The organism is Rhodococcus sp. SGAir0479, assembly GCF_005484805.1.
In the GTDB taxonomy this organism is placed as follows: Bacteria; Actinomycetota; Actinomycetes; order Mycobacteriales; family Mycobacteriaceae; genus Prescottella.
Genome location: NZ_CP039432.1, coordinates 569,591 through 626,107, shown reverse-complemented (window position 1 = coordinate 626,107; position 56,517 = coordinate 569,591). Strand labels below are relative to the sequence as shown.

The 56,517-nt window shown below is 69.0% G+C and carries 55 protein-coding genes and 1 pseudogene (2 of these 56 only partly in view); 24 read left to right on the top strand and 32 right to left on the bottom strand.

Annotated features, from left to right (window positions below):
- The 5 genes from E7742_RS03020 to typA all read right to left on the bottom strand — a co-directional run.
- A protein-coding gene (locus E7742_RS03020) for a hypothetical protein (RefSeq protein WP_137797579.1) crosses the window boundary here: on the bottom strand, positions 1-383 show its 5' portion. It extends 25 nt beyond the left edge of the window; the window shows 383 of its 408 coding nt (coding positions 1-383); it begins with the start codon at positions 381-383; the stop codon falls past the left edge of the window.
- A 43-nt stretch (positions 384-426) separates the two neighbouring features.
- Positions 427-585 carry a hypothetical protein gene (locus E7742_RS23115; protein WP_175420392.1) on the bottom strand — a complete coding sequence of 53 codons (159 nt, stop codon included), beginning with the start codon at positions 583-585 and terminating at the stop codon, positions 427-429.
- 104 nt (positions 586-689) lie between these two features.
- Positions 690-1,568, bottom strand: coding sequence for an N-acetyl-1-D-myo-inositol-2-amino-2-deoxy-alpha-D-glucopyranoside deacetylase (gene mshB, locus E7742_RS03015; RefSeq protein WP_137797578.1), 879 nt, complete (start codon positions 1,566-1,568; stop codon positions 690-692).
- A gap of 14 nt (positions 1,569-1,582) precedes the next feature.
- Positions 1,583-3,373, bottom strand: a complete 1,791-nt coding sequence (locus E7742_RS03010) for an ABC transporter family substrate-binding protein (protein ID WP_137797577.1) — start codon at positions 3,371-3,373, stop codon at positions 1,583-1,585.
- Positions 3,374-3,466: 93 nt separating this feature from the next.
- Positions 3,467-5,362 (bottom strand): translational GTPase TypA, encoded by a 1,896-nt coding sequence (gene typA, locus E7742_RS03005; protein ID WP_137797576.1) that lies wholly within the window; start codon positions 5,360-5,362, stop codon positions 3,467-3,469.
- Between the two features lie 377 nt (positions 5,363-5,739).
- Here typA and E7742_RS03000 point away from each other — a divergent pair, with 377 nt between their 5' ends.
- The gene (locus E7742_RS03000) at positions 5,740-5,922 is read left to right on the top strand and encodes a hypothetical protein (protein WP_137797575.1); all 183 of its coding nucleotides are present in this window, start codon (positions 5,740-5,742) and stop codon (positions 5,920-5,922) included.
- 12 nt (positions 5,923-5,934) lie between these two features.
- On the opposite strand, the gene E7742_RS02995 is transcribed toward E7742_RS03000, so the two are convergent.
- Complete coding sequence (locus E7742_RS02995) at positions 5,935-6,327, bottom strand: (deoxy)nucleoside triphosphate pyrophosphohydrolase (protein ID WP_137797574.1); 393 nt, start codon at positions 6,325-6,327, stop codon at positions 5,935-5,937.
- 33 nt (positions 6,328-6,360) lie between these two features.
- Between E7742_RS02995 and E7742_RS02990 the strand changes: the two genes are divergently transcribed.
- The gene (locus E7742_RS02990; RefSeq protein WP_137797573.1) at positions 6,361-6,651 is read left to right on the top strand and encodes a 4a-hydroxytetrahydrobiopterin dehydratase; all 291 of its coding nucleotides are present in this window, start codon (positions 6,361-6,363) and stop codon (positions 6,649-6,651) included.
- On the opposite strand, the gene E7742_RS02985 is transcribed toward E7742_RS02990, so the two are convergent.
- Positions 6,593-7,858: a mannosyltransferase gene (locus E7742_RS02985; protein ID WP_137797572.1), complete on the bottom strand. Its 1,266-nt coding sequence runs from the start codon at positions 7,856-7,858 to the stop codon at positions 6,593-6,595. The two genes, E7742_RS02990 and E7742_RS02985, sit on opposite strands and share 59 nt — an antisense overlap.
- A 381-nt stretch (positions 7,859-8,239) precedes the next feature.
- On the opposite strand from E7742_RS02985, the gene E7742_RS02980 reads away from it, so the two are divergent.
- Complete coding sequence (locus E7742_RS02980) at positions 8,240-8,977, top strand: Rv1157c family protein (RefSeq protein ID WP_137801021.1); 738 nt, start codon at positions 8,240-8,242, stop codon at positions 8,975-8,977.
- An 88-nt stretch (positions 8,978-9,065) separates the two neighbouring features.
- Positions 9,066-9,404: a hypothetical protein gene (locus E7742_RS02975; protein ID WP_137797571.1), complete on the top strand. Its 339-nt coding sequence runs from the start codon at positions 9,066-9,068 to the stop codon at positions 9,402-9,404.
- Here the strand turns inward: E7742_RS02975 and E7742_RS02970 are convergent.
- Positions 9,401-9,874 (bottom strand): MarR family winged helix-turn-helix transcriptional regulator, encoded by a 474-nt coding sequence (locus tag E7742_RS02970; protein WP_137797570.1) that lies wholly within the window; start codon positions 9,872-9,874, stop codon positions 9,401-9,403. The two genes, E7742_RS02975 and E7742_RS02970, sit on opposite strands and share 4 nt — an antisense overlap.
- A gap of 125 nt (positions 9,875-9,999) precedes the next feature.
- Here E7742_RS02970 and E7742_RS02965 point away from each other — a divergent pair, with 125 nt between their 5' ends.
- On the top strand, positions 10,000-11,433 hold the full coding sequence (locus tag E7742_RS02965) for an MFS transporter (RefSeq protein WP_441346877.1): 1,434 nt from the start codon (positions 10,000-10,002) through the stop codon (positions 11,431-11,433).
- 69 nt (positions 11,434-11,502) lie between these two features.
- Here E7742_RS02965 and E7742_RS23110 read toward each other — a convergent pair whose 3' ends face one another.
- Complete coding sequence (locus E7742_RS23110) at positions 11,503-11,667, bottom strand: hypothetical protein (RefSeq protein WP_175420391.1); 165 nt, start codon at positions 11,665-11,667, stop codon at positions 11,503-11,505.
- A gap of 96 nt (positions 11,668-11,763) precedes the next feature.
- Here E7742_RS23110 and E7742_RS02960 point away from each other — a divergent pair, with 96 nt between their 5' ends.
- Together E7742_RS02960 and E7742_RS02955 are read left to right on the top strand one after the other, a co-directional pair.
- Positions 11,764-12,006 carry a maltose regulon activator MalT gene (locus tag E7742_RS02960; RefSeq protein WP_137797569.1) on the top strand — a complete coding sequence of 81 codons (243 nt, stop codon included), beginning with the start codon at positions 11,764-11,766 and terminating at the stop codon, positions 12,004-12,006.
- A gap of 108 nt (positions 12,007-12,114) precedes the next feature.
- Positions 12,115-12,615: a nuclear transport factor 2 family protein gene (locus tag E7742_RS02955; RefSeq protein WP_137797568.1), complete on the top strand. Its 501-nt coding sequence runs from the start codon at positions 12,115-12,117 to the stop codon at positions 12,613-12,615.
- 66 nt (positions 12,616-12,681) lie between these two features.
- Here E7742_RS02955 and E7742_RS02950 read toward each other — a convergent pair whose 3' ends face one another.
- The 5 genes from E7742_RS02950 to E7742_RS02930 form a co-directional block, all read right to left on the bottom strand.
- A complete protein-coding gene (locus E7742_RS02950) occupies positions 12,682-13,044 on the bottom strand; it encodes a hypothetical protein (RefSeq protein WP_137797567.1) in 363 nt (120 codons plus the stop codon).
- 80 nt (positions 13,045-13,124) lie between these two features.
- The gene (locus tag E7742_RS02945) at positions 13,125-13,859 is read right to left on the bottom strand and encodes a DUF1906 domain-containing protein (protein ID WP_137797566.1); all 735 of its coding nucleotides are present in this window, start codon (positions 13,857-13,859) and stop codon (positions 13,125-13,127) included.
- 140 nt (positions 13,860-13,999) lie between these two features.
- Positions 14,000-14,971: a restriction endonuclease gene (locus E7742_RS02940; RefSeq protein ID WP_137797565.1), complete on the bottom strand. Its 972-nt coding sequence runs from the start codon at positions 14,969-14,971 to the stop codon at positions 14,000-14,002.
- A gap of 119 nt (positions 14,972-15,090) precedes the next feature.
- Positions 15,091-16,527: an FAD-dependent oxidoreductase gene (locus tag E7742_RS02935; RefSeq protein WP_137797564.1), complete on the bottom strand. Its 1,437-nt coding sequence runs from the start codon at positions 16,525-16,527 to the stop codon at positions 15,091-15,093.
- 120 nt (positions 16,528-16,647) lie between these two features.
- Positions 16,648-17,232 (bottom strand): TetR/AcrR family transcriptional regulator, encoded by a 585-nt coding sequence (locus tag E7742_RS02930; protein WP_137797563.1) that lies wholly within the window; start codon positions 17,230-17,232, stop codon positions 16,648-16,650.
- A 146-nt stretch (positions 17,233-17,378) separates the two neighbouring features.
- On the opposite strand from E7742_RS02930, the gene E7742_RS02925 reads away from it, so the two are divergent.
- Both E7742_RS02925 and E7742_RS02920 read left to right on the top strand, forming a co-directional pair.
- Positions 17,379-18,494 carry an ABC transporter permease gene (locus E7742_RS02925; protein WP_137797562.1) on the top strand — a complete coding sequence of 372 codons (1,116 nt, stop codon included), beginning with the start codon at positions 17,379-17,381 and terminating at the stop codon, positions 18,492-18,494.
- Positions 18,495-18,717: 223 nt separating this feature from the next.
- Positions 18,718-18,936, top strand: a complete 219-nt coding sequence (locus E7742_RS02920; protein ID WP_137797561.1) for a PLDc N-terminal domain-containing protein — start codon at positions 18,718-18,720, stop codon at positions 18,934-18,936.
- Positions 18,937-18,950: 14 nt separating this feature from the next.
- Here the strand turns inward: E7742_RS02920 and E7742_RS02915 are convergent, their stop codons facing one another.
- The 11 genes from E7742_RS02915 to E7742_RS02865 all read right to left on the bottom strand — a co-directional run bounded on the left by E7742_RS02915 (position 18,951) and on the right by E7742_RS02865 (position 32,087).
- A complete protein-coding gene (locus E7742_RS02915; protein WP_254699147.1) occupies positions 18,951-19,535 on the bottom strand; it encodes a class F sortase in 585 nt (194 codons plus the stop codon).
- An 83-nt stretch (positions 19,536-19,618) separates the two neighbouring features.
- A complete protein-coding gene (locus E7742_RS02910; RefSeq protein ID WP_137797559.1) occupies positions 19,619-22,981 on the bottom strand; it encodes a beta strand repeat-containing protein in 3,363 nt (1,120 codons plus the stop codon).
- Positions 22,982-23,431: 450 nt separating this feature from the next.
- Positions 23,432-25,057 carry an acyl-CoA synthetase gene (locus tag E7742_RS02905; protein WP_137797558.1) on the bottom strand — a complete coding sequence of 542 codons (1,626 nt, stop codon included), beginning with the start codon at positions 25,055-25,057 and terminating at the stop codon, positions 23,432-23,434.
- 26 nt (positions 25,058-25,083) lie between these two features.
- A complete protein-coding gene (locus tag E7742_RS02900; protein WP_441346905.1) occupies positions 25,084-26,343 on the bottom strand; it encodes a hypothetical protein in 1,260 nt (419 codons plus the stop codon).
- Positions 26,340-26,891: a nuclear transport factor 2 family protein gene (locus E7742_RS02895; protein WP_137797556.1), complete on the bottom strand. Its 552-nt coding sequence runs from the start codon at positions 26,889-26,891 to the stop codon at positions 26,340-26,342. The genes E7742_RS02900 and E7742_RS02895 overlap by 4 nt, the downstream gene beginning before the upstream one ends.
- A 39-nt stretch (positions 26,892-26,930) precedes the next feature.
- Complete coding sequence (locus E7742_RS02890; RefSeq protein ID WP_137797555.1) at positions 26,931-27,128, bottom strand: ferredoxin; 198 nt, start codon at positions 27,126-27,128, stop codon at positions 26,931-26,933.
- Positions 27,129-27,130: 2 nt separating this feature from the next.
- Positions 27,131-28,561 (bottom strand): cytochrome P450, encoded by a 1,431-nt coding sequence (locus E7742_RS02885; protein ID WP_137797554.1) that lies wholly within the window; start codon positions 28,559-28,561, stop codon positions 27,131-27,133.
- Complete coding sequence (locus E7742_RS02880) at positions 28,558-29,358, bottom strand: SDR family oxidoreductase (protein WP_137797553.1); 801 nt, start codon at positions 29,356-29,358, stop codon at positions 28,558-28,560. Before E7742_RS02880 ends, E7742_RS02885 begins: the two co-directional genes overlap by 4 nt.
- Positions 29,358-30,563 carry a cytochrome P450 gene (locus tag E7742_RS02875; RefSeq protein WP_137797552.1) on the bottom strand — a complete coding sequence of 402 codons (1,206 nt, stop codon included), beginning with the start codon at positions 30,561-30,563 and terminating at the stop codon, positions 29,358-29,360. Before E7742_RS02875 ends, E7742_RS02880 begins: the two co-directional genes overlap by 1 nt.
- Before the next feature lie 4 nt (positions 30,564-30,567).
- A complete protein-coding gene (locus E7742_RS02870) occupies positions 30,568-31,149 on the bottom strand; it encodes a TetR/AcrR family transcriptional regulator (RefSeq protein ID WP_137797551.1) in 582 nt (193 codons plus the stop codon).
- A gap of 80 nt (positions 31,150-31,229) precedes the next feature.
- Complete coding sequence (locus tag E7742_RS02865; protein ID WP_137797550.1) at positions 31,230-32,087, bottom strand: mycofactocin-coupled SDR family oxidoreductase; 858 nt, start codon at positions 32,085-32,087, stop codon at positions 31,230-31,232.
- A gap of 169 nt (positions 32,088-32,256) precedes the next feature.
- Here E7742_RS02865 and E7742_RS02860 point away from each other — a divergent pair, with 169 nt between their 5' ends.
- The 9 genes from E7742_RS02860 (at position 32,257) to E7742_RS02820 (ending at position 42,010) form a co-directional block, all read left to right on the top strand.
- Positions 32,257-33,729, top strand: coding sequence for an aldehyde dehydrogenase (locus tag E7742_RS02860; protein ID WP_137797549.1), 1,473 nt, complete (start codon positions 32,257-32,259; stop codon positions 33,727-33,729).
- 25 nt (positions 33,730-33,754) lie between these two features.
- A complete protein-coding gene (locus E7742_RS02855; protein ID WP_137797548.1) occupies positions 33,755-34,504 on the top strand; it encodes an SDR family oxidoreductase in 750 nt (249 codons plus the stop codon).
- Positions 34,501-35,409 (top strand): NAD(P)-dependent oxidoreductase, encoded by a 909-nt coding sequence (locus tag E7742_RS02850; protein ID WP_302660503.1) that lies wholly within the window; start codon positions 34,501-34,503, stop codon positions 35,407-35,409. The genes E7742_RS02855 and E7742_RS02850 overlap by 4 nt, the downstream gene beginning before the upstream one ends.
- Positions 35,406-35,822, top strand: a complete 417-nt coding sequence (locus E7742_RS02845) for a carboxymuconolactone decarboxylase family protein (protein ID WP_137797547.1) — start codon at positions 35,406-35,408, stop codon at positions 35,820-35,822. Before E7742_RS02850 ends, E7742_RS02845 begins: the two co-directional genes overlap by 4 nt.
- 83 nt (positions 35,823-35,905) lie before the next feature.
- Positions 35,906-37,387: an FAD-dependent oxidoreductase gene (locus E7742_RS02840; RefSeq protein WP_441346876.1), complete on the top strand. Its 1,482-nt coding sequence runs from the start codon at positions 35,906-35,908 to the stop codon at positions 37,385-37,387.
- 144 nt (positions 37,388-37,531) lie between these two features.
- Positions 37,532-39,214: an oxalyl-CoA decarboxylase gene (oxc, locus tag E7742_RS02835; RefSeq protein ID WP_137797546.1), complete on the top strand. Its 1,683-nt coding sequence runs from the start codon at positions 37,532-37,534 to the stop codon at positions 39,212-39,214.
- Positions 39,211-40,392 (top strand): CaiB/BaiF CoA transferase family protein, encoded by a 1,182-nt coding sequence (locus tag E7742_RS02830; RefSeq protein WP_137797545.1) that lies wholly within the window; start codon positions 39,211-39,213, stop codon positions 40,390-40,392. The genes oxc and E7742_RS02830 overlap by 4 nt, the downstream gene beginning before the upstream one ends.
- A 48-nt stretch (positions 40,393-40,440) precedes the next feature.
- Positions 40,441-41,313: a hypothetical protein gene (locus tag E7742_RS02825; protein ID WP_137797544.1), complete on the top strand. Its 873-nt coding sequence runs from the start codon at positions 40,441-40,443 to the stop codon at positions 41,311-41,313.
- A 10-nt stretch (positions 41,314-41,323) separates the two neighbouring features.
- Entirely contained in the window at positions 41,324-42,010 is a 687-nt protein-coding gene (locus E7742_RS02820) for a HEAT repeat domain-containing protein (RefSeq protein ID WP_137797543.1), read from the top strand.
- Here the strand turns inward: E7742_RS02820 and E7742_RS02815 are convergent.
- Positions 41,999-42,382 carry a winged helix-turn-helix transcriptional regulator gene (locus E7742_RS02815; RefSeq protein ID WP_441346875.1) on the bottom strand — a complete coding sequence of 128 codons (384 nt, stop codon included), beginning with the start codon at positions 42,380-42,382 and terminating at the stop codon, positions 41,999-42,001. The two genes, E7742_RS02820 and E7742_RS02815, sit on opposite strands and share 12 nt — an antisense overlap.
- 300 nt (positions 42,383-42,682) lie before the next feature.
- On the opposite strand from E7742_RS02815, the gene E7742_RS02810 reads away from it, so the two are divergent.
- A complete protein-coding gene (locus E7742_RS02810) occupies positions 42,683-43,870 on the top strand; it encodes an MFS transporter (protein ID WP_254699146.1) in 1,188 nt (395 codons plus the stop codon).
- 113 nt (positions 43,871-43,983) lie between these two features.
- Here E7742_RS02810 and E7742_RS02805 read toward each other — a convergent pair whose 3' ends face one another.
- Entirely contained in the window at positions 43,984-45,147 is a 1,164-nt protein-coding gene (locus E7742_RS02805; RefSeq protein ID WP_175420390.1) for an alpha/beta hydrolase family protein, read from the bottom strand.
- 304 nt (positions 45,148-45,451) lie between these two features.
- Here E7742_RS02805 and E7742_RS02800 point away from each other — a divergent pair, with 304 nt between their 5' ends.
- The 3 genes and pseudogenes from E7742_RS02800 (at position 45,452) to E7742_RS02790 (ending at position 49,023) form a co-directional block, all read left to right on the top strand.
- The gene (locus E7742_RS02800; RefSeq protein ID WP_137797539.1) at positions 45,452-45,661 is read left to right on the top strand and encodes a DUF2945 domain-containing protein; all 210 of its coding nucleotides are present in this window, start codon (positions 45,452-45,454) and stop codon (positions 45,659-45,661) included.
- 693 nt (positions 45,662-46,354) lie between these two features.
- Positions 46,355-47,722, top strand: a pseudogene (locus E7742_RS02795) (DUF222 domain-containing protein).
- Between the two features lie 176 nt (positions 47,723-47,898).
- Complete coding sequence (locus E7742_RS02790; protein WP_137797538.1) at positions 47,899-49,023, top strand: winged helix DNA-binding domain-containing protein; 1,125 nt, start codon at positions 47,899-47,901, stop codon at positions 49,021-49,023.
- Positions 49,024-49,028: 5 nt separating this feature from the next.
- Here the strand turns inward: E7742_RS02790 and E7742_RS02785 are convergent, their stop codons facing one another.
- The 5 genes from E7742_RS02785 to E7742_RS02765 all read right to left on the bottom strand — a co-directional run bounded on the left by E7742_RS02785 (position 49,029) and on the right by E7742_RS02765 (position 54,354).
- Positions 49,029-49,679 carry a hypothetical protein gene (locus E7742_RS02785; protein WP_137797537.1) on the bottom strand — a complete coding sequence of 217 codons (651 nt, stop codon included), beginning with the start codon at positions 49,677-49,679 and terminating at the stop codon, positions 49,029-49,031.
- Positions 49,663-51,402, bottom strand: a complete 1,740-nt coding sequence (locus E7742_RS02780; protein WP_137797536.1) for a GMC family oxidoreductase — start codon at positions 51,400-51,402, stop codon at positions 49,663-49,665. Before E7742_RS02780 ends, E7742_RS02785 begins: the two co-directional genes overlap by 17 nt.
- Positions 51,399-52,922 carry a flavin-containing monooxygenase gene (locus E7742_RS02775; protein ID WP_137797535.1) on the bottom strand — a complete coding sequence of 508 codons (1,524 nt, stop codon included), beginning with the start codon at positions 52,920-52,922 and terminating at the stop codon, positions 51,399-51,401. Before E7742_RS02775 ends, E7742_RS02780 begins: the two co-directional genes overlap by 4 nt.
- A complete protein-coding gene (locus E7742_RS02770; RefSeq protein WP_137797534.1) occupies positions 52,919-53,500 on the bottom strand; it encodes a TetR/AcrR family transcriptional regulator in 582 nt (193 codons plus the stop codon). The genes E7742_RS02775 and E7742_RS02770 overlap by 4 nt, the downstream gene beginning before the upstream one ends.
- A 92-nt stretch (positions 53,501-53,592) precedes the next feature.
- Positions 53,593-54,354, bottom strand: a complete 762-nt coding sequence (locus E7742_RS02765) for a CPBP family intramembrane glutamic endopeptidase (RefSeq protein WP_137801017.1) — start codon at positions 54,352-54,354, stop codon at positions 53,593-53,595.
- Positions 54,355-54,589: 235 nt separating this feature from the next.
- Here E7742_RS02765 and E7742_RS02760 point away from each other — a divergent pair, with 235 nt between their 5' ends.
- Both E7742_RS02760 and E7742_RS02755 read left to right on the top strand, forming a co-directional pair.
- Positions 54,590-56,287 (top strand): fumarate hydratase, encoded by a 1,698-nt coding sequence (locus E7742_RS02760; RefSeq protein ID WP_137797533.1) that lies wholly within the window; start codon positions 54,590-54,592, stop codon positions 56,285-56,287.
- Positions 56,288-56,447: 160 nt separating this feature from the next.
- Positions 56,448-56,517, top strand: the start of a protein-coding gene (locus E7742_RS02755; protein WP_137797532.1) for an alcohol dehydrogenase catalytic domain-containing protein. Its footprint extends 944 nt past the window's final position; only the first 70 of its 1,014 coding nucleotides appear in the window; the start codon lies at positions 56,448-56,450; its stop codon lies beyond the right edge, outside the window.

The following is a 56,517-nucleotide window of genomic DNA, read 5'->3' as shown; positions in this document are numbered from 1 at the left end:
GACTCGAGCCGTACCCGAAACAGGTACAACCCCGCCGGCAGCAACGCCGCCACGAACAGCAGCAGGGTGCGCCAGTCCTCGAAGACCAGCACGTCGCCACCGGGGCCGGCTGCGGCACAGAGGCCGAATCCCACCAGCCACCCCACGAGCGGCAACGCGGCGAGCAGCGCACGATCGGTGAACTTGCGGGCACCCAGCACCAGCAGCAGATTGACGACCGCGGAGACCAGGACCGTCACCGGGAACGGCGTCGCCCCGATGTACGCGGGCAGGAACAGCACCGACAGCACCGCGCACAGGAAGCCGTCGAACGTCAGCAGGGCCAGCGTCGTGCGGGACTCGGCAGTGGTCGGCGGCGCAGCGTCGATGCTCGGGGCGGTCATACCCCGATCGTCCGTCATGCTCCCCCGTCGCGCGACGGCGGGGTCACGGCACAGGTGGATAGCCCAGCATCGTCAACAGCTCGCTGGTGTGGTCCGCGAAGTCGTACAGGGCGCCGTAGTACAGCTCGCGGAAGTACTGCGACATCGGACGCAGGCTGTCCACGAAGGCGACGATCGCGTTCTGGAGGTCCCAGTTGTACATGTCTCAGCCTTCCGGCTCGACCGACCCGAGACGCCTACGACGGACCCCCACGACCGTGGCGTGGCTCACATCCTACGGGGTGGAGGCCTCCGCCCCCGGCGTCTTCAGGATCCGAGACCGGCGAACAGATCCGTCTCGCGGCCGCGGGCGTCGCGCGGCCCCGCCTGCCCCCGGACCAGCATGAAGTGCTCCTCCGCCAGGATCGGCTGGACGACGTCGTTGGACAGCGCGAACTCGGTCCCCGACGGCGCCACCGTCACCTGCGTCGCGTGCGCGCGCAGCGCCTCCACCTTCCGCGGCATGACCGACGAGACGTCCACCGCGGCGGTCACCTCGTCGTCGGGCACGCTGGGCAGCTCGTCCGCCGCCGGCATACGCCAGCCGTCGGGCACCGCGGCGATCGCGGCGACACCGGCCACGAGCGCGGCGCGCTCCGTCACCGTCCAGTAGAACTTCGGGACCTCCCACGGCGCACCCGCGTCCGGGAACGCGCCGCTGCCCGCGGCGGCCACGGCCGCGGTCGTGAACCGGTGCGCCTGCACGTGGTCCGGATGCCCGTAGCCGCCGACCGGGTCGTACGTCACGACCACGTGCGGACGGAGCTCGCGGAGGACCGCCACCAGCGCCCCCACCGCCGTGTCCGAGTCGGCGTTCACGAACGCCCGCGGATTGCGGGCCGACGCGGTACCGGCCATGCCCGAGTCGCGCCACCGTCCGGCGCCGCCGAGGAACCGGGGCGCCGCCGCGCCCAGGGCCCGCAGCGCACCGGTCAGCTCGAGGATCCGGTACCCGCCGAGCTGGTCGGCGCGGTCGGCCGCCAGCTCGGCCCACCGCTCGCCGATCACCTCCCCCTCCTCGCCGAGCGTGCAGGTGAGGACCGTGACCTCGGCACCCGCTGCCGCGTACCGGGCGATCGTCCCGCCGGTCGTCAGGGTCTCGTCGTCCGGATGCGCGTGCACGAACAGGATGCGTCGGCCGTTCACCGGTGCCACCTCACTCACTTCGACGTCCGCGTCCACATGCCGGCGTCCGCGAAGATGCCCACCGGCACCGGGCCACCGAGCGTGACGCCCTCCACACCCGGCCCGGCGGCCACGATGGTGTTGTCCTGCAGCACGGGCATCGTCGCCGCCAGATCCCACAGCCGAGGCTCGGCGTCCGCGATCACCCGCGGCACGTCGGCGTCGCCGCGCAGCGCCTCGTCGATCGCCGTCTGCAGCGCCGGATCGCACAGGCCCGACAGATTGCTGGGGGACCGCTGGGCGCCACCCAGGCCGGGCTCGGGCGTCGGCGTCGGCGTCGGGGTGGCGCCGGGCGCCGCGAGCCGTTGGCAGCCGAACCTGGAGGCCAGGGCCGTCGCCGCGTCCGCGCCGGCCCGTTCCCAGCCGACGACCGCGTCGACGCGCCCGGCGGCCAGAGCGTCCCCGTAGAGATCCTCGGCGCGCAGCGCCCGCACCGACGCGGAGATACCGGCGGCCCGCCACTGGTCGGCGACGGTGTTGGCGACCGCGATCGCCGTGTCGTCGTTCTCGGGAGCCCCCACCACCATCGCCAGCTGCTCGGAGTCCCGCATCAGCCGTCCCTCGGTCAGCGTCTCGGGATCGCCGGCGTCCGTGGGGTTGGGGACCAGCTGGTAACCCGCCGCGGTCAGCAGTCCCATCGCCTGTTCGTGCGTCAGCGGAGCCGGTGCCGTGGCGACGTAGCCGGGATCGGACGGCGCGAGGACCTGCGCGCGGGCCGGCGTCGCCGCCGACTCGCTGCCCGCACCGACCGTGGCGAGCAGATCCGCGTCGAGGATGCCGAAGAGGCCCTTGCGCACCTGCCCGTCCTCGAGCTCGGCGACCCGGCCGTTGAGCGTGACCGCCAGGACTCGCGGCTGCAGTTCGGTCCCGGTGCGCACGTCGGGGATCACCGACAACTGCGCGAGCGTGGCCGCACCGCCGTGCACCCGCGCCACCTGCGCATCACCCGACCGCATGGAGTCCGCCAGCTGCGCGGGAGTGCCGCCGCGGCGCATCAGGATCTGGTCGGGCTTGGCCGGGGTGTCCCAGAACCGGTCGTTGCGCTCGAGCAGGATCTCGTCCCGCCCGCGGTCGACGGATTTGACGTGGAAGCGCCCACCCGACACCGGAATGTTGTCCGCCAGCCCGCGGGCGAAGCCGCCCGGCGAATCCTTGACCAGGTGCGACGGCAGCAGATCGGTGAACAACTCACGCCACGCCGGGTACGGCGCGGTGAACTTGACGGTGACGGTCTTGCCGCCCCCGGACGACTCGACGTCCTCGATGAGCCCGTAGCCGGCGGGATCGACGACTCCGGGCTGGCTGATCATCTGCTGCCACAGGTACCGGAAGTCCTCGGCGGCAATCGGCGCCCCGTCGGACCACTGGGCCTCGTTACGCAGCTGGTACGTGATCGACGACGGAACGTCGGGCGTCGACGGATTCACCGTCGCCGACACCAGCACCGACGGATCGAGGACCCAGCCGGTGCCGCCGGGCCGGGCCGGATCGAGCACCGGCCGGAAGGGGCTGGGCAGCACCAGCGACGTCACCGCGGAGTTCACGGGCGACTGGTCCGCGAGCAGGTGCGGGTTGAAGCCGCCGCCCACGTCGTCGATCGCGACCGCGACGGTGTTCTTGGTGGTGACCGCCGTCGTCGGTTTGGGACTGTCGGTGCTCTCGACGGGAGGGGGCGGATTGGCGGTGCACGCCGCTGCGGCGAGCACCGCAACTGCTGCCACCCCCGACAGAGCCCGCCGGCCCACTGCATGCCAGTGCAGCGTCACTACCCGTCCTCCCCTTTGCGCGCAGCGTTCACGGCCGTGCGCGCTGCGCGAGGGTCCAGCCTCGCACAGCGCGCACGGAACGCGTCGCGCACTTTACAGCGCGGCCTTGTCACGCGACTTGGCGCGCGAACGCTCACGCGCGCGGTCGGTCTGCGACAGGTGCAGCTTGCGCACGCGGACGGCCTCGGGGGTGACCTCGACGCACTCGTCGGCGGCACAGAACTCCATCGCGGCCTCGAGCGTCAGCTCGATCGGCTTGGCGAGGGTCTCGGTCGCGTCGGCGGTCGCCGACCGCATGTTGGTGAGCTTCTTCTCCTTGGTGACGTTGATGTCGAGGTCCTCGGCGCGCGGGTTGATGCCCACGACCATGCCCTCGTACGTGTCCGCGCCGGGCTCGACGAAGAAGGTGCCGCGATCGGCGAGCTGGATCATCGCGAACGGGGTGACCGAGCCGGCCCGGTCGGACACCAGCGAGCCGGTGTGGCGGGCGCGGATCTCCCCGGCCCACGGCGCGTAACCGTGCGAGACGGCGTTGGCGATACCGGTGCCGCGGGTCTCGGTGAGGAAGTCCGTGCGGAAGCCGATCAGGCCACGGGAGGGAACGATGAACTCCATCCGCACCCAGCCGGTGCCGTGGTTCGTCATCTGGACCATCTTGCCCTTGCGGTTCGCCAGCAACTGGGTGATCGCGCCGAGGTGCTCCTCGGGGGTGTCGATGGTCAGCTCCTCGAACGGCTCGTGCAGCTTGCCGTCGATCTGCCGGGTGACGACCTGCGGCTTGCCGACGGTGAGCTCGAAGCCCTCACGGCGCATCTGCTCCACGAGGATGGCCAGCGCCAGCTCGCCACGTCCCTGGACCTCCCACGCGTCGGGACGGCCGATGTCGAGCACCCGCAGCGACACGTTGCCGATCAGCTCGGAGTCCAGGCGCGACTTGACCATGCGCGCGGTCAGCTTGTGACCCTTGACGCGGCCGACCAGCGGCGACGTGTTGGTGCCGATGACCACCGAGATCGCCGGCTCGTCGACGGTGATCGTCGGCAGCGCGACGGGGTTCTCGACGTCGGCGAGGGTGTCACCGATCATGATCTCGGGGATTCCGGCGACCGCGACGATGTCGCCCGCGACGGCGGACTCGCCGGGCTCACGGGTGACACCGACCGTCTTGAGCAGCTCGGTGATCTTGACGTTCTTCACGCCGTCGCGGTGCATCCACGCGACGGTCTGGCCCTTGCGGAGCTCACCGTTGTGGATGCGCACCAGCGCCAGACGGCCCAGGAAGTCGGACGCGTCGAGGTTGGTGACGTGCGCCTGCAGCGGCGCGTCCGGGTCGCCCTTCGGGGCGGGGACGTGCTCCATCAGGACGTCGAACAGCACGTCGAGGTTCTCGGTGTCGGGGGCCGAACCGTCCGCCGGACGGTTCATCGAAGCCTTGCCCTCGCGGCCCGACGCGTACAGGACCGGAAGGTCCAGCAGCGCCTCGGCGGCCACGGCGGCGTCGTCGTCGAGGTCGGACGCCAGGTCCAGCAGCAGGTCCTGCGCCTCGGTGACGACCTCCTCGATGCGGGCGTCGGGACGGTCCGTCTTGTTCACGACGATGATCACCGGCAGGGACGCCGCGAGCGCCTTGCGCAGCACGAAGCGGGTCTGCGGCAGCGGGCCCTCGGACGCGTCGATGAGCAGGACGACGCCGTCGACCATGGACAGGCCGCGCTCGACCTCGCCGCCGAAGTCGGCGTGACCGGGGGTGTCGATGACGTTGATGACGGTGACCGTGCCGTCGGCGTTGTGGCGGTGGACGGCGGTGTTCTTCGCGAGGATGGTGATGCCCTTCTCGCGTTCGAGGTCACCGGAGTCCATGACGCGGTCGACCAGCTCGGCCCGTTCGGCGAAGGCGCCGGACTGGCGCAGCATGGCGTCGACGAGGGTGGTCTTGCCATGGTCGACGTGCGCGACGATGGCGACGTTACGGAAGTTGGTGGTGCTCACGCGGGGCGTTCTCCTGGCTGCTGACGGGGCCACGCGAGGTTGGTGTCGCACGGCATCTGGGCTGCCGCTGCGCGCATGCGTGATTCCCATTCGCGATCCCCCGGACATCGGAACGCAGCGATCATCGCGCGAAAGATCACGATGTGTGCACCGAACGAGGATTGCGGCCAGCGAATACCCTACCCGCCCGCGGCCCGCCTTCTTGCATCGCGTGCCCGCGGGACCGCCTCCGACCTGCGGATAGTGATCTGCACCACTGTCGTTCCGGGCGGGTTCGTCCCGTGTGCTCGAGACCCTTGCCTCGCGCGCGAATGAGGGTACGCTAACTCCGTGCCGGGGCGATCGCGCCGCACACGGGAGGAAGGCCGGGCTCGCACATGGGCAAGGGGAAGGTGAAGGCCAGCAAGGTTTCTGGCCTCAAGCCCAAGAAGAAGTGCTGCCGCAAGAAGACGCGCTGTCTGAAGTGCCCCGTCGTGATCATGCGGATGAAGCGGCTCGAGAACGACGGCGCGACCAAGAAGGAACTCAAGAAGGGCCTCAAGAAGGCTCGCGCGGCGTGAGAGTGCCCGCGATCACTCCCCGAGCAGTGTGACGAGATCGGGGATCCAGCCGCGATCGTTGTCGACGAGCGCGATCTCGCGGAGCTGCCGGGCGTCGACCCAGCACAGTGCGGCGTGATCGAGCGCCTGCGGGGTGCCGCTGACCAGGTTCGCCCGATAGGCGCGCAGGACCAGCCCGCCGGGCAGCGGGACGTCGGCGCCCACCCGCTCCCCCGCCGTCACCTCGACTCCGAGTTCCTCGCACAGTTCGCGCCGGAGCGCGGCGCCGGCGCTCTCGCCGGGCTCGACCTTGCCGCCGGGCAGCTCCCACAGCCCGGCAAGTTCCGGCGGCCGGTTCCGCTGCGCCAGCAGCAGCCGTCCGTCGCGGATCAGAGCGGCCGCGACGACCTCACGTTCGACGGTCATTGCGGTCCCTTCGACATCGACTCATCATGGGGTATGGCCGAGCTGCTGTCCGACCCCGACATCGACACCGCGCTCACGGATCTGCCGCACTGGCGCCGCGCCGGCGACACGCTCACCCGCACCGTCGAGTCGGCGAGCTTCCCCGCCGCGATCACGCTGGTCGACCAGGTCGCCGAGGTCGCCGAGTCGATGAATCACCATCCCGACATCGACATTCGCTGGCGCAAGGTGACGTACTCGCTGTCCACCCACTCCGCCGGTGGCATCACGCAATCGGATCTCGAGCTGGCTCGCCGGATCGACGAGCTGGCGGCGTCGGCGTAGCGCGGTTCCGGCGGCCCGCGTACGCCACCCACACGAAGACGGCGAGCGCGCCGACGACGTTGACGGTGCCCGCCCAAGCCAGCACGCCGGGACGGGAGATCGACTCCTCCTCGATCTGCTTGAGCACCCACGGGACACCGACGGCGGTGACCACCAGCCACGTCGCGGCGACGACACGGGTACCGAGCAGCCGGCCGTACGGACCGTGGACCAGCCAGACGAGCATCGGCAGCACCCACACCCAGTGGTGCACCCACGAGATCGGTGAGACGAGCAGTCCGAACAGTTGCACGAGCACGAGGGTGCCGAGCCGGTCGTCGGGGCCGAGCGCGCGCCAGGCCAGGACGGCCAGTGCCGCCGACACCACGACGGCCACCACCCACACCGCGCCGGAGCCGACGTCGTGTCCGGCGAGCCGGCTCAGGGCGCCGCGAAGCGACTGGTTCCAGGCCGAGCCGACCGGCCCGATCCGGTCGGCGTCACCGAACTTGGAGGTGAAATAGTCCCGCGCCTGCGGGCCGATCACCAGGTAGCTCACCGCCACGGTGCCCGCGAACGCCACCGCCGAGAAGACCGCGGCGCGCCAGCGTCGCTGCGCGAGGAAGTACAACCCCGTCACGGCCGGGGTGAGCTTGATGCCGGCGAGCACGCCGACGATGCCGCCCGAGAGCCACGAGCGGGCGCTGCGCACCGCGAGCATCGCGCCGAGTACCAGGAAGACGTTGACCTGTCCGTAGTCCAGCGTGGTCCGGACCGGTTCGCTCCACACCCCGACCGCCGTCCACAGCATCGCGACGTGCACCCACGCACGTTCCCGTGCCCGGTCCCCCAGCATCAGTTCGAGGCTGATCCGGATCACCCAGAACAGCGCCAGGACGGTGCACACCTGCCACAGGACACCGACCAGCCCGAACGGCAGATAGTGCAGCGGCAGGAACACGAGCGCCGCGAACGGCGGGTACGTGAAGGGCAGCGGGAAGTCCGGCGTCTCCTCCGAGTATGTGAAGCCGTACAGGTCGCCGCGCAGCAGGGCGGCCGAGCCGTCCACGTAGACGTGGAGGTCGACGAAGTTGGTGCCGTTGGGAGTGAGCAGGGTCCACACCAGCCGCGCCAGGACCGAGAGCCCGAGCAGGACCGGCGCCCACCGGACGAGCGTGTGCCGGAGCGGTGTACGCGTCGCCCCCTCGGCGCGTGGAAGCTGTGACACTGCTGGCGCTCTCCCTGATCGTGTGGCTGGACGCACCCAGTGTGGCGCAGCGGCGGGAAGGACCAGGTGTCGCGTCAGCCTAACGCGGCACGTGCGGCGCCGGAAATAAGTTCCCCATCCGTAACAGTTGCATCAAGCTTCACATTCTCCCCACTGGCAACGGCTATTGTCACCGGGCGATGGCAGTTGAGTCACAGCATGAATAGACTTCTCGCGACGCAAGTCACGAATGGGTCGTACAGACGAGTCTGTACACATCGGGGGCGAGCCCTGGAGTGACCCGCGATCGTGCGGGCCGACGGCCCGCCCGGTAGGCCGCCGACACTGCACCGCAGTCGTCAGAACGACAAGGATGGGGAAACCGTGATTCGTACCCGAGGAATGCGACGAGCGATCACTGCCTGCGCGGTCGCAGCCGCCGCGGCACTCGCCGTCCCGGCCACCGCCACCGCGCAGCCCACGCTCCCCGGTGTCCCCGAAGGCGTGCCGATCGATGCGCTGGCATCGCTCGCCCCGGCCATCCTGGGCGCGGCCGCCGCGCCGGCCGACCTGCAGGACGTCGACGCCAAGGCCGACCTCCTGGCGCAGGCCCGTGCCCTGCTCGAGGGCGCCAACCTGCCGCCGGAGCTCAAGTCCACTCTCGAGCGCGTCATCACGTTCCTCGACGGCAGCGGCGGCGGCGGTCCCGAGATCCCGCAGGACGGGCCCGTCATCGCGCAGTTCCTCTACCCCACCGTCGGTCAGGGCTGCATCGCGCCGTCGAGCGACTCGGTCGGCACCGCGCTCGCGGTCCCCGGTCCGGCGCACCTACCCCCGCCCGGTCCGGCCGCCGGTCAGGCCGGCTTCGTCTTCACCGCGCTCGGCACCGCGAAGGCGGCACCGAACCAGGGCATGACGGTGTCGTGGATCAACGTCGACAACGGCCGCCGCGAGACCCAGAACCTCACCACCGAGGCCCGGATCAACCCGGACGGCCCGGCCACCCTGTCGGCGATCGCGAACACCGGCCCCGGGCGTGTCCTCGCCGTCATCTCGGGCTCGTTGACCACCGAACCCGACGGCGCGGCCCCCATCACGTGCAACTTCCTGCCGACCGTCGGCATGTTCACGGTCGCGTAGCCGCGCGTCTCCGCCGAACGGATGGGCCCCGCCGCATTGCGGCGGGGCCTTTTCCTTCGCAGTGCGCGCCGGCGTGGTAGACCGAGACATGGCCGAGAGCACCCAGTCCATCCGCTCGTGGCGATCGCGCCGATCCATCCTCTCGATCAGTTCGGAGGGATCGATCCTCTCCGTCGGCAGCGTCGGATCGGTCTTGTCGATCGGCAGCGTCGGATCGTTCCTGTCCGTCGGGTCGATCGGGTCGGCCGGATCGGTGCTGTCCTCGCTGTCGTTCGCGAGTATCGGATCCGCTCTGTCGGGATTGTCCCGGTGGTCGCTGCTGTCCTGGCGCGCGGTGCACCACGCCCCGGACGAGCGCCCGTCCCTCGTGGTCGTCGCCGACGAACCCGAGCTGGCCGGCTCACCGACCGGGCACGTGCAGTCCTAGCTCTCGCCGGGCCGCGGCCACGGGCGACCCTCGATCTGCTCGACGGCGCGGTTGAACCGGACCAGCATGTCCCGCAGACTGCGCGAGTCCTCGTCCGACCACTCGGTGAGCACGCTGTCGACACCGCGGCAGTTCGTCTCACGGTCGGCGAGCAGCTTGTGCAGCCCCAGCTCGGTCGGACGGATCTTGCGAGCGACGCCGCCGTCGGGGTCGGCCACCCGTTCGACGTACCCGTTGCGCTCGAGCGCCCCGACCTGTCGGTTGATCGTCGAGATGTCGAGCCGGAACGCCTCCGACAGTTCCTTGAGACTCATCGGCGCCTCCAACTCGAGCCGCGAGAGCAGGAGGTAGGCCGAGCGTTCGAGCTTCTGCTTGCCGCGCTGCCGGGAGAGTGTGTGGTACCGCGACAACAGCGTCAGCTCGTACTCGATCTCCGCCGTCACGCGGTCCGCGTCGGGCACCTGCGTCATCCTCTCGTCACCGTCGCCGGGTTTGTCCGCATTGTGCACCCTGCACACGGTGTGTACTCTACACACTCTTGCCGATTCGGCTATCTTGCAAGTTTTTTCGTAGCAGTTGATTCGAGGAGTTTCCGTTGACCCCACCCGTGGCGTCCGCGCCGCCGGCGACCGCGCGTTCCGGCTCCGGCGGCGGCCTCATCGTCGCAGTCCTGGGGTTCTGCGGGATCGTCGTCGCGCTCATGCAAACCCTCGTGGTGCCGATCATTCCGCAGTTGCCGCACCTGATCTCGGCGTCACCCGCCGACGCGTCCTGGGCGGTGACCGCCACGCTCCTCGCCGCGGCCGTGGTCACCCCGATCGCCGGCCGGCTCGGCGACATGTACGGCAAGAAGCGCATTCTCGTCGTCAGCCTCTTCCTGGTGGTCGCCGGGTCCGTCGTCTGCGCATTCGCGCATTCGTTGATTCCGTTGATCGTCGGGCGGGCGTTGCAGGGCGCGTCGGTGGGTGTCATCCCACTGGGCATCAGCATCCTGCGGGACGAGCTGCCGCCCCGGAAGGTTGCCGGTGCGATGGCGATCGTGAGCGCCACTCTCGGCGTCGGTGGCGCGGTCGGGTTGCCGGTGGCGGCGGCCGTCGCCCAGGTGGCGGACTGGCACGTACTGTTCTGGATGTCCGCCGGACTCGGCCTCGTCTGCGCCGCGCTCGCGTTCGCCGTGATCCCCGAATCGCCGGTCCGCACCTCCGGCCGGTTCGACGTCCTCGGCGCCGCGGGTCTGAGCGCCGCACTGATCCTGTTTCTGCTGCCGATCACCAAGGGCGGCACGTGGGGCTGGAGCGATCCCCTGACCCTGGGGTTGCTGGGGGCCTCCGCGCTCGTGTTCGTGGTGTGGGGGTTCTTCCAGTTGCGCACCGCCCGGCCGCTGGTCGACCTGCGCGTCTCGGCCCGCCCGCACGTGCTGTTCACCAACCTGGCGTCGATCGCCATCGGCTTCTCGATGTACGGCAACTCGTTGACGTTGCCGCAGTTGCTCATGGCGCCCGAATCCACCGGGTACGGGCTGGGGCTGTCGATGGTCTCCGCCGGCCTCGCGCTGGCGCCCGGCGGTCTCGTGATGATGGCGCTCTCCCCCGTGTCGGCGAAGATCTCGGCGTGGCGCGGCCCGCGCTTCACGCTCATGGTGGGCTCCACCGTGGTGGGCCTCGGCTACCTCTTCGTCTTCTTCCTCTCGTCCACCGTGTGGATGATCCTGCTCGGCGGCATGGTCATCGGCGCGGGCGTGGGTCTGAGCTACTCGTCCATGCCGGCACTGATCATCGGCGCCGTTCCGGTGTCCGAGACGGCGGCCGCGAACGGGTTGAACTCGCTCATGCGCTCCATCGGGACGTCGAGTGCCGCGGCCGTCATCAGCGTCGTGCTGGCGAGCATGACCGTGACACTCGGGACGGCCACCATCCCGTCCTACGACGCCTTCCGCGCGACCTTCGTCATCGCCATCGTCGCCGCGGTCGTCGCGCTGGTGTTCGCGTTCCTCATCCCGAGGACGCGCCGCGCTGCCGGGCACGGCTGACGACCGACCACCCCCCGACACGGCGAAGGCCCGCACCGGTGATCCGGTGCGGGCCTTCGCCGTCGAGAACTACGGGTTCTGGACCTGACCGCCGCCCGAGGACCCGTCCGAGGAGCCGATGTACAGGTTCGCCAGAAGCGAGTAGAAGAGGTTGATCAGGAACTCCACGAGACCCTCCGAGTCGTAGCTGCTGTCGGACCGGTGTCCGAGCGGTCCGGCGGTCCGGCCCCGCATCCGACATATCGGGTCGTCCGTCCAACTTGTTTCACCGCCGCCGAGCGGTAGCGTTGGACGTGCATCGTGTAGTCACTCCAGACGGGAGTCGCGACCATGAGCAAAGAGAAGTGGTGGGTGCTGGCGGGACCCGACTGTGGGTGGTCGCTGGAGCAGAGACCGAACGGCGATCACGTGGTCGTCAACCAGTCGACGGCCGAGGAACACCTCCTGGCCGGCTACCAGTGGATGCACGTCAAGCACGACGACGCCGCCACCGGCACCCCCGCGCACGCCCTCAAGGTGCTGGGTGAGGGCCCGCCACCGTTCGGCGCCTGGACCGAGCTGCACGGGACCTGACGGATTCGCCCCGTTCCCACCAAAGAACTGAAACACGTTCCAGCCATGCGTTAGGTTGCAGGAGGCCCCGGCAGCGGGTGCCGCAACCGAGCAGGAGGAGCGTAGGCGATGGTGTGGACCCGCGACGAGCTCGAGGCCGCCTTCGAGAACTACCGGAAGACCGTCGTGCGGGCGACGCAGACCGGTGACTGGAACGTCTTCGCCGATCAGTTCACCGAGGACGCGACGTACGTCGAGCACGCGTTCGGGAGTTTCGCGGGGCGGGAGGCCATCCGTCGCTGGGTCACGCGCACCATGACCGCGTTCCCGGGAAACCGCATGCCCGAGTTCCCGGTCTCCTGGTACGTGATCGACGAAGAGCGCGGGTGGGTGATCTGCGAGGTGCAGAACCCGATGGAGGATCCGGGGGACGGCACCGAGCACGGGGCCGCGAACATCACGATCCTCCACTACGCGGGCGACAACCTGTGGTCGCACGAGGAGGACGCGTACAACCCCATGAATTTCCTGTCGATGGCGAAGACGTGGTGCCGGCACGCGGACGCGACGGGCACGCTGCCCGACGACGCCCGAGCGTGGCTCGACAAGATGGCCGGCGTCCCGGGCTGATCCCGCCTTCCGGACGACGACGGGCGCCCTCCTCGTGGAGGGCGCCCGTCGTGGCCTCGGTCTGCGTCAGTAATTCGTCCAGAGGACAGCGATGAGCGCGTTGACGACGGCGAGGATGCCGACGATGTGCGCGAAGTTCGGGTTGCCCTCGCCTCGCTTCTGACGGGCCCGGCCGATCTCGGCGACCGCGACGACGACGAGCGAGATCACCAGCTTGACGCCGATCTTGGCATGGTCGTAGTCCTTGCCGAGCGACTCGACGGCCTCACCGAGGCCGACGATCACCAGACCGGACAGCAGCTGGATGCGCGCGCCCCAGACCATCACCTCGCTGACCCGCGGGGCCTTCAGGACCGAGAGGTATCCACCGACGATCGCGGCCATGCCCAGCAGGTGCACGGCGACGAGGATGTTGTAGAGGACAGACATGCCCTTACCTTAGCTTTACGTTCGGGGTACACCCCGCCGGTCGATCGAAAATCAACCGATGGATGGATGCCGGCGGCGGGCTACGACAGGAAGAACGGGCGGCGCAGCGCCCACTGGCCGTAGTCAGGCTTGAGGATCGAGTTGAGATCGACGCCGATCCCGTCGATCTTGCGCTTGTCGATCTCGAACTGGTGCAGGTGCGCGGCCGGGTGCACGTAACCGGCCGGTGTTCCCCAGTTGTGCTGCCAGAACCACGTACCGACGCCGGCCCGCAGGCACCGGTCGATCGTGGGCGTGTTCGCGTAGACGCCGACGTTCTCGCGTCCGACGACGTTCGCCCAGCCGCGCAGGTACGGGGCGATGAGGTTGTCGAACTCCCAGGCCGACGGGTTGTCGTCGATGGCAGCGTAGATCGGCGCGTCGTCGGGTCCGCCCGCCGCGCGGTGCAGGTCGCGGCCGCGCTGCGCGTGGCGCACACCGGCGTCGAACCCGCCGCGCCAGTCGGAGGTCTCCCCCTTGCCGAACTGGTAGCAGGAGACGATCTGGAGGCCGAGCGCCGCCATCGCCGTGGCCTCGGGGACCTGCATCGGCTTGCCCAGCATCCACTCGGCGCCGGGGCGCCGGTCGGAGACGTAGCGGATGGCGCCGACGTGTCCCGCCGCGCGGATGCTCAGCGGGGACGGCACTCCGGCCGAGAAGTCGACGAGCGTTGCCGGCCCGGCGTTCGCCGTCGACGGGCCCGCGACCGCCGCCAGTCCCGCCGCGGCGGTGCCGGCGGCAGCGATCTTGAACAACCCACGTCTGGAAACTTGCACGACTGACCTCGTCTCACCGGACGGTGCCGGCCTCGCTCCACTGAACGCCCGCGTCCGATCCGACTCGGGCCCTGCTGAATTCGACGCTTATTCCACCACAGCCACTCTGGTTCCGTCAGTCACATCGGCAACTTCGGTGATCAGTCGGACTCGAGCCCCGCGAAGAAGTCGACCTGCACCGCCACGTCCTCCACCACGCGGGTGGTCGTCCGCACCCCGAGCGCGTGTTCCTTGAGGAGTTCGCAGAGCCGGTCACCGTCGATGAGGTCCACCGGTGGAGCGCCGTCGCGGCGGGACTCGGCGCGCGCCTCGCTGGTGAACGTGCCCGTCGTGATGAGCAGGCCCTTCTCCCCACGCCCGGCCATGGCACCGCGCAGGTCGCGCACCGCCCCGACACCCACACTGCCGTTGACGCGCTTGCACTGGAAGGCGACCGGGAAGCTCAGCAACGAGATCTGACACATCCCGATACCGTCCATCCCGCCGTCGGAACTCCGTCCGGTGATCGTGGCGGTGGAGAACCCGGCTTCCCGCAGCAACCGCTGGGTGAGCCGTTCGAACGCGGTGGACGACATCCGCAAGATCGCGTCGAGCAGCGCGGCTTTCCACTCGACGACGTCTCCGGACTCCCCGTAGGCGCTGTCGGGCTCCGGCGTCGAGTGCGTCTCTCCCAACGGGAGAGCCTGCGCGCCTGGGGAATTGGCCTTGCGATTGAGACGCTGGCGCCGCTTGTCGGCGGTGAAGGTGGCCAGCAGCGGCCGAATGTCACTCTCGGTCACCTCCCGGCCCCGCTTGGTCACGCTCCACACGGCGCGACGACTGTTGGCGAGCAGGCCCATCCCTTTGAGATATGTACGGGCCCAAGCCAATCGGTACTCGACCTCGGTTCCGGGTCCGTCGCCGTGCACTATCCCCTGCACGGCTGGTGACCATCCCTCGCGTTCGACGACCGCGCTGTCGAGTTCGTTGTTGGACGCCGAACCGCCGAGTGCGATGAGCGCCTGCAGCGTGGGCCACAGCAGTTCGGTGTACGGGGGAAGCTGCGCGATCAGGCTCGCCTGATCGGCGCCGTCTCCACGCTGCGGCTCCTGCACCTGCACACCCACTCCCATCGCACCGTCTGATCACGGCCGTTCGATGCGGACCGGCCGGCCGACCTGGATGCTATCGGGAAACGGGCGTGGCCCCGAATCCGGTGGCCGCACCGGTGCGGCACGACCACCGGCCACGGTCAGACGCGTGTCGCCGCGTCTCGTCCGGCCACTCGCCCGAAGGCGAGCGCATCGCCGATGTGGAAGCCACCGTCCTTGCGCCAGCTGTAGGTGGAGCTGATCTCGCCCGCGGCGTACAGCCCGGCGATCACGGCCCCGCGGGTGTCGAGGACCCTGGCCCGCCCGTCACGGCGCGGGCCACCGTTGCTCCAGCCCAGCAACGGCGTGACGGTCACCGCGTAGAACGGGCCCTCGCTCACCGGTCCCAGCGTCTCGGGCGCCCGCCCGAAGTGGTCGTCCCGCCCGGCCGCGCACGCCTCGTTGTACTGCGCGACGGTGCGAGCCAGCGTCTCCGGATCGAGCCCGACGATCGCGGCGAGCTCGGGGACGGAGTCGGCGCGGCGGATCCACCCCTTCTCGATCTCCGCGCTGTTGTCGACGCTCCACCGGCTTCCGGTCATCAGCAGGTTCCAGCCCACCGGGAGCACGTCGGGCGTCGGGCTCAGCGGGCCCGCGGCCCGCATCCGCTCGTCGAAGATCAGGTGGAATGGGCGCGTCGGGAACAGTTCGTGGACGCCACCGTGTTCGGTGTGTCCGTGCTTGGGCTCGGCGGCCTCGTCCACGAACCGGCGCCCGTCGCTCGACACCCACAGGTAGTTGTGCGCGTTCCACAGCGCGAGGTAGTGGCCGAACCGGTCGTCGCCGCGAACGCCGGTGATGGTCATCATGTTGTCCATGTGCCACAGGTCCGCGCCCACGGCCTGCGCCAGGCGGTGACCGTCCCCGGTCGCCGCCGGAGAGCCCCACAGCACGTGGTCCTCGACGCGCAGGTAGTCGCGCACCATCCCGGGGTCGGCCGCGAACCCGCCGGTGGCCAGGACCACGCCGCCGCGCGCGGACACCCGCCGGCGGCCGGTGGCCGTCTCGACCTCGACACCGACGACGGCACCGTCCCGGACGACGAGTTCGACGGCCGGTGTCCCGTAGCGGATTTCGACGCCACGCTCGACGAGGGCGCCGCGCAGGAACTCGTACAGTTCGCCGTTGCCCATCCGGCCCCCGACGGTGTCCATGCCGGCGTAGCAGTCGCTGCCGTCGAGCCCCAGATACTCGGGTTCGGTGTGGTACGCGCCGCTCATGGCCACGTCGGCCCCGAGTTCCTTCAGCCACGGTGAGATCCGCGCGGTCTCCGTGGCCCACGCGTCGACGACGTCGTCGGCGACCGGGAAGGGGCCGTTCAGTGCCCGCAGGAACGTCCGGGCCCGGTCCGGGTCGCGGTTGACCCACCACCCGCCGCCGGACACCCGCGTATTGCCCCCGGCCGTGGCCTCGTCGCACTTCTCGACCACCAGCACGCGCGCCCCGGCCTCGTGTGCGGCGAGCGCCGCCGCCGCTCCGGCCGCCCCCGACCCGACCACCACCACGTCGTATTCCTCGTCGAAGCCCGCACCGCTCACGTTCGCCCCTCTCGTGACAATGACCCGGATCGCCCTCGCGTGGCGATGTGACGTAGGTCATCCTGCGGTGCGCGGCGGGCGGGCGCGTCGCGCGTCCCGCCCAACGGGAGGACCGCCCGCTCAGTCGTCGATCAGCACCTGCAGCGCCGCGCCGTAACGCTCGACGATGTCGTCGATCGGGGCGGCGCGCAGCCACGGGCTCTCCATGACGTACAGCGCGGCCATCAGACCGGACAGCTGCGCGGCGAGCAGGTGGGCCCGCAGTTCCGCATCCGCACCCTGCAGTCGCGGCGCCAGCGGGGCGACGATCATCTGGTCGATCGCCTCCTGCAGATGCTCGCGCACCACCGGGCGATCGGATGCGCGCACGAGCGCGGCGTACACCGCGGTGGGCTTGTCCGCCTGCCTACGGCGGGTGCGCCGGACGACGAAATCGACCAGCGCCCGGCCCAATCCGTCGAGCGGTCCCTCGACGACCTCGACGAAGGCATCGGACATGGTCATGGTGCGAACGAACAGTTTTTCCTTGGACCCGAAGTACCGGATGACGAGCGCGGGATCGACGCCGGCGTGCCGCGCGATGTCGCGGACACCGGTCGCCGCGAACCCCTGCTCGGCGAACAACTCGGCCGCGGCGGCCTGCACGGCCTCGCGGTTGTGTGCGGCGCCCGCGCGGGCGCCCGACTCGGAGATCTCGGCGGGCATCGGTCGGTCCTTCGTTCGGTGCGGTCGTCCCCACTGTGCCCCACACCGTACGTCAACAGTGTTGACAAGCGGCGGTCAACACTGTTGACTTTTCCTTCGTCAACAGTGTTGACAGTTCGTTCGACGATTCAGGAAGGCCGGTGCGAATGACCGACACCCACGATCAGCGCCACCAGGAGTGGACCCAGGCCATCGAGGCCGACACCGAAGCGGTCGCTCCCGCGCTCCACCTCGACCACGGCACAACCACGCCGGCCGCGGCCGGTGGGACGCCCTGGCGCACCGTCGTGGAGTCGATGGTGTTCCCGTTGTTCTTCGCGGTGATGTTCGCGCTCTGCTACGTCAGCGCGTTCCACAGCCCGACGCCGCGCGACGTCGAGGTGGTCGTCGTCGGCCCCGAGACCGCCACCAGCGCCCTCGTCGATCGGCTCGCGCCCACGGTGGGCGACAAGTTCGCGCTCGAGACCGCCACCGACGCGGCCGGGGCGCTCGACCGCCTGCAGAACCGTGAGATCGCCGGCGTCATCGAGCTGGGCTCGACCATGAATCTGCACATCGCGTCGGCCGAGGGCACCATGCGCGTGCAGGCGGTGGAGGGGCTGGCCCAGCCGCTGGCCGCCGCGCAGGGGGTCGATCTGAACCTCGTCGACCATGCGCCGCTCGCGGCGGACGACCCCACCGGCACCGGTCTGTTCTATCTCGTCATGGTCTGCACCATCGTCGGTTACCTGACTATCACGGTGCTCTCCCAGGTGGCACCGCGGATGCGGTTGCGCCAGCAGCTCTCCGTACTGGGCGTGATGGCGGTCGTCGGCGTCCTCGCCGCGTACCTCGTCTCGGCGATCTTCGTCGGCTTCTACGGGGCGTCGTTCGCCACCAGTCTGGCGATGCTGGCGGTGGTGATCGCCTACACGATCATCGTGGGGCTGGTGAGCATCCTGGTGAACCGGGTGTTCGGCAAGGCCGCGATCATGGTGGTGATGGTGCTCATGATCTTCGTGAACTTCCCGAGCGCGGGAGGCGCGTTCCCCGCCGACTTCCTGCCGGGCTTCTGGTCGATGCTCAGCCACTTCTGGATCGGCGCGGGCGCCGTCGACGCGGTGCGGTCGATCATCTACTTCGGCAGCACCGGCGTGGGCCACGGTCTGCTGGTGCTCGCCGGTTGGTTCGTCGTCACGGCAGTCCTGCTCGGTCTCACGCAGCTCCGCAAGTCCGACGCCGACGCGGATGCCAGCCCCGCACCGCAGCACGCGGTGAGCTGACACCCGACGCCACACCCGACGCGAACGCCGCCCGGAACCCCGGGCGGCGTTCGCGTTTCGTCAGTTCCGTGCCAACGCCGCGCCGGGCCGTTCTCACCCGTGCGACACGCTGCAGACCAGCCGCACGCTGAGCGACACGAAAGTCGATACAAACCTTTCCGGTCGGGGTCCGGTAGGAAGAGACCGGAGCGTACGCGCGAGGCAGCCATGAAAGGACGACACGATGGCGAAGAAGTGGGCAGAACTCGGCACGGCCCAGCGGGCGGTGGTCATCGCGCTCGGTGCGGTCCAGTTGAGTCTGGCGGCCAGCGCGTGGGCGGACCTGGCGACCCGGAGCCGGGAGGAGATCAACGGCAGCAAGCGAACGTGGGCCGCGGTCATCGCGGTGAACTTCGTGGGCCCGCTCTCGTACTTCCGGTGGGGCCGTCGCAAGGCCGCGTGACGGCCGAGGCGTCCTCAGTTCTCCTGCGGCGGGCTGGCCTTCCGCAGTTCGGTCAGATCCGCGAAGACGACCACGTTGTCGCGGTAGCTGCGGACGTCGGTGTCGAATTCGCCACCGCACGTGATCAGTCGCAGGCCGGGGTGGTCGATGTCGCCGTATACCGCGGCTGTCGGGAAGGCGGACTTCTCGTAGCGTTCGACGCGCGTCACCCGGAACTCTGCCTCGCCGCCGTCCGACCGCTCGGCGACCACCTCGTCCCCGGGCGCCAGTTCCGCGAGGCGGTAGAACACACCGGGCTTCCGATCCCAGTCGACATGGCCGGCAACGACGGCGGGCCCCAGTTCACCCGGGGCCGGTGATCCAGAGTACCAACCCGCCGGGAATCCCGCCGGTGGCACCTGCAGTGCGCCGGCCTGGTCGAGTCCGAGATCCATCAGGTCGGTGTCGACGTCGATAGCCGGGATGACGAGCCGGTCGGGCCGCACGGCCCCGCTCGGAAGCGCCGGAGTCACCACTGAGGTGACCGGTGTGGCCGGAGCGGCCTGATTGTCCGATTCCGTTGCGGCGCAACCGGTGACCGTGAGGGCCGCTGCGGTCACGGCGACGAGTACAGCGGACAGGCCGCTACCGGTTCTCCACCGGTAGCGGCCTGCCGCAGTGCTCTTCATGGTGCTGTCAGATGCTACTGCTTGCGACGATGCCGACCGACCGCAACCGACGATCCGGCGGCAGCGGCGAGCAGAAGAGCGGTCCCGAGGAGCGCACCGCGACCGACGGCGCCGTCGGCGAGGCCCTGGTCGCCGGCTTCGACACCACCGACCGGCACTGCGGAAATCTGCCCGCGGGCCGCCGCAGTGGTGGTGGTAGCAGTGGTGGCGGTGGCGGACTCCGCACCGGTGGCCGCTTCCGAGGGGGGCGCCGCCGCAGCGACAGCTCCCGGAGCGTCGATGTCCTGCAGCTCCCGCGAGACCTCGGCGACGGGGCGGGGGCCGTTCCCCTCGCCCTCGGCGTCCGTGGGCGCGCCGCTACCGGCGTTCCCGTTGGCGGCGAGAGTACTTCCGAGCGCCGCACCACCCGCGAGCGCACTGCCGAGGGCCGCGCTGCCGAGGGTGCCGCCACCGGCAAGGGTGCTGCCGAGTGCGAGACCGCCCACGGCGGCACTGCCGAGCGCTGCGCTGCCGAGCTCGGAGCTTCCGGCATCGCCGCCGCCGACGCTTCCGGTGTCGCCTCCGGCGTTGGAGCCGGCTCCGCTGCCGTCGGCGCTTCCGAGGTCCAGGCTGCCGAGCGCCAGATCGGTCAGGCTGCCCAGGCCGGGGGCCTGCGAACCACTCCCGCCCTCTGCACTGCCCGAACTGCCGGCATCACCGGCACTGCCGGTTTCACCGGTGCTGCCGAGTGCTGCGGCACTGCCCAGAACGGGCAACGCGAGACTGCCGAACGGAAGGGCCAGGCTACCGAGCGCCAGCTCCCCGCTACCGAGGTCGCCCGCACTGCCGGTGTCGCCGACGCTGCCGGTGCCACTACCGGCGCCCAGATCACCGACGCTGCCGAGGGACAGGTCGGTGAGGCTACCCAGGTCCAGGTCGCCGCTACCACTGTCGACACTGCCCTCGTCACTTCCGAAACCACTGCCCGACTCGCTGCCGGAGGACAGGCTGCCCACCGGCAAACCCAGGCTGCCGAGCGCCAGATCGGCGAGGCTACCCAGCTCCAGATCGCCGCTACCCGCGGTCAGATCCGAACTGCCCGCCTCACCGGCACTGCCGGTTTCACCGGTGCTGCCCAGTGCCGCCGCGCTACCGACCACCGGCAACGCGAGGCTGCCGAACGGCAACGCCAAACTTCCCAACGCAACCTCACCCAGGCTGCCGAGATCGAGATCCCCGCTGCCCGTCTCGAGACTGCCCTCATCGCTACCGGACTCACTACCGGACGCGAGGCTGCCGAAGTCCAGATCAGTGGCGCCTTCGCCGCTACCGGACTCGCTACCGGACCCCAGGCTGCCGAGCGCCAGATCGGCGAGGCTTCCCAGATCCAGATCACCGCTACCCGCGGTCAGATCCGAACTGCCCGCCTCACCGGCACTGCCGGTTTCACCGGTGCTGCCCAATGCCGCCGCGCTACCGACCACCGGCAACGCGAGGCTGCCGAACGGCAACGCCAAACTTCCCAACGCAACCTCACCCAGGCTGCCGAGATCGAGATCCCCGCTGCCCGTCTCGAGACTGCCCTCATCGCTACCGGACTCACTACCCGACCCGAGGCTGCCGAGCGTCAGATCGGCGAGGCTACCCAGGTCCAACCCGGCCTCACCCAGACTGCCGAGATCGAGATCCCCACTGCCGGTCTCAAGACTGCCCTCATCGCTACCGGACTCACTACCCGACGCGAGGCTGCCGAAGTCCAGATCAGCGCTGCCCTCGCCGCTACCGGACTCGCTGCCGGACCCGAGGCTGCCGGGCGCCAGATCAGCGAGGCTACCGAGATCCAAATCGCCGCTACCCGCGGTCAGATCCGAACTGCCCGCCTCACCGGTACTACCGGCGAGGCTGCCGAACGGCAACGCCAAACTTCCCAACGCAGCCTCACCCAGGCTGCCGAGATCGAGATCTCCGCTACCGGTCTCCAGACTGCCCTCGTCGCTACCCGACCCGAGACTGCCGAGCGTCAGATCAGCGAGGCTACCCAGGTCCAACCCGGCCTCACCCAGACTGCCGAGATCCAGTTCACCGCTTCCGGTTTCGAGGCTGCCCTCGTCGCTACCCGACTCACTACCGGACCCGAGACTGCCGAGCGTCAGATCAGCGAGGCTACCGAGATCCAAATCGCCGCTACCCGCGGTCAGATCCGAGCTGCCCGCCTCACCGGTACTACCGGCGAGGCTGCCGAACGGCAACGCCAAACTTCCCAACGCAGCCTCACCCAGGCTGCCGAGATCGAGATCTCCGCTACCGGTCTCGAGACTGCCCTCGCCGCTACCCGACTCACTACCCGACCCGAGACTGCCGAGCGTCAGATCGGCGAGGCTACCCAGGTCCAACCCGGCCTCACCCAGGCTGCCGAGATCCAGGTCACCACTGCCGCTTTCAAGACTGCCGTCGCCGCTACCCGACTCACTACCCGAGGCTAGACTGCCGAGATCCAGACCGAGCCCGCCCTCGAGGCTTCCCTCACCGCTCGCGGAATCGCTACCCGTGGACAGGCTGCCTTCCGGGAGGCCGAGGCTGCCGAGCGCCGCCTCGCTGAGGCTTCCGAGGTCCAGGTCGGCGCTCCCGGCGTCCTCACTGCCTGCTTCGCTCCCCGTGGGGAGCCCGAGGCTGCCGAGGGCCAGTTCCGAAAGGCTGCCGAGGTCGAGCTCGCCGTTTCCGGCGCTCCCCAGCGCGCCCTCGAACACTGCGCCCAGATCCCCACTGCCGCTGTTCCCGAGCTCCGCGCTGCCGGTCTCCGCGCTGCCACCGTCGCTGCCCGAGCCGAGATCTGCCAGGCTGCCGAGACCGGCTTCGCCGCCGGCGCCGATGCTCCCGCCGTCGGAGCTACCGACACCTGCGTCGCCGGTACTCCCCGCCACCAACTGTCCCAGCGCGCCGATGCCGAGTTCCACGCTGCCGGTGGGGCTCTCGTTCGAACTTCCGGCGTCGCCGTCGCTGCCGGCCCCGTCGAGACTACCCAGCTCCAGGTTTCCCCCGCCCTGGGTCAGGCTGCCCGCGTCGACACCGCCGCCGCCGAAACTGCCCGTGCCGAGCTGCCCGAGGCTACCCAGGGCAGCCTGGGCGAGGTTGGCGAGATCCACGTTGCCCGCGCTGCCGGCGCCTGCGCCACCGTTCGCACCGCCCGGGCCTACGGCACTACCGAGACCGGCATTGCCATTGCCGTCGATACTGCTACCGAGGCCCGAAACACCGCCGCCGCCACCGCCGTTCGCGGTGCTTCCCAGCCCGTTCTGAGGGGCCGGGGTCGCCTGGGCGACGGACGGCGACGCGATCGTCAACGCCCCCACCGCCGTCGCCGCGACCATGATCCGACTCTTCATTCGCAGGGTTCTCATGTTTCTGGCTCTGTGGGTAGACATCGTTCCTCGACCTCCTCGATCGGCATGACAGCGACGCGCACAAGACAGCCCAACCGCATGAAGACAGAAATGGCGAACAATGCTCCCCGAAAATCCGTCGAGGCCCCCACCTCGACGAATAGCAATCCCCCCGGCCGCATGCATACAGGCGCGATCAAGATAACATCCCGATACGGCATCAATAAGTGAGCAAAAGAGCGAAACCCGTTCGCGCACCTAACAAACCGCTGTCAAATATTCAACGAGCTGGACTTTTCGCTCTCCCAGCCGAAGACAGGCGCCGGAATTCACCCCGATAATCACCCTCGCGACGTACGTCCGATCGAGTCACGCGACCGTTGATCGGCGGCGCTACGACGTGGGTGTGCGCGACGGACGGGCGAGGCACGGGAGGCTGCCGGGGCGGTGGCTCAGCCCGAACGCCGGTCAGTCGAGTCGATGTGCCGGATCGTTCGCCGCGGCGTGTGCCTTCGCCCAGCCGTAATCGGGTTTGCCGCTCGGGGTCCGCGCCACGTCGGGCACCACCCAGAACGTCCGCGGGATCTTGTAGCCGGCGAGCTGGTTGCGGGTGTGCTTCTCGAGGGACTCGAAGTCCGGATCCACACCGTCGCGGATCCGCACGACCGTCGCCACCCGAGAACCCCAGCGCTCGTCCGGCACACCGATGACGATCGCGTCGTAGACGTCGGGGTGCGCCTTGACGACGGCCTCGACCTCCTCGGCGAACACCTTCTCGCCCCCGGTGTTGACAACCATGTTGCCGCGTCCCAGCAGAGTGATCGACCCGTCGTCCTCGATCCGCGCGCGGTCACCGGTGACCACCGCGCGGCGCCCGTCGATGACGCGGAAGATCTCGGCGGACTTCACGGGATCCTTGTAGTAGCCGACCGGGACGTTGCCGAGTTTGGCCAGCCAGCCCTCGCCACCCGACCCGGGCGCGAGGATGCGGTCCTGGTCGTCGACGACGACCGAGTACCTGTTCGCCGTCACCCTGGGACCGCCGTGCTGCTCGAGACCCTTCGAGGCAAACCCGATTCCGCCGAACCCGGTCTCCGACGACCCCACCGAGTCGGAGATCAGGAGGTTCGGCATGGCCTCGAAGAACGCGTCCTTCACGGCAGCGGAGAACAACGCGGCACCGGACGCGACCACGCCCAGACTGGACGTGTCCCGCTCCTGCTCCCGAAACGCCTCGACGAGAGGTCGTCCCATGGCGTCACCGGTGATGACCATGACCTGGGGTCGGTAGCGTGCGACGAGCTCCCAGACGCGGGGCGCGTCGAACTTCGGTTCCATGATGACGGTGTTCCCGGTGAAGAACGCGGTGAAGGTCGGCATCATCGCGGACGTGTGGATCAGCGGTGGCAGCATCACCCAGCGCATCGACTCCCCCGCCGCGACGCCGCCGCGCGACTGCTGGAACTCGTCGGTGACGGGCTCGCCCGTGTAGAAGTCCAGCCCCCCGCCCAGTACCCGCCAGATGTCCTCGTGCCGCCAGACCACGCCCTTGGGTCGCCCCGTGGTCCCGCCGGTGTAGAAGATGTAGTGGTCGTCGGGACTGCGGTCCTCGAATCCCCGCTCCGGACTGCCGACGGCGAGCGCCTCCCGGTAGTCCACCGCTCCCGGCACCGCGCACTCGGCGCCGGTCGCCAGCACGTCCGGCACGCCGATCAGATGGCGGATTCGCGGTACATCGGGGAGCACCTCCGCGACCCGGTCCGCGAATCCCTGATGAAACACGAGCGCGTCCAGGTCGGCGTTGTCGTACAGGTAGCGCAGTTCATCGGACGTGTATCGGAAGTTGACGGTGAGGGGCACCGCCCGGAGTTTGAACGCCGCGATGATCGCAACCATGGTCTCGATCGCGTTGTGCATGTGGATGCCGATGTGCGCCCCCGCCCCGAACCCCGCATCCTTCAGGTGGTGCGCAAGGCGGTTGGCCCGCTCGTCGAGCGCGCGATAGGTCACCTCCTCGCCGGAGACGATCATCGCGAGTCGCTCCGGCATCGCGTCGACGGAGTGTTCGAACAGGTCGGCGAAGGTGTAGGCCATGCGCATGTCCTCGAGGGGTCGGCCGCTCAGACTACATAGAGCGGCAGGGGAATTCCGCGGTCTTCGAATTCGAAGGCGGCGCCGGTGCTGACTTTGGTGATCGCGACCTCGACGCACTCTGGGGCGGGTTCGTCGGTGACGTCGACGGCCAGAAGCAGACCGGCCGGGTCCTCGTCGAGGACGCGGACCGTGAACCGCGGATTGACGCCGCGCACCAGCGCCTGCAATGCCTCGAGATGCTCCCCGTCGATCAATGTCGGCCAGCCGCCGTCGATGTCGACCGGCCCGCGCCGGCCGACCCGCAGCTGCAAACGCCCGCCGCCGAATCGAATCTCGCTGTCCACGTACTGGGTCGGGTTCACCAGCGGATGCACCGACAGCACGGCCGCCAAGCCCTCGAGATCGTCCGGGAGTCCCAGCGCGTCCCGGATCCGCTGCGCGGTCACTCCCGCGATGCCGGTGAGCTGCTTGCGGGTGATCTCGCGGGCCTTGTCCTCGTCCACCCGCTTGCGGACCGCGATCAGGAAGCCGAGGGCGAGCAGGTGTTGCTGCAGACACACCTCCTCGGCGATGCGTACGAGCGCGGACTGGGAGAAGTCCTGGAACCGCACGTCCGACAGGAGCGGTCCCGCGTAGTCGTGGTTGCCCTCCCCCGCGGCGTCGATCGGGCTGAGCTCGACGGTGTACGCCGCGCTGCGGCCGACCTGCTCGGTGTGCGGCTGCATCGTCGGGGGAACGTGGGCCTCGTCGATGATCACCGTCCACGCACAGTGCGGGTGGCGGTCGGCGGGTCGGCGCGGCGGCCGGTGGATCGGGCGGACCTGCGCGTGCGGGTTGGTGGCCAGCGCGGTGGCGTCGAACGTGGGGTCCTCGATGTCGTGACACATCGCGGTCACGTACTCGTCGCCGAGTGGTTCGACGTCCATGAGCGCACCGCAGTGGTCGAGCCAGAACTCCCCGTGCTGCGGATCATCCACCCGGTAGCGGAAGTCCATGAACTGCGGCGGCGCCCCGATGTCGAGTTGCAGGCCCTTGAAGATGGTGACCACGTCGTCGCCCTCGTACCGCAGCGCACGCTGCATGCGCCGGGTGTACCACGGGCTCGCTGCCTGCCACTCCTCGATCGCGACCTGCGCCATGCCGGACCGTCCGAACTCGACGATCAAGTGCGCCATTCCCGACCGATCGATGAGCTGACCGCACAGCAACAGCTCGGGGACGAGCGTGGCGAGGTCGGCGCGGGACAGCGCTGCGAAGGACCGCGCCGATTGCGCCTCGATGCTCACCACAGCGGAACCGGTGCCTGGCCGACCGGGTACCAGCCCGGTAGCTTCTCCCCCGAGACCGACCGTTGGATGCGCGCCTGCATGCCCTTCGACAGGGCACCCGCCTGGATCATCTCCACGAAGAGTGCGGACACGTTGCCGAAGTCGAAGAAGTCGCGCTGCCACGACCACTGGAAGTTGCCCGCGTACCGGAACCAGCTACCCCCGAGGCCGTACACCGAGTAGTTGGTGCCGTCGGGACGCTTGGCGTCGGAGATCTGCTTCCACAGCCCGATCACGTTGCCGCTGACCTCGTCGACGACGAACTCCTGGTACGGGTACTCCCATCCCTCGAGGCCGGTCATCTCGAGCCCGAGTGCGACGTCACGGATCTCGTCCCGGCCGACCGCCATGAAGTCCTGGGTGGGGCCGTAGTTCCACCCGTAAGTCGCGTCCTCTGTGTAGAAATCCGCCAACGGCTTCCAGTCACCCGCCGCCTCGGCCTTCTTGTTGCCGTCCACCCACCGCTGGACCATCTCGTCGAGTTCCCCGCGATCGAATCCGGTCATGTTGTCGTCTCCTTCGAAAGTGGTTGTCCGGCTGGTTCTTCAGTCCTGCTCCGCGATACGCAAGGCCTGCGTCGGGCAGTAGCGCACCGCGTTCTCGACGTCCGCGCGCAACGATTCCGGCGGAGTCTGATCGAGGACGGTGACCTTGCCCCGCTTCGGTACCTCGAACACGTCCGGCGCTTCCATCTCGCACGCGGCGTGGCCCTGACACAGGTCCAGGTCGGCTTCGATGCGCATGCTCACGCCTCGCTCGAGTGGACGACGGGGCATCCGGTCGCGGCGGCCGCGACGGCGCCGCCCGACGCCGCCCGGGCGGTGCGCCTGCGGTAACGCACCCGGCAGGGCTGCTGCAACTGGACGACCATCTTGCTGTGATCGTTGCGGTAGCTGTCGGCCGGCTGCGCCATTTCGAACTCGTAGTCGCGCAGCAGAATGGAGAAGATGGCCTTGAGCTGCATCTGCGCGAACGCCGCGCCGACGCAGCGATGCCGGCCGGCGCCGAACGGAATCCAGGTCCAGCGGTTGGCGGTGTCCTCCTGGTTCGGGTCGATGTAGCGTCCCGGGTCGAACCGGTCGGGGTCCGGGAAGCTCTCGGCGATGCGATTCGACACGGCGGGTGTGGCGGCGACGAGGTTGCCCTCGTGGATGGCGTATCCACCGACCTCGAAGTCGCCGCGCGCGACGCGGAGCAGGACGATCAGTGGCGGATGCAGCCGCAGCGTCTCCTTGACGACCGCTTCCAGGACCGGAATCCGTCGAAGCGCGTGGAAGCTGATGTCGGCGCCGTCCGCGTACAACTCGTCCAGCTCGGCGGTGACCTGCGCCATCGCATCGGGATGGCGGAGCAATTCGATCAGCGACCACGCTGCCGTCCCGGACGTGGTGTGGTGCCCGGCGAACATCATCGAGATGAAGATGCCGGTGATCTCGTCGGCACTGAACCGCAGAGCGCCGTCCTCGTCGCGGATCGAGACCAGGACGTCGAGCATGTCCCGATCATCTTTGTCCTGAGGGGGATTCGCGATCCGCTCGTTCATGATTCCCTGCACCAGCTCCACCAGCGCCACCCGGGCGGCGTCCCGGCGCCGGAAGCTTTCGATGGGCGCGTACGGATCGACGAACGCGATCGCGTCGGTGCCCTGCTCGAGTTCGTGATAGAGCTTGGCGAACCGGTCGTCGAGTTGATCGCGAAACTTCTTACCGATCAGACACGCCGACGATGTGTAGATGGTCAGCTCGGCGAAGAACTCGAGCAGGTCGATCTCCCCCGCGTCGCCCCAGCCGGCCACCATGTCCTCGACCTCGACGCCGATGGTCGTCGCGTGCCCCTTCATCTGCTCACCGCGCAGCGCCGAATTGTGTAGCATCTCGGCCCGGCGCTCGGGGCTGGCGTCGAACACCACACCCTCACCGAAGATCGGTTTCATGAACGGATAGGCCGCCTGCTGGTCCAGGTCGCTGTCGGTGGAGCGGAAGAAGAATTCGTTGGCCTCCGCACCGGAGAGCATCACGACGTCGCGATCGGCCAGCCGGAACACGCCGACGTCGCCGCACTCCTCACGGACGCGGCGCATCAACGCGATCGGGTCGGTCCGCAGTTCCTCGAGGTGACCGTGCTCGTGGTCGCCGCCCGACACGCGTGGCGGATCGGGCAGTGTCGTCTCGGTCATGGCGTCTCCTCGGATGTCGGGAGGGGCGCCAGCGGCGCCTCGGGCTGGACCTCGATGAGGACGAGATGGACGCCGCGCGGGGCACCTACCACCGCGACAACCGCGTTCGCCATGTCGGAGGCGCGCAACATGTACCCGTGGCGGGCGAACCCCCACTTGGACCACAGCTCCGCGACGGGCGCCAGTATCTCCGGAGTGGAGTTCATGCCCATGCCGGTGGCGGTCGGTCCCGGCCGGACGACAGAGGCACGAATTCCGGTGCCCTCGAGCTCCATCCGCATCTGCCGCCCCATCGCCTCGAGACCGGCCTTGGCGGCGTCGTAGGCCCCCATCATGGGGCGCTGCCGGTCGGCGCAGTCGGACCCGATCAACACGAAGTCGCCCCGGCGCCGTTCCCGCATGCCGGGCAGCACCCGGTGCGCCAGCCGCTGGGCACCGACGAGGTGCACGTCGATCTGTCTGGCGAACCGGCCCGGATCCATCTGATCGGCGGCGCCGAACTCGAGGTCGCCGGCCCCGGAGACCACGATCTCGGCCGGCCCGAGGGCGTCCTCGGCGGCCGTGACGAAGGCGTCGACCGAGGCGTCGTCGGTGACGTCGAGGACGTGCGCGAACGCCTCGCCTCCGTTGCTGCGGATCTTGTCGGCGATCGCTTCGCTCTCGGCGACCCGCCGCGCGCCCAGGGCGACGGGATGCCCGAGTTCGGCGAGCGCGTAGGCGGTGGCCGCGCCGATCCCCGACGAGGCGCCACTGATGAGCGTCGGCCGACGGGTCGGGTTGGGTTCGAAACGGGGCATCAGCGCACCTGCACCTTCATCGGCAGGGCCGCGAAGCCCCGCACGTTCGTGGAATGGACACGTTCGATTCCGGACTCGTCGACCTCATACCGCCGAACCCTCTCGGCGAATTCGGTGAGCGCGATCCGGGCCTCGAGGCGGGCGAGGTGCGCCCCCAGGCAGAAGTGCACCCCGCCCCCGAAACTCGCAAGCTTGGTGGTGGACTCGCGACCGATCCGGTACGTGTCGCCGTCCTCGAAGACGGCCTCGTCCCGATTCGCGGACCCGATCAGCAGCAGTACCTTCTCCCCGGCCGGAACGGTCTGCCCGTAGTACTCGAGGTCGACGGCGCTGGTGCGCGCCACGATCTGGCTGGAGGTGTCGAATCGCAGCGTCTCCTCCACCCAGTCCGTCACCCGAGCGGGGTCGTCGAGCACCTGCCGCACCTCCTCGGGGTTGCGTGCACCCCAGTACGCGGCGTTGCCGAGCAGCTTGGTGGTGGTCTCGTTACCGGCGACCACCATCAGGAACAGGAACCCGAGAATCTCCTGATCGGAAAGCTGGTCCCCGTCGATCTCCGCGTCGAGCAGGGCGGAGGTGAGGTCGTCGGTGCGCGAGCGGCGGCGCTGCGCGATCATGTCCTTGTAGTAGGTCATGAGATCGAGCGAGGCCTCCACCGACGCCGGCGGTACGTCGAGGACGCCGTCCTCGCGGTGCACCACCAGGTCGGCCAGCCGGCGCAACTCCGCGCGGTCCGGTTGCGGAACGCCCATGAGTTCGGAGATCACATCCATCGGCAGCTTGCCCGCCACCTCGGCGATCCAGTCGAACTCACCCGCATCGAGTGCCGGCTCCAGGTACTGCCGGGTGAGTTCGCGGACTCGGCCGTCGAGCTCGGCGACGCGCCGCGGCGTGAAGCCGCGGGAGACCAGTTGGCGCAACCGCGCATGACGCGGGTCGTCCATCGCCAGGAACGACATCACCAGGTGGGCGTGCGGCCCGTACGCCGCCGGGTCGAGCGACACCCCGTTGGCGCTCGACAGGCGGGTGTTGTCGCGGAACGCCCGCAGCACGTCCCCGTGCCGCGACAACGCCCAGAATCCGATGTCCGGGTTGTGGTAGATCGGCGACTCGTTGCGCAGCCGCGCGTAGGTGGGATACGGGTCCTCGTGGAAGTCGTAGTCGTACGGATTGAAGACCACCGGGTCGATCAGCGCTTCGGTCATCAACTCACTCCAAAATCATTGTGGCGGAACGCTCCAACTGGCCGGCGAGGTCCTCGTAGCTGCCGTGGCCGATGCCTGCACGAAGCAGCGCCCCGGCGTAGAGCAGGTCGAGCGTCTCGAGCAACTCGGGGTCGGCCGGCTCGCCCAGAGCCTCGGCGAGACGGCCGCGAATCTCGATCCCGATCCGTACCCGCAGGTGCTCGACGTCCGGGTCGCCACCGAGCAGGGCATTGGTGACGGCACCCGACAAACCGGGCTCGTCGGCCAGCAGCAACGCGATGCCGCGCAGGACCGTCACGACGCGACCGATGCGGTCCAGGCCGTCGGATTCGGGGCGTGCCGACCGCGAGAGCCGGCGCCAGAACACCTCGGCGACAAGATGTTCCTTGGACGAGAAGTACGTGTAGGCGGTGGCCGGCCCGACCCCGGCCCGGGACGCGACGGCCCGGACGGTCAAGCCCGCGAAGTCCTCGTCCCGCAACACCTGCACGGCCGCCTCACACAGACGGTCGACGGTGTCCGCCTGCTTGGGCGTGAGGCGCCGCCGGGTGGACTCGAAGCTCGCACTGGACACGTGTCCGGACATTACTACAGAATCCTGTCCGGTGGCACCCATACGACGTTTCCCTTCACCGAGGACACGGCTCACCGGATCGGCCCGGACGACTAGAGGCCGATCCTCATTCCGGCGCCGGCATCCACCCGCAGCTGCTGCCCGGTGACGTAACGCGACTCGTCGGACGCGAGGTACACGACGGCGTGCGAGATGTCCTCCGGCTCCACCCACGGAATCGGCATGGCCTGCATGAACGGGAAGGTCACCGCGGCGTCCTCGGCCGTGGGGTTCTCGAGGTCCGGGCGGAACGTCTTGTACATCGGAGGGCTCTGCAGCATGTCGGTGTTGCAGTTCGTCGGATGGATCGCGTTGACGCGGATCGAGTCGGGACCGAGCGTCAACGCCAGTGAACTCGTGTACGACTGAATCATCTTCTTGGCCAACCCGTATCCGTCGCCCCCGGGCCCCTGCAACGCCTGCTGGCCGTTGAATCCCGTCTGCGGCACCAGCCCGGCCACCGAACCGATCGCGACCACCGAGGCGCCCGCCTTCAGATGCGGCAACGCGGCGTGCACGGTGTTGACCACGCCCACGAAGTCGACGTCGAACGCGTCCACGAAAGCCTGCGACGGCAGGTGCCTGCCGAGCGGGCAGATGCCGGCATTGGCCACCACGACGTCGAGACGTCCCAGGCGTGCGACCGCATCGGACAGCCGCGCCTCGAGCCGCGCGCGATCACGGACGTCGACCTGGGCGGTCACCACGCGCACTCCCGCCTTCTCGACCAGGCGCGCGGTGTCCGCGAGATCCGCTTCCGTCGCGAGCGGATACTCGTTGGTACCGATGTCCGCACACACGTCGAACGCGATGACGTCGGCACCCTCCTCGGCCAACCGGACGGCGTGACTACGCCCCTGCCCGCGGGCGGCACCGGTGACCAGAACGACCTTGCCGGCAACTCTCCTCATGGCCTGCTCCCTGTGATCGAACGGAGGGTGACGCGCACCCCACGAATCGGACATCGCGGATCGGTGACGAGAAGCCGTTCCGAAACTCGTTACGCGAGAACGTCATTGTCACCGACATTCGTTCGTACTATAGTCCAGACACCTGTCCAGCACGAAAGGTTCTGTGCACATGACGCTCCGACCCACCGACAGTTCCGCGCTGCTGATCGACGGCAAACTCGTGCCCGGGGCGGGCGGCGTCTTCGAGGTGATCGACCCCGCCACCGAGGAGGTGGTCGGCCACGCCGCCGAAGCCACGGCGGCCGACATGGATGCCGCCGTCGCGGCGGCCAGGCGCGCGTTCGACGAGACGTCGTGGTCACGGGATCATGCGTTCCGCGCCCGCTGCCTCCGGCAATTGCGCGACGCGCTGCAGTCACACATCGAGGAATTGCGGGAGATCACGATCGCGGAGGTGGGAGCGCCGGCGATGCTGACGGCCGGCCCCCAGCTCGAGGGGCCGATCGCCGATCTCGGGTTCTTCGCCGATCTCGCCGAGTCGTACCAGTGGGAGACCGACCTCGGGGTGGCAGCCCCGATGGGGATCAAGACCCGCCGCCGGATCCTCAAGGAGGCGGTCGGAGTGGTCGGCGCGATCACGCCGTGGAACTTCCCGCACCAGATCAACTTCGCGAAACTCGGCCCCGCCCTGGCCGCCGGGAACACGGTGGTCCTCAAACCCGCACCGGACACCCCGTGGTGCGCAGCGCTGGTGGGCAAGGTCATCGCGGAGGAGACCGACATCCCGCCGGGTGTCGTCGACATCGTCACGTCCACCGATCACGGACTCGGCGCGCAGCTGGCCCGCGACCCGCGCGTCGACCTGATCTCGTTCACCGGGTCGACCGCGACCGGCAAGGCGGTCATGGCCGCTGCGTCGGAGTCGCTCAAGAAGGTGTTCCTGGAGCTGGGCGGCAAGTCCGCGTTCATCATCCTCGACGACGCCGACCTCGCGGCCGGTTGCGCGATCGCGGCGTTCACCGTGTGCACGCATGCGGGGCAGGGCTGCGCGATCACGACCCGCCTGCTGGTGCCTCGTGACCGGTACGAGGAGGCCGTCGAGGCCACCGCCCGCACCATGGCGGGGATCCGGCCGGGCAATCCGGCCGATCGCGGGACCGTGTGTGGGCCTTTGATTTCCGCGCGGCAGCGAGCGCGGGTGGAGAGCTACCTGAAGCTCGCCGTCGAGGAGGGCGGCACCGTCGTCGTCGGCGGCGGTCGGCCGTCCGTGCCCGAGCGCGGGTTCTTCGTCGAACCCACGCTGATCTCGGGGCTCGACAACTCGTCCCGCGTGGCGCAGGAGGAGATCTTCGGGCCGGTTCTGGTGATCCTCCCCCACGACGGTGACGACGACGCCATCCGCATCGCCAACGACTCGCCCTACGGTCTGTCGGGGTCGGTGTGGGGCACGGATCCCGACCGGGTCCGGCACGTGGTCGACGGAGTCCGCACCGGCACCCTCGCCGTCAACGGCGGTGTCTGGTACGCGGCCGACGCCCCGTTCGGCGGCTACAAGCAGTCCGGGATCGGCCGCGAAATGGGCGTGGCCGGGTTCGAGGAATACCTCGAGACCAAGCTCGTGGCCGAGCCCGCACAGGCCTGACGGACGACAGAGAAGGAGCACACCGATGGGACGTTTCGACGGACGCACCGCCATCGTCACCGGCGCGGCACAGGGGATCGGTGAGGCGTATGCGCGGGCGCTGGCGGCCGACGGCGCCCACGTCGTGGTCGCCGACCTCAACCGCGAACTCGGCGAGACGGTGGCCAAGCAGATCGCCTCCGACGGCGGGTCCGCGGCCTTCAAGGAAGTCGATGTGGCCGACCCCGAGTCGGCACTCGAACTGGCCACGTTCACACTCGAACGGTTCGGCGGCGTACAGCACCTGGTCAACAACGCAGCCATCTACGGCGGCATGAAACTCGATTCCCTGCTGACCGTGCCGTGGGACTACTACAAGAAGTTCATGAGCGTGAACATGGACGGCGCCCTCAACGTGTGCCGGGCAGTGGTCCCGCACATGCGGGAAGCCGGCGGGTCGATCGTCAACCAGTCGTCCACGGCGGCGTGGGTGTACTCGAACTTCTACGGCTTGGCCAAGGTCGGCATCAACGGCCTCACGCAACAGCTCGCCTTCGAACTCGGGTGGTCGAACATCCGTATCAACGCGATCGCGCCCGGCCCGATCGACACCGAGGCCACCCGCACCGTGACCCCCGGCAACATCGTCTCGGACATGGTCAAGCGGATTCCGCTGCAGCGCATGGGCACTCCGGACGACCTGGTGGGGATGTGCCTGTTCCTGCTGTCCGACGAGGCGAACTGGATCACCGGCCAGATCTTCAACGTCGACGGCGGGCAGGTGATCCGGTCGTGACCGAGGACGGCGCGACCTCCACCGCGGTCGGGTACATCGGCCTCGGCAACATGGGTGCACCGATGGCGCGGCGGCTCCTCGATCGCCCCGGGACGCTGGTGGTGTGCGACGCGCGCGCGGAAGCACTCGAACCGTTCACCGCGGCCGGCGCCGTCGCCGCCGCGACACCGGCCGAGGTGGCCGCGCAGACGACCGTGATCTCGGTGACCGTGCTCGACGATGCTCAGGTCCGCGACGTCGTCACCGGCCCGGACGGCATCTTGACGACGGCCCGCCCGGGCACGGTGGTCGCGGTGCACTCGACCGTCAGCGACGTGACGGCCACCGAACTGGCCGAGACTTGCCGCGTCGCGGGAGTGGACCTCGTCGACGCCCCGGTCAGCGGCGGGGCACCGGGCGCTCAGCAGGGGCGCCTGGCCGTCATGGTCGGCGGTAGCGACGATGCCTTCGAAGCGGTGCGCGAACCTTTCGGGCACTTCGCCGATCTGGTCGTCCACGCGGGCCCGGTGGGTGCAGGAACCCGGATGAAGCTGGCCCGCAACCTGCTTCACTTCGTCTCGTTCACCGCGGCGTGCGAGGCGCAGCGGCTCGCCGAGGCCACCGGACTCGACATCCGCGCACTCGGCAAGGTGGTCCGGCACACCGACGCGATCACCGGCGGCGCCGGCGCCATCATGCTGCGGGACACCACTGCGGCCGTGGCGACCGACGACCCGTGGTTCCCGATCCTCTCCCACGTCCGCAACCTCGGGGAGAAGGATCTCGCGCTCGCGCTCGACCTGGGTGAGCGAGCGGACGTCGATCTTCCCCTCGCCATCCGCGCCCTCACCGATCTCGGCCCCGGACTGGGTGTCGGCACCGGACCCCTCGCCGAACACTCGGCCCACCGGAAGGAGAACGTATGACGGAAGAGAACGGCACCGCCGCCGCGTCGGAGCGGCGCCGGCGGGGCGTGGCGATGATGAACCAGGTCTACGGCTGGGAGATGCCCGCCGACGTGCCGGGCGACTTCTTCGCGGTCACCGCCGATCATCTGTTCGCCGACATCTGGACCCGCCCGGGTCTGAGTCTGCGGGACCGACGCCTGCTGCTGCTCGGCGCGATCGCCGCGCAGGGCCAGACCGACGTCGCCAGGATCCAGATCAATGCGGCCCTGCACAACGAGGAACTCACCGAGCAGCAGATCGAGGAGGCCGCGATCTTCCTGTGCCATTACGTGGGCTGGCCCCTCGGGACGGGACTGAACAACGCCTTGATCGCGGTCAAGGCCGAGCGGCGCAAGACCGCGCGGGCGGCCGAGCAGGCTCGAGCGGAGTAGTCCGCGCGTTTCGGGCACGGCGCCCGCCCGAATTGCGGATACTCGTAATAGAACACGTTCTACCGTCGAAAGGATCCCCCTTCATGTCTGAGCCGGTGTCCGGGGCCAGCCCGGTCCGACCGCTGTCCGCCGCGAGCATCGACAGTTGGGACTACGAGGCCGACGTCGTGATCGCCGGCTACGGCATCGCCGGAGTGAGCGCCGCGATCGAGGCGGCTCGGGCCGGCGCCGAGGTGCTGGTGCTCGAGCGGACGGGCGGCTGGGGCGGCGCGGCGTCGCTCGCCGGCGGGTTCATCTACCTGGGAGGCGGCACACCGCTGCAGAAGACCCTCGGGTTCGAGGACTCGGCCGAGAACATGAAGACGTTCATGATGGCGGCTCTCGGCCCCGGCGCCGACGAAGCGAAGATCACCGACTACTGCGACGGCAGTGTCGACCACTACAACTGGCTGGTCGAGTGCGGTGTGCCGTTCAAGGAGAGCTTCTACGGACAGCCCGGGTGGGAGACACCGTTCGACGACGGACTGATGTATTCCGGCGGCGAGAACTCGGCCCCGTTCAACACCGTCGCCACCCCGGCCCCCCGCGGGCACATTCCGCAGATGGCCGACAAGAAGGTCGGCGAGAAGGGCGGGGGCTACATGCTGATGAAGCCGCTCGTCGAGACCGCCACCGCGCTCGGCGTCCAGGCCCAGTACGACATGCGCGTGCAGACTCTGATCACCGACGCGACCGGACGGGTCGTGGGAGTACAGGCCAAGCAGTACGGCAACGACGTCACCGTCCGCGCCCGCCGGGGCGTGGTGCTGGCCACCGGCAGTTTCGCCTACAACAAGGAGATGGTCCAGGCGTTCGCGCCGCGGCTGATCGGACGTCCGGGTGCCGCGATCGAGGAGCACGACGGCCGCGCCATCCGCATGGCCCAGGCGCTGGGCGCGGACCTCGCGCACATGGACGCCACCGAGGTCGCATTCTTCGGCGATCCACAGATGATGGTCCGCGGGATACTCGTCAACGGCCGCGGGCAGCGGTACGTCAACGAGGACACCTATCCGGGACGGATCGGCCAGTTGACTTTGCTGCACAACGACAATCAGGCCTATCTGATCATCGACGAGGAGGCGTACGAGGAGGCGAAGACGACACCGTCGTCGACACCGTTCTTCCGCTTCCAGCCCAAGTGGGTGGCCGAGACCGTCGCCGAACTCGAGTCCGAAATGGGCCTGCCGGAGGGCACGTTGCAGGCCACCGTGGAGGTGTACAACAAGCACGCCGCGTCCGGGCAGGACCCGGTCCTGGGCAAGAAGCCGGAGTGGGTCAAGCCGATCGGTTCGCCGGTCGCGGCGTTGGACCTGCGCAACTTCACCGCCGGTTTCACGCTCGGCGGGCTGCGCACCACCACCGCGTCGGAGGTGCTCCACGTCTCGGGCGACCCGATTCCCGGATTGTTCGCCGCGGGCCGCTGCACCGCGGGGGTGTGCGCGTGGGGCTACGCGTCGGGCACCTCACTGGGGGACGGCAGCTTCTTCGGTCGCCGGGCGGGTGTCAGCGCCGCGAAGGGCTGATTCCGGGCCCGGCGGGGTGTCCGGACATGTCCGACGTTTCGGTCCGTTCCGTGCGCACGGGCTGACCTGCGCCCCCTACCGGTGGATACTCGGAGAAGACCGCGCCGTTGCGGCGGCGGACTCCAGTCGTCCGGGGATGCAGGTATGACCGAGGCCGAAACCGTCGACGGGAACGAACTCGTCGTCGACGCGCTCGCCGCCAACGGCGTCCGGGTGATGTACGGCGTCGTCGGGATCCCGGTCACCGATCTGGCCCGCACCGCGCAGGCGCGGGGCCTGCGGTTCCTCGGCTTCCGCAACGAGCAGGCCGCCGGGCACGCCGCCGCGGCGGCCGGCTTCCTCACCGGACGTCCCGGCATCTGCCTGACGGTGTCGGCGCCCGGTTTCCTCAACGGCCTGGTGGCGCTCGCGAACGCCACCACCGACTGCTTCCCCATGATTCAGATCAGCGGATCCAGCGAGCGCGAGATCATCGATCTCCGGCAGGGTGACTACGAGGAACTCGACCAGCTCGCGGCCGCGCGACCGTTCGCGAAGGCCGCTTACCGTGTCGACTCCCCCGACCTGATCGGAATCGGGGTGGGGCGGGCCGTCCGCGCCGCCGTCTCGGGTCGCCCCGGCGGGGTGTACCTGGACCTGCCCGCCCGCGTGCTGCACGCGGTCGCCCCGCGCCGGGAGCAGCCGGCGATCGTCGACGCAGCGCCGCGCCAATTGCCCGCCCCGGACGCGGTGGCGCGGGCGGCAGCGGTTCTCACACAGGCGCAGCGTCCGTTGTTCGTGCTCGGCAAGGGCGCGGCGTACGCACGGGCGGACGGCGTGATCCGCGAGCTGGTGGAATCCACCGGCGCCCCGTTCCTGCCGATGTCGATGGCCAAGGGGTTGCTGCCGGACGACCACCCACAGTCCGCCGCGGCCGCCCGCTCGCTGGTACTCGGCAGCGCCGACGTCGTGGTCCTGATCGGCGCGCGGCTCAACTGGATGCTCGAGCACGGGCAGCCCCCGCGATGGTCGGCGGAGGCGCGGTTCGTCCAACTCGACATCTGCGCAACGGAGTTCGACAGCAACCGGCCGATCGCAGCGCCGGTACTCGGCGACATCGGCTCGTCCGCCGAGGCGCTGCTCGGCGCGCTTCGCGGGAACGATGTGGGACCGTCCGCCGAGTGGCTCGCCGACATCGACGCGAAGAAGCGGTCCAACGCCGCGAGGATGGATGCGCGTCTGCACGCCGACGTGCATCCGATGAACTTCGCGGTGGCGCTGCGCGCGGTTCGCGACGTCCTCGACACCCACCGGGACGTGATCGTGGTCAGCGAGGGCGCGAACACGCTCGACAACGCCCGCAACATCATTCCCCTCCACGAACCCCGCCACCGCCTGGACACGGGCACGTGGGGTGTCATGGGCGTCGGACTCGGCTACGCGATCGCCGCGGCCGTCGAGACCGGCAGTCCGGTCGTCGCGATCGAGGGCGACAGTGCTTTCGGCTTCAGCGGCATGGAGATCGAGACCATCTGCCGGTACCGACTGCCCGTGGTCGTGCTGGTCTTCGACAACGGCGGCGTCTACCGCGGGGACGAGGTAAACCCCACCTCCGCCGATCCGGCGCCGACGGTGCTGCTGCACTCGAGCCGCTACGACGTCCTGATCGAGGCGTTCGGTGGCGTCGGATATCACGCCGACACCCCCGACGAGGTGGCCGGCGCCCTCCGGTCGGCCCTGGAGTCGGGCGGGCCGGCGCTGATCAACTGCATCATCGATCCGGCGGTCGGCACCGAAAGCGGTCACCTGGAGAAGCTCAACCGTCCGGTGCACGAGGAGGAACCATGACCGAGGACCCCAGCGGACATCTCGACCCCACCAAACCACAAGCACTCGAGGGCATCACCGTCGTGGACTTCACCCACGTTCTCGCCGGCCCCACCTGCACCCGGATGCTCGCCGACGCCGGCGCCCGGGTCATCAAGATCGAACGTCCCGGGGTGGGCGACGACACCCGCGAGATGGGTCCGTTCGCCGCCGACGGGAGCTCCGAGTACTACCGGCTGGCGAACATCGGCAAGGAGAGCATCGCGCTCGACTTCAAGAAAACGGACGACATGGCGCTGGTTCGCGCGATGATCGAGCACGCCGACGTGGTCGTGGAGAACTTCCGGCCGGGTGTGATGGCCCGGCTCGGGCTCGCACCGGACGATCTCGTCGCCCAGCACCCCCGGTTGATCGTCTGTTCGGTCTCGGGATTCGGGCAGTACGGACCGCTGCATCAGGAATCGGCCTACGACACGGTGATCCAGGCGCTGTCCGGCATCATGGACGCCACCGGATGGCCGGACGGACCGGCCACCCGCGTGGGCACGTCGATCTCGGACATCACCGCCGGGATCATGGGGTACTGCGGGATCGTCACCGCCCTCGTCGCACGGGAGCGCACCGGTCGTGGCACCACCGTCGACATCGCGATGCTCGACAGTACGTTCTCGCTCATGGAGCACGGCCTGATGGACGCCCTCGGTCCCCGGGTGCGGCCGACCCGGCTGGGGAACCGCCATCCGTTCATGTACCCGTTCGACACGTTCGAGTGCAGCGACCGCCCCATCGCCATCGCCGTCGGAAACGACCACCTGTTCGGGCTCATGTGCGGCGCAATGGGTCTCACGCAGCTGCCGTCGGACGAGCGGTTCGCCACCAACGTCGACCGCTGCTCACACCACATCGAGCTCAAGACCGCGATGGAGGACGTGTTGCGCACCGACACCGGCGAGGCCTGGCGCGGGCGACTGATCGAGGCCGGAGTGCCGGTGGGAATCGTCCTCAACGTCGACGACACTCGCCAGCTCGACCAGATAGCGGTGCGGGGGATGATCAAGAACGTCGGCGGATTCGATGTCCCCGGCACGCCCCTCAAGTTCGGGACGTGGGATTCGCTCGGTTCGACGATCCCCTCCCCCGAGCTCGACGACTGCGGCGACATGCTGCGCCGAGAATTCGGGTCGCACCGGGACGCCTGACCCGTGTCCTCCGCCGCGGTGGGCACGCCGGTGTGAGAACGTCGGGTCATGGGGAGAAGCGACACCTGGCCGATGCTCGACCGTGGAACGCGCCTGTGGTGGCGGAGCGTCGGCAGACAAATCGATCTCGCGGGCGAACACGCGTGGTTGACCGCCCCCGTCTCCGGGCGGGGCGCAGTCCGCGACCTCTGGCTTCCCGCCGAGGCGGAGCGCGTCAGCGGACGGATCGTCCGAGGTGGAGGCGGCGTCCGCGGCCTACTGCCCAGCATGGATGCGCTCGCCGGTCCCGAGTTCGATCCGAGCGCGGTGGACGCGAAGATCCGGAATTTCTACGAGAACACCGCGTCGTGGCGGATGGACGCATGGACCCGGTGGTCACGGGGCTTCGCGGCACCGGGCGCGATCATCGAATCGCTGTACGGCAGACGGCTGCAACAACTTGCCCTCCCTGTCGATTCGCTCGCGGTAGCGCACGGAGTGGACAGCGAGATCGTGTCGATCGAGGGTCCGGACGGAGAGCACGCCGGCTCCGCCTGGCTGCGGACGCTCCGCCGCACCGGCGACTACATGTTCAGTGGCTACTACCGCGTCGGCCGGCTTCCCGACCGCGCACAGCCCAGCGTGCACGTCAGCTTTCCACTCGAAAGCGGCAACGTGCAGGTGTATCTGCGCCCGTCCAACGGTCCCGACGGATCGATGACGCTGTCGTCACCGCCGGGACGCTTCGGTGACGACGGCGCTTACGTCACTGTCGTCGAAGGTGAGCGGACGTATGCGGCTCGGGTACCGGTTCACGAGGAGTTCCGGCTGTACCTCGACAGTGAGGGCGTCGTCCGGACCGACCATGTCCTGAAGATTTGGGGCGCCAAGGCCGTACACCTGCACTATCGGCTGTCTCCGTCACCCGTGCGGTCGGTGTAGGTTCGGCGCCGTGAGCAGGGCGCAGTGGCGAGCTGAACTGCAGAGCCGGGACCCGTCCGCGTGGGCTGCGTTCCTGACAGACCATTCAGGTCTTCCCGGCCCCCGTGCCAACACCGATCTGGCGCTCGCGGTCGCAGAGGTCGCAGACACCGCCACGATCGAGCGGCTCCTCGGTGCCGACGACGAGTATCTGCTGTTCTGCGGCGCCGTCGGACTGGCGCGTCGGATCGAGATCCGCGGTGCGCTCCCCCGAGTTCGCGCGCTGGCCGCCGACGACCGCTGGCGTATCCGCGAAGCAGTGGCGATGGGCCTGCAACTGTTGGGAGACAACGATGTCCGACAACTCTGCACGCTGTGTCTCGAGTGGTCGAAGGATCCGGATCCTCTGCTCCGCCGCGCCGCCGTGGCCGCACTGTGCGAACCCCGACTACTGCGTAGTCCCGACGCGGCGGCCGTCGCCGTCCAGGTGTGCCGCAATGCCACCGATTCGATAGCGGCACTTGCCCCCGAAGACCGCCGGGAGCGCGACGTCCGGACACTGCGCCAGGCACTGGGATACTGCTGGAGTGTCGCCGTCGCGGCGAACCCGGAGCCCGGGCTGGCCGCTTTCGCTCAACTCGACGAATCGGATCCGGATCTGCGCTGGATCGTCATCGAGAACAAGAAGAAGCGACGGCTCGCGCGCCTACTGGGGTGACATCGCCTCGCCGGTTCCGGCGCCTTCGGGGCCTATCTCGGCGATGTAAGCATGGCCCCATCTGTTGAGTTCGGCCACGAATCCGCGCAATCCCTCCCCCAGTTCGGTGAGCGAGTACTCCACGCGGGGAGGCACTTCGGCATACACCTCACGGTGGACTATGCCGTCCTGCTCGAGGTCGCGCAGCTGTCTGGTGAGGACGCGAGGCGTCACGTCCCCCACCCGGCGCCGAAGCTCTCCGTAACGGAGGGGACCGTCTAGCAGGTGCTTGACGACGGTCATCTTCCACGCGCCGCCCAGCACGGCCACGCTCACCTCGACGGGGCAGACCGACAGGGCCCGGCGGATCGGATCTCGGACAGTACGGTCCACGTCGCTCCCCTTCCGGTGTTGCAGTGCAAGTCTTCTGGACGACATCCCTCACGCTCTCCACCAGTGATGGTATCCGGACGGACCCTATGGACGCAGATGTGCGTACTTACCTCGATCGCTTCCGACTGGTAGACCGGACGCCAGACCCGCCGCCCGGCGCTGCGGCAGGGGACAACCCGTCGAGGAGGAGATGTGTTCACAGAACGCGAAACGCGTCCCCGTCCGGCCCCGACTGTCGGCTTCCGAAGGGTGCATCCGGCATGGAGAATGTTGGCGGTTGCCGCTTTCGCGCTTGTTGCAGTGGGCTCCTTCACCACGATCGGGGGCCTCGTCACCGATCCCCTCGTCAGCGACCGTGGATGGAGCAGGACGGGAATAGGCGCCGCCGTGGCCGTCAACATGGTGCTGTACGGCGCCGTCGCACCCTTCAGCGCTGCCCTCATGGACCGCTACGGTCTCCGCCGCACCACCTCGGCCGCTCTCGCTCTCCTGGTGGCGTGCTCGCTCTTCACCAGCTTCATCACGCCATCGGTGTTCTGGTTCGTGCTCTGGTGGGGCTTTGCAGTGGGTGTCGGAACCGGTTCAGTCACAATGGTCTTCGGCGCCATCGTGACGAACCGGTGGTTCCGGTCGAAGATCGGACTGGCCACCGGATTACTGACGGCCGCGAGCGTCGTCGGCCAGTTCGCTACGCTCCCGCTGCTCTCGGTGATCTTGGGCCGTACGGACTGGCGGGGACCGATCCTGACGGGCGGCGCACTGGCGGCCTTCGCGCTCGTCGTGGTGCTCGTCGGGCTCGCAGACAGCCCCCAATCGATCGGTACGCTGCCCTACGGGGACGACTCCGAACCGCCGCGCACGCCCGGAACCTCATCGGAACCGCGCGCGGACAATCCCTTCCGGCGGACCGTGGACGCACTCGTCTTCTGCCTGCGCGACGGCAGGTTCTGGGTCCTGGCACTGATGTTCGCACTGTGCGGGGCCACGACCAACGGCCTCATGTGGAGTCATTTCACGCCTGCAGCGCACGACCACGGCATGCAGGTGACGGTAGCCTCGAGCCTTCTCGCCATCATCGGGTGCGCGAACGTCCTGGGTACAGTGGCCGCGGGGTGGCTCTCCGATCGAGTGCAGCCGAGTCTCCTGCTTGCAGTGTTCTTTCTCGGACGCGGTGTCTCCCTCGCTGCACTTCCGGGTCTGTTCGCCGGTGACCTCCACCCGAATCTCGTGGTGTTCGCGGTTGTTTTCGGAATGTTGGACGTCGCAACGGTTCCGCCGACGCTCTCGCTGTGCCGGCGATACTACGGTCGAGGCAGCGCGCTCGCCTTCGGCTGGGTCAGCGTCTTCCACCAGCTCGGCGCGGGAACGATGGCTCTGGCCGGGGGTGTCATCCGGCAGATCGACGGCTCCTACACCTGGGTGTGGACGCTCGGCGCGTCTGCGTGCGTGGTGGCAGCGCTCCTCGGCGCGAGCACGTCGCGGGCGTGACGAGGTCTCGTGCTGCAGGCCGCGTCAGAGCGTGTTCGGGCCGTGACGACGGTCCACCAGATCTGCGGCGGGGGGGGAGCACACTCGGCCGACGGCCCGTCCTGCCTCAGTGCTCAGCGGACGTATCGCACTTCCGGGAACGCCTCGTCGCTGCAATCGAGAAGGGGTGCGGGCTGGTCGCGCAGGAATCGATCGAACATCGCGGCCACGTAGGTGCGCACGATCTCGTCCGCCCGGGCGGACGAGATCGTCCCCAGATACGGTCCGGCGACTTCGGCGGCGATCGAAGCCGGGATCGGCGGCAGGAGGCCGGGAACGTCGGTGAAGCTGTAGTGCCCGGCGCCGCTCAGCTCGAGTTGCCGCTTCCAACCGCTGCTCTTGTCCCACAGCGCATTCCAGTACGTATCGGGCTCTCCCGCGGACAGGCTGCGACTCGACATGAGCATGATCGGTCGATCCGAACCTGCTGTCGGGGCGGCTCCGGGGCCGGAGTCCGACCCGACCGAACCGTCGAGGCTGACGCCGGCCGCGACGCGCGCATCGCGGCGCATCACCTCGGTGGTGGTCACCCCGCCGAGTGAGTGCCCGAACATGCCGACGCGGGACAGATCGAGTGCCCGGCCCAGCCCGTCGGGAAGCGGGCGCCCCTCGGCAGCGGGATTGCCACCACCCGCCACGTCCGCGAGTTCGTCCAGTACGAACTCGCTGTCGGCCACCCGCGCGTCGAGCGCCTTACGCCCCCACTCCCCCGGTTCCTCGGGACCGGTCGGCATCGCAGCAACCTCGAGCCGACCATCGGGGAACTCGACCACCTGTGCGTCGTACGTGTGGTCGACCGACACCACGACGTACCCTCTGCTCGCCAGATCTTCCACGAGGCTCGTTCCGAACATTCGGGGCACTCCGACGCCGGGCGAATAGAGGATTACCGGCAGACTCCGTTCGGGTGTCGAGTCGATCGGTGCACCCCGGTGGGCGTGGGTCCACAGACCCGGAAGGGTTTCGACATCGATGGGCAGACCTGCCTCGGCGGCGATTGAGCGCACTGCGGCCGGCGGAAAATCGGACGACAGGTAGCGCGCCAGTGGGGTGCCGGCGTCGGGCGCAGCCGGATAGGTGACGGTGATCATCAACTCCCGCGGCCGTCCCGGATTCCACGGGTCGGGCCGCGTCTCGTCCACGAGGTGCAGGGTCGTGCTGCCGACCTCGTGCGGGCCGGAGGGCGCCGGCACGGCGAACATGCGGTCCCCGGCGACCGGTCGCCCGTCACCTGCCACTTCCGCACCAGGCCCGGCGGCCGTCGCGACGCCGCCCGATGCACCCCCGACCAATATGGTTGCCAGGACGCACACAGCCCTGCCCCGCCAGGCAGTCATGATTTCCCCTCCGCGTCGACCGACACCTTGCCCCGAACCCTGTCACTGTACGACCGGATACAAACCTAACGAGCCTCGGGACGCGGCCCCGTCGGCTGGAGCGCCTGCTGCCTCCGGAGTTCGGACCCGGGGATCGAAATGCCCTCCCCGGCCGACTGCGGATCCCGCTAGCCTGGCGAACACACCTACCGAACGGAGGAAGAACGTGGCATCAGATTTTTCCGTCGGCGATCACGTGCGGTGGAACTCCGAAGCCGGTTACGTCGAGGGCGTGATCACCAAAGAGCACACCCGCGATGTGGAGTTCAAGGGTCGCATGCGCCGATGCAGCGAGAGCGAACCTCAGTACGAGATCGAAAGCGACAAAACCGGTCATACCGCGATGCACAAGGCGGAGGCTCTGACCAAGCTGTAGCGCGGGCCGGCCCCGAGACGGGGTACCAGCCGGCCTCGGCCGCACGCCTCTGTCGTAGCCCGGCACACGCGGCCATCGGTCCGTAGGATTCCGGATCGTACGGGCGCCCCGAGAGGGATGCGCTCGGCGAGGCCGAGATTCGTCGAAGACGATGGAGGAGCAGATATGTGGATGCTGTTCGGACGACCGGTGCGCCGGTGGGTGGCACTTTCGGTGGCACTACCCCTCATCGCCGCCGTTCTGTCCTTCATCGGACGAAAGATCCAGCAGCGGAAGGGCCACCCGACGAAGACGTCGAAAGCGCTGGTCGGTACATCGAACTTGTTGAACAGGCGTCGACGCAAGAGCAAGAATTCCGAACACTCGGCGGACTCGTCCGGACGCTGACCGTTCGGCCAGAGGGTCGTCTCGCGGGTGCGGCGCGGCCGGGGAAGGTGTCGCACCGCCCTCGGTTCCGGCCCGAGCTTGTCCCGAGAAGAGACTCGGGAGTCTCGTAGAACGAGGTCACCGCGTCGGGGATTCGAGCATTCGACGACGCTGTCGCGGTGAGAGCAGGACCTTCATCATGCCGCGGACTGTGAGGACGTGGTGCGGTCGTCGAGCCTGCCCTCAACCGTGAAACGCCTGGTGGAACCCTATCGCCACCCCCTGGATACCATTGACTCGAACACCAGTTCGAAGTACGCTAGGCGTATGAATCCGGGGGGACTCAACAACTCGAGCACCGCAGCCGCCGCGTTGCTGGACGACGATGCGGCCCCCCTCGCCCAGATCACGCTGCTCCAGACGACGGTGGAGATCCGCCACGAGATCGAACGCCTCGAGGCACTGTGCGTGAAGGCGGTCGCCAGAATCGACGAGCAGGCCATCTCGTTCGACACGCTCGGATTCCGCAGCGTCAAGCAGTGGCTTGCCGCCAATACGTTGTTGGAAGTGCCTGCAGCGGCACGGATCCTGGCCCTGGGCCGGGCATTGAGCCGTGAACCCGGTATTGCCGAGGCGCACGAAAACCGTCAGATTTCGTCCGAGCATGCCGCCCTGATCAGCAAGTTCTGCGAGCGGCCACCCCACGGCATGCCCGCCGAGGCACTGCCCGACTGCCGCCGGCTGCTACTCGACTGCGCAGCGCATCCGGCGGCCACCACGATGAGTGTGCGCACCTGCATCTCGCGGCTCGAGCGGATCTTCGAATCCGACGAACTCCCGCCCAGTGAGGACGCCGACCGCAACGAGTTCCATGCCTCGAAGACGTTGAACGGACGCGTCGCGGTCAAAGGCGACCTCGACGCAGTCACCGGGGAGATGTTGCTGACGGCGTTGTCCGCGCTGACCAAGCCGCGGAATCCGAGCGACGACCCCGCTGCGAGCCGCACCGCGGGACAGCGCCGAGCGGACGCGTTCGCCGAAATCCTGCGCCGCTACCTCGACTCCGGTGACGCGCCCATCGAGGGCGGCGAGCGGCCGCACCTGTCGCTGCACGTGAACGCCGAGACCTCGCCCGCGCCGACCACGACCACAACAACCACGAGCAGTGGACGACCCGAGATGCGGACGACGACGCGCCGGACCTGTTCGACGGCAGCGGATTACACCGAAAGGACGTTGCCCGCCTGCCGCACCTCGGGCCGCTGACCATCGCCACCGCCCGCCGCCTCGCCTGCGACTGCCACCTCACCCCCGTGGTGATGGACGACGGTGTACCCCTGAACCTGGGCCGCACCACCAGAACCGTCTCCAAGAAACAACGCCGCGCGCTGATCGCCCGCGACCACGGCTGCGCCTTCCCCGGCTGCGGAGCACCACCCGCCCACTGCGAAGGCCACCACATCCACCACTGGGCCGACGGCGGCCCCACCGACCTCGACAACCTCGTCCTGCTGTGCCGCTACCACCACCGACTTCTGCACCACAGCCACTGGGAAGTACAGATCGGCGCCGACCACCACCCGCCCCCAAGCACTCCGTGCAGGGGGGACCCCCAGGTTCACCCCACCGTCACTGGTGGACCCGTACAAGAAACCCATGCCCGCGCACAACCGCGCCGGACCCCACGCCGCCTGAATCACGACTTCTCTGGACAACCGAACACCGTTGGAGCCGACACTCGGGGTTCGGGTGCCGGCCACAACGGCGAGGCCCCCGGCGTCGACTCGAGTCCACCGCACGCCTCCGTTGCCGCGTACAAGCATCGTGATGAGCACAGCGTCCTGTCTGTGACCGCCCTTACACTCACCGTCATGACCGTCGAAGTGTCTCGTGCTCAGGTGCTCTCGTACCGCTGGCACGCCCAGCAGCTCGATCGGAAGGTGGGAGTCGCCACCGGACCCACCGACTGTGCCGTGCTCGACCTCGGCATCCAGAACACCGGACCCGACGGCGCGGCCTGGGCGCTGTATTTGCGCGGCGCACCCGCCGACACGGGGAACGACCTCGCACTGGCGTGGACGTTGCGAGGCGCACCGCACTGCTATCGCCGCACGGACCTGGCCGCGGTCGCGACGGCCACCGCGCCTTTCTCCGACGCGGATGCGGCCAAACGAATCTTCGACGCGAACCGGCCGTTGAAGGCCGCGGGGATTCCGACGCTGGAGGCACTGCGGGCGGTCGCCACCGAGATGCGCGACATCGTCCGCAACCCCACCGTCAAGGGTGAGATGTCGTCGGCGCTCACCGCCCGGATGGACGTGCCGTATCTGCGGTTCTGCCGCCCGTGCAACGCGACACACATGTACGAGATGCCGTTCCGGCTGGCCGCGCTGCAGGCCGGACTGGAACTCCGACCTCAGACGTCCCCGCCGGTCCTCCAACGCATACCTGGGTGGCGGCCGGCACCGTACGCGCACACCGGGGCGGATGCCGACGCCCGGTTCGACGTGATCCGCGGCTACCTGCGATTCTTCGGCCCGAGCGAACCGAAGGCCGTCGCAGCGTACGTCGACGCCCCCGTCAAGGACGTCAGGCAGCACTGGCCGACGGATGCCACCGCAGTGACCGTGGACGGGGCTGCCCGATGGATTCTCGACACCGACCTCGATATGCTGCTCGATCCGCCGATGGACGAGTCGGTCCGGCTGCTCGGTCCGTTCGATCCGTACCTGCAACTGAAGGATCGCGAACTTCTCGTCGCCGACGAAGTACAGCGGAAGGCTTTGTGGCCCACACTCGGCCGTCCCGGTGCGATCGCGGTGGGTGGGGAGATCGTCGGCCTGTGGCGGCCGCGGACTTCCGGCAAGAAGCTGTCCGTTGAAGTCACCCCGTGGGCAACGCTGTCGCGGGCGACGCAGACCGGCATCGACGAACAGGCCGAAGCCCTCGCCGACTTCCGGGGAACTGCGCTGGGCGCGGTCGCCGGCGCCTCGTGACGGCGTCAGCGCACGATGCGCGCGGGCCCCGTCCGCATGTGGCCGGTCTCGATGACGATGCCGGGATGCACACCGGGGCGCAGCCACCGCCCCAGTGTGGGTCCCGCCGACTCCACCGCCACCCGCGCGATTCGAAACCGTCCGCGTAGCCGCGCGCGGGCGGTGGCCAGCCCGCCGTCCGGAAGCGGCTGCGCGAACCCCAGAACTCCGGCGATCGGTAGCCGGAGGCCGACGGGTCGCGCTGTGGCCTCGACCCGCCAGTCGTCGCCGTACGCCGCCGATGCACCGATCACGTCGCCGCTGAAGGTGGCCAGCACCTTCGGTAGGTTCCAGTGCTCGCGCCCGCCGTGTACGGACGAAGCCGAATCGACCGCGATGAACGGGACGGCCATCGCGGGCAGAAGCCCGACCCGTTTGGAAGGCATGCGAAGCACCGGGCTGGCGAGCACTTCGCGGTACGGGCCGACCGGCGAATCGAGGTAGTCGACCATCATTGCGAGCGTCACCGGCAGCACCCGTCCCCCGGGGCCGAATGCCGCCGCGTCAGGCGCGGTCCGATGCCACCAGAGCGTCGCGCGGACGTCTGCCGGCCACGGAGGCGGCGGGCTGACGGGCCAGTCCGCCCGGGCGTCTTCGCTTTCACGCACGCTCCACATGAGCTCCCCCTCCGTCGGTACGAACAGCATCGGCCGGTCGGCCGACCGCAACGATCGGCAGACGTAGCGCGCCCGGGGCTTCGGCGGGCACGACGGGCCGCACCGGCGCGACGGGGTCGACCGGGACGTAAGACGAACCCAGCTTCGGGCGCCTGTCGTCCTCCCCCCGGTTGGGCCACAACGCCATTGCGCGTTCGGCCTGGGCGGTGATCGTCAACGACGGGTTCACCCCCAGGTTGGCGCTCACGACCGAGCCGTCGACCACATGAATGCCCTCTTGCCCGTACGCCCGCAGATACGGATCGACGACGCCGGTCCGCGGACTGTCACCGATGACACAGCCACCCAGGAAGTGCGCCGTCATCGGGATGTTCACCAGGTCCAGGATCGAACCGCCGGCGTCCCCACCGATGCGGTCGGCCACCTTTCTGATCACGCGGTGCCCCACCGGAATCCATTCGGGCGGCGCCGCTCCCGGGCCCGGACGACTGGTGATCCGCCGACGGCCGAACACGCTTCGTCTGCCGGCCAGTTCGAGCGAGTTGTCGTCGGTCTGCATCACCAGCGCGATGACCGTGCGCTCGGACCAGTGGCGTACCGACAGCGTCCGCAGGAACGCACCGGGGTTCCGCAGCGCGACGCCGACCGCCTTCAGGAGCCGCGGGGTTCGTCCGCCGCCGTCGGTGAGAAGCGCCTGCAGCAGGCCGATAGCGTTGCTGCCCTTGCCGTATCGCACCGGTTCGATGTGGGTGTGGTCGTCCGGGTGGAAGGACGACGTGATCGCCACGCCGTGCGTGTAGTCCACCGTGCGGGTCTTCGCGGCCGCGGCAAGCACGGCTTCGGAGTTGGTCCGCACCACGGTGCCCAGCCGTGGCGACAGCTGCGGAAGCACACCGCGGTCCCGCATCGTCAGCAGGAGCCGTCCGGTCCCGTATGTGCCGGCCGCGACCACCACCTGGTCCGCCGTGAAGGTGGTGCGGCGCTTCCGTACACCGCCGGTCCTGCGGGTCGTGATCGCGTATCCGCCGCCGGCACGCGGCCGCACCTCCTCCACCGTCGTCATCGGGTGGATTGCCGCGCCCGCGTGTTCGGCGAGATACAGGTAGTTCTTGACCAGCGTGTTCTTCGCCCCCACCCGGCAGCCGGTCATGCAGCTGCCGCACTCGGTGCAACCGGTTCGCTCGGGCCCGGCACCGCCGAAGTACGGGTCGGGGACGCGTTCCCCGGCTTCACCGAAGAACACCCCGACCGGCGTCGTGGTGAAGGTGTGCCCCACGCCCAGGTCCTCGGCGACCGCCCGCATCACGTCGTCGGCAGCCGTGGTGGTCGGGTTCTCCCGCACGCCCAGCATCCGTTTGGCCTGCTCGTAGTACGGTGCCAATTCGGCTTCCCAGTCGGTGATCCCGGCCCACTGCGGGTCCTGGTAGAACCCGGACGGCGGCTGATACAACGTGTTGGCGTAGTTGAGGGATCCACCGCCCACGCCGGCGCCCGCCATCACCAGCACGTTCGGCAGAAGGTGCATGCGCTGGACGCCGTAACAGCCCAGCCACGGCGCCCACAGGTACTTCCGCAGTCGCCACGACGTCTCGGGCAGTTCGTCGTCGGCGAATCGTCGGCCGGCCTCGAGCACTCCGACCCGGTATCCCTTCTCGGTCAGCCGGAGGGCGGCGACACTACCGCCGAAACCCGAGCCGACGACCACCACGTCGTAGTGGGTCATGCGTGTGCCTCCGCCGCCGCCGGGTCGGCGCTGCCGATCGACCCGAGCCGATAGTTCTCCACGTCGAACCGCCGCGTTCGCCTGCGGAACCGCCACGTGTAGGTCGGCCACATCACCGAGTTGCGACCCCTGTGGTCCAGATACCAGCTGTCGCAGCCGCCGGCGTTCCAGACCGTGCGCGCCAGTTGCGGGTCCAGCCCGGCGTTGTAGCGGCGCTGCGCGCTCGCGGTGACCTCGACGGTGGACACACCCTCCGCGGCCATCACCCGCAGGGCGTCGGCGATGTACGCGGCCTGCGATTCGAGCATGTACACGATCGAGCTGTGCCCCAGATTGGTGTTGGGGCCGTACATGAGGAACAGGTTCGGGAATCCGTGAACGGTCGTGCCGAGATGCGCCGACGGACTACCCGCCCAGTGCTCGGCCAACGTGCTGCCGTCCGCGCCCCTTATGTGCCGCGCGACCGGCGGCTCGGTGGGACTGAAGCCGGTGGCGAAGACGATGGTGTCCACGGGATGTTCGACGCCGGCGTCGTCCACCGCCCCGGTCTCGGTGACCGCGGTCAGTCCGGAGGCGACCACGGTGACGTCCGGCCGGGTCAACGTCCGCAACCAGTCGTTCGAGAGCAGGATGCGCTTGCAGGTGATGGTGAACTTCGGCGTCAGCGCGGCACGCAACGTGTCGTCGGGCACCTGCTCGCGCAGGTACGCCTCGGCGTGCCGCTGGAACAACCGCAGCAGCCAGAGGTGGTGGGCCATGCCGACGACATAGCCCTCCTTCTGGGCGTACACCGCTCCTCGCATCACCTTCTGGGTGACCGGCAGCGCGCGGAACAATGCGCGTTCGAGCCGGGAGATGGGACGGTCGTGCTTGGGCAGCACCCATGCGGCGGTCCGCTGGAACAACGTGAGGTGTTCGACGCGGTCGACGATCTCGGGGACGAACTGGATGGCCGACGCGCCCGTCCCGACGACGGCCACCCGTCGGCCGCTCAGGTCGTGGTCGTGGTTCCACTGCGCGGAGTGGAACATGACGCCGCGGAACTTCTCGAGCCCCGGTACGTCCGGCAGGCGCGGCGCCGACAGCGCACCGGTCGCGGCGACCAGGACGGTGGCGGTGAGGGTTCCCGCTCCGGTGCGCACTCGCCAGTGCCGGGCGTCCTCGTCCCATTGGGCGTCGAGCAACTCGCATCCGAGCACCGTCCGGCTCGTCACGCCCGTCTCGTCGGCGACGCGGCGCAGATACGCGTGAATCTCGGGTTGGCGACCGTAGGCGTACCGCCAGTCCGGTTCGGGGGCGAACGAGTAGGAGTAGAGCGCGCTGGGGACATCGCACGCGCAGCCGGGATAGGTGTTGTCGCGCCACGTACCACCGACGTCGTCGGCACGGTCGATCACGAGGAGATCGGCGCGGGGATCCTCTCGCAGCAACGCGGCCGCCAGGCCGATGCCGCCGAAGCCGGCGCCGACGACGAGAGTGTGGACGTGCCGCGGGAGGGTGGGCTTCTCGGTGGTGGTCACCTGGTCACCATCGCTTTCCACGCGGGCAGCAGCCGGTCGCGCAGCTGCCGGTCGGCATCGGGGGTTCGGAACAGGGCGGACACCGCCAGCCCGCGGGCGATCTCGATGCTGAGATCGACCGCGTCGGGGCTCATGCGGTCGCCGACGATCTCGGCGAAGCCGAGGCGCAACGCGTCCCCGACCTTCCGTTCGAGCGGGATCATCGCCGCGTGCAGCGCCGGGTCGGTCCGCGCAGCCACCCACAGCTCGAGCGCCGCGTGGAACAGCGGTCCGGAGAACGCGTCACATAGTGTTTCCAACGCCAGATCAGGATCGGGACGGGCGCCCAGGAGCTCCGCCATCCGCTTGTCGACCAGATGGCCGACCGCCGCGACGACGAGGGACTCCTTGGTGGGGAACTGGTGCAGCTGTGCGCCGCGGGACACCCCCGCCCGCTTCGTGACCGCCTGACTGCTGGTGCCCGAGTAACCGGCTTCCACCAACAGCTCGATCGTCGCGTCGAGCAACTTCTCCCTGGTGGCGGCGCTGCGCTCCGCCTGCGTGCGGGACGGCGCCTTCGCCTCTGTGGTCTGCGTCACAAGCCGACTGTAACCGCGAACTTACAAACAGTCCAGACTGTCGGCAAAATTGGTGACGACGTGCCACCGAGGCTTGGCCGGAGCGGGACCGCTCAGGCCAGGGACGTGTGCCAGACCAGCGCGGCAGCCAGAGCGCCGACGCCGTTGAGTGACCAGTGCAGCGCGATGGGCGCGAGCAGACTTCCGCTGCGACGACGCAACCAGGTGAAGACGAAACCGGCGAACGCGGTGGCGGCCACCGCGCCGGCGATGCCGAGCGCCTGGCCGACCAAGCCCCCGCCGAGTACCGCGCTGAGCCCCTGGTTGCCGGACGTGAGACCGAGCGACGACGCGATGTGCCAGAGCCCGAACAGCAGCGACCCGGCCGCGAACACCCCTCGGGCCCCGGACACGCGGGACAGGGTGCCGTGCAGGACGCCACGGAACGCGAGTTCCTCGGGAATCACCGTCTGCAGCGGAATGACGATCATCGACGCCACGAGCGCACCGGAGATGGTGGCGTACCGATCGGCCATGAAGAACTGCCGGGTGACCGGCAGTGCGATGCCGACGGCGACGACGGCGAGTACGAGGGCCACCGAAGCGACCGCGTAGAGCGTGCCCTTCCGCCAGTGCCGGGGCGAGAGGCCCAGTTCGGCCCAGCCGAGACCGCGTCGACGCGTGAGGCCCACCAGCACGACGGCGGCGATGGGGACGGTCGCGACGCTTGCCCACACGGTGGTGAAGTGCGCGATGAGATTGGTCGTGACGAGCACCGCCACGACGACCGCCACATCCAGCCAGGCGTGCGCGGTACGGATGCGATGCAGGCCGGTCGGATGGTCGGCTCCGGCGTTCACGGTCGCGACGTTCATGCGGTGTGCAGCCCCCATCTCGCGCTCACCCGGTACTGGGTATCCACGGATTGTTATCAGCCTGTTACTCACCCCGAGAGTACGCCGGCCCCGTCCCCGGCGCCGTGAACCACGGCACACCCCCACGGAGTCACTTTCGATGCTACGGTCTCGCGCCCCGCCCCGGTTCTGGCGTGGAAACCGACGCCGTTAGCCTGATTACGAACTTCACAGCCCCGTGTTCAGGAGACATGAGATGCCGGAATTCCTCTACGAGGACCTGCTGCCGATCGGTGAAGACCCCACCGAGTACCGGCTGCTCACCACCGAGGGGGTGTCCACCGTCGAAGGACCGGACGGCCGCACCTTCCTGAAGGTTGAACCCGAGGCCATGCGGCTGCTCACCGAGACAGCGCTGCACGACATCTCCCACTACCTGCGCACGGATCACCTGAAGCAGGTCGCGAGCATCCTCGACGACCCGGAGGCGTCGAACAACGACAAGTTCGTCGCGCTCGACCTGCTCAAGAACGCCAACATCGCGGCGGCCGGCGTGTTGCCGATGTGTCAGGACACCGGCACCGCGATCGTCATGGGCAAGCGCGGTCAGCACGTGCTCACGCCCGGTGACGACGAGGAGTCGATCGCCCGCGGCGTCTACGACGCGTACACCAAGCTGAACCTGCGCTACTCGCAGAACGCTCCCATCACCATGTGGGAGGAGAAGAACACGGGCAACAACCTGCCGGCGCAGATCGAGCTGTACGCGGACACCGCGAAGGGCCACGAGAACTCCTACAAGTTCCTCTTCATGGCCAAGGGCGGCGGATCGGCCAACAAGTCGTACCTGTACCAGGAGACGAAGGCGATCCTGAACCCGGACTCGATGATGCAGTTCCTCGAGGCCAAGATCCGTTCGCTCGGCACCGCGGCTTGCCCGCCGTACCACCTCGCGATCGTGGTCGGTGGTACGTCCGCCGAGTTCGCGCTCAAGACCGCCAAGTACGCGTCGGCGCACTACCTCGACGAGCTGCCCACCGAGGGCGCGATCACCGGGCGCGGCTTCCGTGACCACGAGCTCGAGAAGAAGGTCTTCGAGCTCACCCAGAAGATCGGCATCGGCGCACAGTTCGGCGGCAAGTACTTCTGCCACGACGTTCGCGTCGTCCGACTCCCCCGCCACGGCGCCTCGCTGCCCGTCGCGATCGCCGTGTCGTGCTCGGCCGACCGCCAGGCGAAGGCGAAAATCACCCCCGAGGGCGTCCTTCTCGAGCAGCTCGAGTTCAACCCGGGCCAGTTCCTGCCCGAGGTCACCGACACCCAGCTCGACTCCGAGACCGACGGTGTCTCCGGCACCGGCAAGGGTGCCGCGGTCAAGATCGACCTCACCAAGCCGATGCCGGAGATCCTGGCCGAGCTGTCCAGGCACCCCGTCAAGACCCGGCTGTCGCTCACGGGCCCGCTGGTCGTGGCGCGCGACATCGCGCACGCGAAGATCAAGGAGCGCCTCGACGCCGGCGAGGAGATGCCGCAGTACCTCAAGGACCACCCGGTGTACTACGCCGGACCCGCCAAGACCCCGGACGGCATGGCGTCGGGCTCGTTCGGCCCCACCACCGCCGGTCGCATGGACTCCTACGTCGAGCAGTTCCAGGCCGCGGGCGGTTCGATGGTCATGCTCGCCAAGGGCAACCGGTCCAAGCAGGTCACCGACGCGTGCAACGCGCACGGCGGCTTCTACCTCGGCTCGATCGGCGGCCCCGCGGCGCGCCTGGCGCTCGACTGCATCAAGAAGGTCGAGGTCATCGAGTACCCCGAGCTCGGCATGGAGGCGGTCTGGAAGATCGAGGTCGAGGACTTCCCGGCCTTCATCGTCGTCGACGACAAGGGCAACGACTTCTTCGCCCACACCGGCGAGGTCACGCTGACGATCGGCAAGCGTCCCGGCATCTGATTCGGCCGAGACCCTCGATCCGCAAGGCCCGGTGGAGCATTCGCTCCGCCGGGCCTTTCGTCGTCTTTGCCTGCGTGCGCCGCGCACCCTTGCCAGGATCTGCCTGCGGGGTCTTGACTGGAATGCGGACCGCCGACCGCCACACGGAGCGAGGGTGCCGATGTCGACCCACCGAGCAGTGCACGTCCAGTCCCCCGGCGCACCGTTGACACTGGTCGACGTCGAGACGC

Excerpts from the sequence above, each read along its gene's own strand:
- E7742_RS02830 (WP_137797545.1), top strand. The coding sequence starts at position 39,211 with ATGACCGAGGACCCCAGCGGACATCTCGACCCCACCAAACCACAAGCA.
- E7742_RS02860 (WP_137797549.1), top strand. The coding sequence starts at position 32,257 with ATGACGCTCCGACCCACCGACAGTTCCGCGCTGCTGATCGACGGCAAA.
- E7742_RS02785 (WP_137797537.1), bottom strand. The coding sequence starts at position 49,679 with ATGTGGAGCGTGCGTGAAAGCGAAGACGCCCGGGCGGACTGGCCCGTC.
- E7742_RS02880 (WP_137797553.1), bottom strand. The coding sequence starts at position 29,358 with ATGCCCCGTTTCGAACCCAACCCGACCCGTCGGCCGACGCTCATCAGT.
- E7742_RS02995 (WP_137797574.1), bottom strand. The coding sequence starts at position 6,327 with ATGACCGTCGAACGTGAGGTCGTCGCGGCCGCTCTGATCCGCGACGGA.
- E7742_RS02905 (WP_137797558.1), bottom strand. The coding sequence starts at position 25,057 with ATGGCCTACACCTTCGCCGACCTGTTCGAACACTCCGTCGACGCGATG.
- E7742_RS02760 (WP_137797533.1), top strand. The coding sequence starts at position 54,590 with ATGCCGGAATTCCTCTACGAGGACCTGCTGCCGATCGGTGAAGACCCC.
- E7742_RS02865 (WP_137797550.1), bottom strand. The coding sequence starts at position 32,087 with ATGAGGAGAGTTGCCGGCAAGGTCGTTCTGGTCACCGGTGCCGCCCGC.
- E7742_RS02825 (WP_137797544.1), top strand. The coding sequence starts at position 40,441 with ATGGGGAGAAGCGACACCTGGCCGATGCTCGACCGTGGAACGCGCCTG.
- E7742_RS02895 (WP_137797556.1), bottom strand. The coding sequence starts at position 26,891 with ATGACCGGATTCGATCGCGGGGAACTCGACGAGATGGTCCAGCGGTGG.
- oxc (WP_137797546.1), top strand. The coding sequence starts at position 37,532 with ATGACCGAGGCCGAAACCGTCGACGGGAACGAACTCGTCGTCGACGCG.
- E7742_RS02980 (WP_137801021.1), top strand. The coding sequence starts at position 8,240 with ATGCGACGAGCGATCACTGCCTGCGCGGTCGCAGCCGCCGCGGCACTC.
- E7742_RS02840 (WP_441346876.1), top strand. The coding sequence starts at position 35,906 with ATGTCTGAGCCGGTGTCCGGGGCCAGCCCGGTCCGACCGCTGTCCGCC.
- E7742_RS02870 (WP_137797551.1), bottom strand. The coding sequence starts at position 31,149 with ATGTCCGGACACGTGTCCAGTGCGAGCTTCGAGTCCACCCGGCGGCGC.
- E7742_RS02975 (WP_137797571.1), top strand. The coding sequence starts at position 9,066 with ATGGCCGAGAGCACCCAGTCCATCCGCTCGTGGCGATCGCGCCGATCC.
- E7742_RS23110 (WP_175420391.1), bottom strand. The coding sequence starts at position 11,667 with ATGCGGGGCCGGACCGCCGGACCGCTCGGACACCGGTCCGACAGCAGC.
- E7742_RS02780 (WP_137797536.1), bottom strand. The coding sequence starts at position 51,402 with ATGACCCACTACGACGTGGTGGTCGTCGGCTCGGGTTTCGGCGGTAGT.
- E7742_RS23115 (WP_175420392.1), bottom strand. The coding sequence starts at position 585 with ATGTACAACTGGGACCTCCAGAACGCGATCGTCGCCTTCGTGGACAGC.
- E7742_RS02890 (WP_137797555.1), bottom strand. The coding sequence starts at position 27,128 with ATGCGCATCGAAGCCGACCTGGACCTGTGTCAGGGCCACGCCGCGTGC.
- E7742_RS02920 (WP_137797561.1), top strand. The coding sequence starts at position 18,718 with ATGGCGAAGAAGTGGGCAGAACTCGGCACGGCCCAGCGGGCGGTGGTC.
- E7742_RS02875 (WP_137797552.1), bottom strand. The coding sequence starts at position 30,563 with ATGACCGAAGCGCTGATCGACCCGGTGGTCTTCAATCCGTACGACTAC.
- E7742_RS03000 (WP_137797575.1), top strand. The coding sequence starts at position 5,740 with ATGGGCAAGGGGAAGGTGAAGGCCAGCAAGGTTTCTGGCCTCAAGCCC.
- E7742_RS02930 (WP_137797563.1), bottom strand. The coding sequence starts at position 17,232 with ATGCCCGCCGAGATCTCCGAGTCGGGCGCCCGCGCGGGCGCCGCACAC.
- E7742_RS02790 (WP_137797538.1), top strand. The coding sequence starts at position 47,899 with ATGACCGTCGAAGTGTCTCGTGCTCAGGTGCTCTCGTACCGCTGGCAC.
- E7742_RS02765 (WP_137801017.1), bottom strand. The coding sequence starts at position 54,354 with ATGAACGTCGCGACCGTGAACGCCGGAGCCGACCATCCGACCGGCCTG.
- E7742_RS02910 (WP_137797559.1), bottom strand. The coding sequence starts at position 22,981 with ATGAGAACCCTGCGAATGAAGAGTCGGATCATGGTCGCGGCGACGGCG.
- E7742_RS02940 (WP_137797565.1), bottom strand. The coding sequence starts at position 14,971 with ATGGGAGTGGGTGTGCAGGTGCAGGAGCCGCAGCGTGGAGACGGCGCC.
- E7742_RS02925 (WP_137797562.1), top strand. The coding sequence starts at position 17,379 with ATGACCGACACCCACGATCAGCGCCACCAGGAGTGGACCCAGGCCATC.
- E7742_RS02970 (WP_137797570.1), bottom strand. The coding sequence starts at position 9,874 with ATGACGCAGGTGCCCGACGCGGACCGCGTGACGGCGGAGATCGAGTAC.
- E7742_RS02855 (WP_137797548.1), top strand. The coding sequence starts at position 33,755 with ATGGGACGTTTCGACGGACGCACCGCCATCGTCACCGGCGCGGCACAG.
- E7742_RS02990 (WP_137797573.1), top strand. The coding sequence starts at position 6,361 with ATGGCCGAGCTGCTGTCCGACCCCGACATCGACACCGCGCTCACGGAT.
- E7742_RS02955 (WP_137797568.1), top strand. The coding sequence starts at position 12,115 with ATGGTGTGGACCCGCGACGAGCTCGAGGCCGCCTTCGAGAACTACCGG.
- E7742_RS02950 (WP_137797567.1), bottom strand. The coding sequence starts at position 13,044 with ATGTCTGTCCTCTACAACATCCTCGTCGCCGTGCACCTGCTGGGCATG.
- E7742_RS02885 (WP_137797554.1), bottom strand. The coding sequence starts at position 28,561 with ATGACCGAGACGACACTGCCCGATCCGCCACGCGTGTCGGGCGGCGAC.
- E7742_RS02845 (WP_137797547.1), top strand. The coding sequence starts at position 35,406 with ATGACGGAAGAGAACGGCACCGCCGCCGCGTCGGAGCGGCGCCGGCGG.
- E7742_RS02960 (WP_137797569.1), top strand. The coding sequence starts at position 11,764 with ATGAGCAAAGAGAAGTGGTGGGTGCTGGCGGGACCCGACTGTGGGTGG.